We start from the raw sequence: 57,671 nt of genomic DNA, 5'->3' as shown, positions 1-57,671 counted from the left end.
CATTCGATGCGGCGATAGATGAACTATTGATATTTTTGAAAACTCTATTCGGTTATTTGAATTTTACCAATCACAGGCACCTCTGTACATTGATACCCAGCACTTAACCAAGCCTTTAATCGGGAATAAATAATGAGCGGCGTCAATAAGGTGGTTGTGGTGGGCGGCGGAACAATGGGGTGCGCGGTGGCGGCCATGTTCAACGTGGCGCAGTGGAGCGTCCACGTGGTTGAATCGGATGCGTCGGCGCGGCTCGCGCTCCCTGGAAAAGTGGACGCGGCTGCCCGGGCGCTCGGCGCTGACGGCAGCGCTGCCCCGCCGGCCATTTATGGAGCGCTGGCGGATGTCGATTGGGCTGATGTCGATATTGTCATCGAATGCGTATTCGAGAATCTCGAACTCAAACAGGCGGTGTTTGCCGAGCTGGAAGCCCTATGCGCGGCGCCAACGCCGTTGACCAGTAATTCATCGAGTTTTCCAATCAGCCAGATCGGAAAAAACCTGGCGACGCAAAACCGCATGCTCGGGCTGCATTTCTTTATGCCGGCCCATCTGGTGCCGGCCGTTGAAGTGGTTTGCAGCGCGGTATCGGATGCGTCGACGGCCGAGCAGGTCAGCGCAATCATGCGGGCAGTCGGAAAAAAACCGATCCGGGTCAAGCGCGATATTCCGGGATTTCTTGCCAACAGGATTCAGCATGCCTTGATGCGCGAGGCAATCGCGCTGGTCGAAGAGGACTTCGCGTCTCCGGAAGATGTGGATGCGGCCGTCCGGTATGGATTCGGGTTCCGGTACATCGCGGCCGGCCCCTTGCTGCAGAAGGATCTGGCCGGGATCGATATCCACTGCGCCGCGGCGGCGACGATGTATCCCTACCTGCGTACCGACCAGGAACCCAGCGCCTATATGCGCGAACTGGTGGCAAACGGAAATGTCGGCGTGAAATCCCCATCGTTGCGCGGGTTTTACCAATGGACTCCCGAACAAGTGGCAGCCGAGCAGAAGCGATACGAGACGGCGCTGCTCAAGGCCGCACGCATTCTTTCGGATGAAGAGGCCAATAACTGACATTGGCTATACAAAGGCAAACGCGGCAACCATAAAAAAACACCAATAAGACAAGTCTGCAACGCAGATTCCTATCAAGCAAAAAAGGGGTAGGTTGATGAAGCGAGACAAAAAACACGGGGAGGCCGTATGAGCGAAGGCGCTGCCTCCCACAGGAAGTTCCAGGCCCTGCAGCGAACCATGGATTCCGTCAACAACGCTGCGGAGAAATGCGCCGGGCTGCTGCTGCTCGGCATGATTGCAGCTATTTCGGTTTCGGTTTTCGCCCGGCTTCTTTATACCTACACCGGTATTCCATTTTCCGCGCCATGGGCGGAAGAAATCGCGCGCTACATGATGGTCGGGAGCGTCTTCATCGGCGGTGCGGTGGCTGCCTATCATCTGCGCTTGATCGGCGTCGACGTATTCATCAGCCTGGTCCCGGAGCGTCTTGCCCGCTGGCTGCGGCTGCTGTCCCATGTCCTGACCTTGGCGCTTGCACTGTTGCTGGTCTGGAAATCCATCCGATTGATCGAACTCGGGCTGAAGCAATGGTCGCCCGCGATGGAAATGCCGATGGCCTATGTCTATTCGTTGATGGCTGCCGGCTGCCTGCTCATGTGCGCGAACACGCTTACGAATGCAGTCAAGGAACTGCTGAACGTGGAATCGCCGCAGCGGGAATCGGCGGAAATGGAAGAGGCGATGGAAATAAAGAATAGTGTCGAGGGGGCATTATGATCCTGGTTCTTGGCTTGTCGTTTTTCCTGATCATGCTGATAGGCGCGCCGATCATGACGGCGCTGGGCCTGTCTGCGGCCATGGCGCTGCAGTCGGGCGACCGATCGCTGCTGATCGTGGTGCAGATGGCTTTCCAGTCGCTGGACTCATTCAGCCTGATGGCCGTGCCGTTTTTCATCCTGGCGGGCCATCTCATGCAGTCGGGAGGCGTCGCGCGCAGACTGGTCCAGTTGGCCAACGCGTTTGTCGGCTGGATCAGGGGAGGCCTGGGCGCCGTCGCGGTATTGACGTCCCTGCTGTTCGCCACGGTGTCGGGATCTTCCTCCGCGACCACCGCCGCCATCGGATCCGTGCTGATTCCCGAAATGGAGAAGAAGGGATATCCACGCTCGTTCGCGGCGTCGATCGCGGCGTCTTCCGGTGAGCTGGGAGCCATTATTCCGCCTTCGATTCCGATGATCGTCTATGCGCTGACGGCCAACGTATCGGTCGGGGCGCTGTTCATCGCGGGGATCCTCCCGGGGCTCCTGATCGCCGTATCGCTGATCCTGACGGTCTGCGTGATTGCCAGCATCAAGGGCTTTGATGAAGTTCGCGCGCTGAGCCTGAAGGATTGGACCAAAGGCGTGCTGGTGGCCTTGCGCGACGCGACGCTGGCCCTGATGATGCCCGTCATCATCCTGGGCGGTATATATGGCGGCCTGTTCACGCCCACCGAAGCTTCTTGTATTGCGGTCCTTTACGGCCTGGCGCTGGGGATGTTCGTATACAAGGAAATCACGCTCAAGAACCTGCTCGGCATTTTCGGACGTGCCGCCGTGATGTCCGCGATCATCTTGCTGATCGTTGCCTTTGCCGCCGTGTTTGCATATCTGTTGACGATCAACCAGGTGCCGCAACGCGTGGCCGCCACGCTCGGATCGGTGACGACCAGCCCCTTTGTCTTCCTGCTGCTGGTGAACGGCATGTTGTTCGTTGTCGGCATGTTCATCGAAGCGCTGGCCGCGATCCTGATTATCGTGCCGATTCTTGCTCCGATCAGCGTGAGTTTTGGAATCGATCCCATCCATTTCGGCATGATCGTCATTACCAATCTGGCTGTTGGCATGGTCACTCCGCCGGTAGGGGTCAACCTGTTTGTGGTGTGTGAGGTTGCCCAGTTGAAGATGCACCAATTGGCCCGCTACCTGGTCATCTTTCTGGCGGTGCTGATCGTGGACATCCTGATCATCTCTTATGTTCCCGCCCTCAGCACGGCGTTTCTGTAGATAGCGGCGCCGGGTGGAAGCTCGGCGCAAACCGAAAAAACATAAATCCAGAAATAATCCAGGAGACAAAAAATGAAGGCTTTCAAGAAAATGCTCGGCATCGGGGCCTTGAGCGCGCTGATGTTCTCTGCGCCGTCCCATGCGTTGAATATGGACGTGGGGCATACGCTTACCACGGACAGCCCGTTCCATGTCGGAACGCAAAAGTTCGCCGATATCCTGAAAGAGAAATCGAACGGAAAGATCACTGTCACGGTATTCCCGCATTCGCAATTGGGCGGGGAGCTCACCATGATCCAGGGCGCCGTGGCCGGCGCTACCGATCTGTTCGTTACCGGCCAGCCAGCGTTGAACAACGTGGTGAAAGAATTCCTGGTTTTCGATACGCCTTTCCTGTTCGACAGCGTTCAGCAGGCCAACGAAATTCTCGCCGGCCCTGTCGGCGACAAGTTCATGGATATTCTTCCCAAATATGGCCTGGTGGGCCTGGGCTGGTTCTCGGCCATCGAGCGCAATGTTTTCGGGAATCGGGCCATCAATTCTGCCGATGACCTGAAGGGCATGAAAATCCGCGTCATCCAGTCGCCGGGATATGTTGAAAGCTACAAGACCCTGGGCGCGCAGGCTACCCCGATGGCGTATTCCGAGCTGTACCTGGCGCTGCAGCAGAAGGTCATCGATGGCGGCGAGACCACGCCCGACCAATTCGTGTCCGACAAGTTCATCGAAGTGTCCAAGTACTTCAACATGACGCATGTCAATATTCACCCAGCGCTGTTGGTCATGTCCAAGACCCGCTGGGATTCCTTTTCCGACGATGAGCGGAAAATCGTCAAGGAAGCGGCCGATGAAGCGATGGCCTACGCCCGCGACTATTACAAGAAGGTCTATGACGAAGGGATGGTAACCATGAAGGAGAAGGGCGTTGCGATTGTCTACCCGAGCGATCTCGATTCCCTGGTGCAGGCGACAAGGCCGGTCGTAAAGAAGCTGATCGGCGAAGCGCCCAATGGCCAGGCGCTCTATGACGCCGTGATTGCCGCCAAGGCCAGCGCCAAGAAATAGCCCATTGCCCCGCCTCGGGAAAGACACAGGAAGACCAATGACTTGCTTCACAAAACCTGAAGATCTGCGGGTGCTGATCACGGGAGCGGCTGGGAACATAGGCAAATGCCTGCGCGATCAGTTGCGCGGCCGCTATGCCTTGCTGCGCCTGGCCGATATCGCCGAGCAGGAGCCCGCGCAAGCGGGCGAGGAAATCTGCGCGATCGACGTCCGGGACATGAGCTCCGTAGAGCGCTGCATGGAAGGCATCGATTGCGTTGTCCACCTTGCCGGGATTCCTGGCGTGGACACCTGGGAGAAAATCCTTCCAATGAATATCGATGGCTGCTACAACGTGTTCGAAGCCGCCCGTCGCCAAAACGTGCCCCGCGTCATTTTCGCCAGTTCGAACCATGCGGTGGGCTATCACAGAAGGGAAAAATTCCTGGACAACACCGTGCAGCCCAGGCCCGATTCGCTTTATGGGGTTTCGAAGGTGTTTGGCGAGGCCTTGGGGCGGATGTATGCCGACAAGTACGGCATGTCGGTCGCGTGCCTGCGGATCGGCACGTTCCGCACCCCAGACCATCCGAGCGAGGCCCGGCAACTGCTGACCTGGATCAGCCACAAGGACATGGCGGAGCTGGCGCGTTGCTGCATCGAGCACGAGTCGTACCATTTTGCCGTGGCCTATGGCGTGTCGAACAATCTTCGCAATCGCTGGGACAACTCCAATGTGAAGTTCCTGGGCTACCAGCCGCAAGACGACTCCGAGGTTTTCGCGGCGGAGATCCTGGCCAGGAACATACCCGAGGATCCGATAGCCGCCCAGTTCCACGGCGGCTTCTATTGCCCCCTGGAGTTTGTCGGCACAACCGACAGAATCTCCTGAGGCTTCCGTTTCGAGATCGTTGCCGTCCACGAATAACCAGTTGCCACGGGAAAACCATGTACGCCGTTCCGCCAGCCATCGAAGCCCAAGTCTTTGCTCGTCTGCCCGACGCATTCAGAAAGCCGGAAGGCACGTCCGAGTGGCATCGCTATCAGCCGGGCAATCAACCGCCGCATTCCCTGCTGGAGGGGCCGTCCTTCGATGCCCAGGGCCGCCTGTATTGCGTGGACGTGCCCTGGGGCCGGGTATTCCGGGTCGACGGTCAAGGCCGGTTTGAACTGATTGCCGATTACGATGGCGAGCCCAATGGTCTCAAAATCCATCAGGACGGCAGCATTTTCATTGCGGACTATGCCCGCGGCATCGTTCAGCTCGAACCGGAAACCGGCGAGGTAAGGCCTGTTCTTGAACGGGTCCACCTTGAGCGGCTAAAGGCCGTGAACGACCTGGTATTCGCGTCCAACGGCGATCTGTATTTCACCGACCAGGGCCTGACCGGCTGGCATGATCAGACGGGCCGCGTCTTCAGGCGCCGGGCGGATGGCAGTGTCGACTGCCTGCTGGACAACATACCCAGCCCAAACGGTCTGGTACTGGATCCGAGCGAGTCCGTTCTGTACGTGGCGGTAACGCGGGCAAACGCCATCTGGCGCGTTCCGCTGACGCGCGACGGCCATGTGACCAAGGTCGGCACCTTCATCCAGATGTCCGGCGGAGGCGGGCCGGATGGCCTTGCCATCGACGAGGAAGGCAACCTGGCGGTAGCGCATGTCGGCCTGGGCGCGGTCTGGCTATTCAGCAACCGCGGCGAACCTATGCTGCGCATCAATTCCCCGCTGGGAGCCTTGACCACCAATATTGCGTTCGGGGGGGTGGACCGCAAGACGCTTTACATTACCGAGTCCGAGTCGGGGTCGATCCTGACAGCGCCGATGCCTGTACCGGGGCGCGTCATGTATTCGGGCGTCTGACCCGGCAACTCGCCGGGCGCATGCAGCTGGAACATCCGCACCAGGTGGTCGATAAAAGTGCGGACCTTGGCGGGCACATGCCTAGTATTCGGATACAGGGCCGCCATAGTGTATGGGCGCTGCTGCATTTCCAGGGGGATGGCGATGAGGCGTCCGTCGCCAATCGCTTCCGCGACAAGAAACGCCGGCAGGGACGCGATGCCCAGCCCCGCGATGGCCATGTCGCGGATGGCTTCTCCGTTGTTGGCCAGGATCCGGGACCGCATCGCCACGGTGACCGGCTCCCCCTGAGGCCCTTCGAATTGCCAAAAGCGCCTGGCGTGCACCAAGGCGTAATCGATCGCATCGTGTTCCGCCAGGCCAGCCACGTTGCCCGGCATCCCGCGGCGTTGCGCGTAGTCGGGGCTGCAGCAGATCAGGCGCTTGCATTCTCCGAGCGTGCGCGTCTTCAGCGAGGAATCCTCCAAGTGCCCGATCCGAACGGCGACGTCGTACCCGCCGTGGGCGAGCGAGACCGGGCGGTCGTCGTAGTCGACCGCGATTTCGAGATCGGGGTGCAGGCGGCCGAAGTCGGCGATGACCGGGCCCAGGTAGCGGATGCCGAACGACATGGGCGTGGAGATGCGGAGGCGGCCGCGCAGCGAGCCGCCACTGCTCGGCACCATGTCTTCCACGGCCTCGTGCAGTTCGCCCAGCAGAGGCGCGATGCGATCGTAGAGGGCCTCGCCAGCCTCGGTAAGTTCCAGCCGGCCGGGGAGCCGTTGGAAAAGCTGGAGCTCCAGGGCCAGTTCGAAGTCGCGAACCCGCTTGCTGATCACGGATTTCGTCAGTTTGAGGTGCTTGGCCGCACCCGTCACGCCTGCGCACCGGACCACTTGTACGAAGGTTTCCATGTCGTCGTATCGCCACTGCATGGTGCTTCCTTCGGCTGATCGGCGTTCGTGCGAACAAGGCCGTTAGTTTACTGCCGAGGGCGCGGACGAGCGCGTTCGCGCAAGGCCTGGTTTCTCGTTCGGTGCTGGCGAATCTGGTGTTCGGCGCAAGGAAACCTGGATTGCTCCCCGCCGTGTCCGGACTGGACTACTCTTGTTCGCGTCCAACCCATTCCCGGAGAAATTCATGGCCAAGCCCTATGTGAAACTCGACAAGACCCAGGCCGCGGTGCTGCTGGTCGATCACCAGACCGGCCTGCTGTCGCTGGTGCGGGATTTCCAGCCCGACCAGTTCAAGAACAACGTCCTGGCCCTGGCCGACCTGGCCGACTATTTCAAGCTGCCGACCATCCTGACCACCAGCTTCGAAGACGGACCCAATGGTCCGCTGGTGCAGGAACTGAAGGACAAATTCCCGAAGGCGCCCTACATCGCCCGTCCCGGCAACATCAATGCCTGGGACAACGAAGACTTCGTCAAGGCGGTCAGAGCCACCGGCAAGAAGCAACTGATCATCGCGGGCGTCGTCACGGAAGTGTGCGTGGCATTTCCTGCGCTGTCGGCGCTGGAAGAAGGCTTTGACGTATTCGTCGTCACCGACGCTTCCGGCACCTTCAACGAAGCGACCCGCAATGCCGCCTGGAGCCGCATGGAGCAGGCCGGCGCGCAATTGATGAGCTGGTTTGGCGTGGCCTGCGAATTGCATCGCGACTGGCGCAATGACATCGAAGGCCTGGGCACGCTGTTCGCCAACCATATCCCCGACTACCGCAACCTGATGGCCTCGTACTCGACCGTCAAGGCCAGCAAGTAAGGTTGGGTTGTGTGGTGTTTTTCTTTGCCGGCGCTATTGTCGCTACGCGCGCACCTGCGCCGCTTGATAGAAGCAATAGCCGCTGCTGCGTAATGTCTTGACGGGCAGCGTCTGGCCGCTGGCGTCTTCCACGCGGCGGCGCAGCCTGCGCATCTGCGTGTCCAGGCGGCGCTGGTCGTAGTCCAGGAAGTCGAAGCCCAGTTCTTCGATTATCTGCCTGCGGCTGATGTTTTCGCCGGGATGGCTCATCAGGCAGCGCAGCACCATCAAATCCTGCTGCGATAGCGGCACGGCGGGCGCGTCGGGAACGAGCAGGCGGCGAGGGCCCACTTCCAGCGTCCAGGCAGGCGGCGCCTGGCCGGACGCCGGCTGTTGCTGCAAACCCAAGCGCCGCACCAGGGCAGCCAGCGTGGCGGCCAGTTCGTCGAGATCGCAGCCCTTGCCCAGGTAGTGGTCGGCGCCCAGCCCCAGGCCGGCAATCCTGTCCGCGCTGGTCTGACGCGCACTGAACACGACGATGCCCAGCTTCTGGCCGTCCTGGCGCAGGCGCTGGACCAGGTCCAGGCCGCAGCCGTCGGGCAGGCCTATGTCGATTACGGCCAGGTGATGGCGGCCCGCGTCGAAGTGCCGGTCGAATTCCTGCAGGCTGGACACGCATCTGGGCGCATAGCCGAGTTCTTCCAGGAATTCGCCCAGTTCCTGGCGCAGCACGGGTTCGTCTTCGAGCAGAATGACTTCAATCATGCCGGGCGCCTTCGGAGGATCGGCTGGGGCGGTGGTGTAATCTGCGTGGCTGCACGGGATTGCGACGGGATGAAACGGAAATCTTACCCTATGCGGCGGGCGTGGCTGGCGCTGCTGACGCTTTGGCTGGCTGCGGTTCTGGCGGCCGCCGGACAGGCGCGCGCCGAGCCTTTGCGCCTGGACACGCGGCTGGGCCACGCGGATGCTTCCGGCCATCTGGAGCGCCTGGACGATCCCGCTGGCGCCCTGACAGTCAGCCAGGCGGCCGAGGCCCAGGCCTGGAAGCCGCTGCCTGCGAGCCTGAGCGCGGGCTTTACCCGGGACACGGTCTGGCTGCGCCTGCCGATACAGGTGGACGAGGTGGCGCGAGGCGGCTGGATGCTGCGGCTGAGCAATTCCCTGCTCGACGACGTGCGCGTCTACGTGAGCGATGGCGACGGGGGCAGTTGGTCGCTGCTGGGCTGGAGCGGCGAGGACAGGCCGCGCAGGGAATGGCCCGTGGACTACCGCAGCCCGGTGATCCAGTTCGATCCACCCACAGCCGGCTCCTACGCGATCATGATCCGTCTGCAAAGCAAGAACGCCGTGGCGACCCGGGTGGAGGTCTGGCAGCGCCTGGCGTTCGACAATCAGTCGCGGCGCGAGGGCCTGCTGTTCGGACTGTATTTCGGCTTCTACCTATTGCTGATCTGCGTGCATGCCGTTTTCTGGTGGGCCACGCGCGCGCCGATGAGCGGCCTGTTCCTGGCCTATATCGGCAACTGCGTCTTCAACGAGGTGATGTCGCTGGGCCTGGTCCAGCAACTGACGGGGCTGCCGGTGGAGTGGAGCGACCGAATGCTGGGCGTGGGCATCGCGGTCAGCCTGCCGGTGGCTTTGCGGATCGCCTTTGCGCAGCTCGATCTCGCCGCCCTGTATCCGCGGGCGGTGCGCGGGCTGCAGCGGCTGTTCTGGGCCATTGCCGGCCTGTGTTCCCTCTTCGTGCTTACCGGACATTACGCCTGGGGCATGCAGCCGACCCAGTTGCTGGCCCTGACGCTGATCGTGGCGTTTTCCACCTTGGCGGTCTACCTGCTGAAGCAAGGATGGCGGCCCGCGCGCTTCTTCGCGGTGGCGTTCGGCGTGTTCTACGCGGGCGTGCTGATCGCCTTCCTGCGCAACCTGGGCGTGCTGCCGGTCAACGCCTTCACGGAATACATCTCCACGCTGGGCACGATGCTGCACATGCTGTTGCTGAGCCTGAGCATCGTCGGCCGCCATGAACGCCAGCGCCGCCGCAAGGAGCGCCAGCAGGCGAACGTCGCGGCCGATCTGGCGCGCCAGCACAGCCACCGCCTGGAACGGGAGGTGGCCTTGCGCACCGCCGAAATGCAGGAGGAGATCCAGCGCCGCGTGCTGCTGGAAGACGAGCTGCGCGCCTCGCTGGAGCTCGAACGGCGCGTGTTCACCGAGCAGCGCGATTTCGTGGCCATGGTGTCCCATGAGTTCCGGACGCCGCTGGCCATCATCACGACCTCGGCGCAGCAGCTCGCCCGCAACCTGGCGGCGCCCGTCGAGAAAAGCCTGGCGCGCTGCGGCAACATCCGCGACGCGGCCATGCGTCTCCTGGCCCTGGTGGACGAATACCTGACGCACGACCGCATGGGCGAACCGCGAGCCGAGCCGCGCCTGACGGAGTGCGATCTGCGGGCCTTGCTGGCGGACCTGGACCGCGAGTTTCCCGCAGGCCGCATCCAGTGCGCCTACGGCCCGGGCCGGCACGTCCTGCTCTGCGATGCCGGCATGCTGCGGATCGCGTTGCGCAATCTGCTGGCCAACGCGGACCGTCATTGCCCGGAAGGCGAGGCGGTGCACGTTGCGCTGCGCGAGGACGCGGACCTCCAGCATATCGACGTGGCAAATTCCGGCGATCCGATCCCCGCCGACGAGCAGGAGCGCCTGTTCCAGAAGTACTACCGCGGCCCCAATGCGCTGCGCCATCCGGGCGCGGGGCTGGGGCTGTACCTGGTCAGGACGATTGCCGAACGGCTGGGCGGGTCGGTGTGCCTGAAGACCGCCGGCGGCGCGGAGCCGGTGTGTTTCTGCCTGAGCCTCCCACGCCGGAACGCCGCGCGTGCTTCCTGACCACGGGCGCAGCGTCAAACTTGTCGGCAACCGACAATTTGTTGCGTAAAAGCGTCTGTTTGTATCAGCCCGGATTCTCTGGGTCGGAAAGAAATTCCGTCAAATCATGGGAACTTCGCGCTTTTCCGTCCTTGCCGCCGCGCAGAGATCCAGCATTTACGAATTGCTTAGATTTGCTCAGATTTGGGCTCGCAGTAATCGGTATATTTCAGCAGCGAAATTTACAAATTGTGACGCTGCCGCTTCCGGAATATGCCATGAAAAAGCCCTCCCTCAACCATATCTACCGCCTGGTCTGGAACGACGCCCTGGGGGTGTATGTCCCTGTTGCCGAGCATGCCAGCGCCCGCCGCAAGCGCAACGCAGGCGGCGCGGCCGCGTTGAGCGCGGCCCTGCTGCTGTCCGGTCCGGCCCTTGCGGCGGACTTGCCGACAGGCGGCAACGTGGTGGCGGGTTCGGGCTCCATCAGCCAGAACGGCAACGCCATGACGGTGAACCAGCACAGCGGCAAGATGGCCGTGGACTGGCAGAGTTTTTCCATCGGCAAGGGCAAGAGCGTCACGTTCAACCAGCCGGGCCGCGATTCCGTCGCGCTGAACCGCGTGCTGGGACCGGACGTATCCGTGATCCAGGGCGCGCTGAACGCCAACGGCCAGGTGTTCCTGGTCAATCCGAACGGCGTGGTGTTCACGCCCAGCGCCCAGGTGAACGTGGGCGGCATCGTGGCCAGCACGCTGAATATCTCGACGCAGGATTTCCTGGCGGGCAATTACCGCTTCGAAGGCGGCAGCAGCAACGCCATCGTCAACCAGGGCAATATCACCGCCGCGCCGGGCGGCAGCATCGCGCTGATCGCGGCCAGGATCACCAACACGGGCAATCTGACGGCGGACAAGGGCAGCGTGCTGCTTGGCGCAGGCAGCCGCGTCAAGCTGGACCTGGGCGGCCCGGTCAAGATCGAAGTGGAGCAGGGCGCGATCGACGCGCTGATCGAGCAGGGCGGAGCGATCCGCGCCGACGGCGGCGTGGTCTACCTGACAGCCAAGGCCGCGGGCGACCTTGCCAGCACCGTCATCAACCACACCGGCATCACGCAGGCCAGGACGCTGGCGACCGGCGAGAACGGCAAGATCGCGCTGCTGGGCGACATGGTCAACGACCGCGTCGCCGTGGCCGGCACGCTGGACGCCAGCGCGCCGAACGGCGGCAAGGGCGGCTTCGTGGAAACGTCGGCGGCGAAGATCACCGTCGCCAAGGGCGCGGTGGTGACGACCAAGGCGGCAAGCGGACAGCATGGCGCCTGGCTGGTCGATCCGACCGACTTCACCGTCAGCGCGGGCGCAGCCGGCCAGACTGACAGCGGCATCGGCGCCGATACCCTGTCGGCCAATCTGAACAACGGCAACATCGAACTGCAGACGATCGATGGCGGCGACCAGGCGGGCAATATCAATGTGAACGCCGGCGTGGCCTGGAGCGCGGATACCAAGCTGACGCTCAGCTCGCATGGCAGCGTGGCGATCAATGCTCCGATCACCGCGACAGGCAGGAATGCCGGCCTTGAGTTGAACCTTGGCGGATTCAAGCAGCGCGGGTATTCCTCGGGTGGCTCCTACGCGGCGAACGCGCCGATCACGCTGAGCGGCGCAGAGGCCACGTTCAAGGTCAATGGTCAGGGCTTCACGCTGCTTCATTCGCTGCAGGACCTGCAGGCCATCGGCCAGTCTGGCTACGGTTTTTACGCGCTTGCGCAAGACCTGGACCTGAAAGGCAATACGTTTTCGAGTTCGATCGTGACGGACTTGCGCGGTACGTTGGCGGGCCTGGGCCATACGATCGACAATCTGACCATCAACTCCACCGGTTCCTACCTGGGCCTCATCGGCAGGATTACCAGCGATGGCGAGGTTCGGGATCTTTCGGTGACCAACGCCTCGATCACCGGCCGCTCCAACCTGGGTCCCCTGGCTGGCAGCAACGAAGGCACCATCCGCAATGCGTCTGCCAGCGGCAGCGTTGTGGGAGATTCCTTCCTGGGCGGCCTGGTCGGGAACAATTCTTCCAACATCGTCGGCGCGAGCGCCCGCACGACGGTCACGAGTACGAACAAGGGCTACGCGCTTGGCGGCCTGGCCGGCAGCAATTCCGCGGCCGGCAGCATTGAAAATGCGTACGCGACGGGTAATGTGGCCGGCGGCAATTCCGACACGGGTGGCCTGGTCGGCATCAATTCCGGCGCGATCCGGAATGCCTATGCGATCGGCAACGTCGATGCCGCCGAGGATGGCTTGGGGCTGGCTATCGGTGGCTTGGTGGGTTCGGCCCGAGACAACAGCATCGTGTCCAACGTGCATGCGACCGGCCGCGTGACGGGCAAGAATCTCGTCGGCGGCGTGGTCGGAATGTTTTCAGGCAGCGGCATCGTCCTGGAGAACGCGCAGTGGGATGCCGCGACGACGGGCCAGGCGAACGCCGTTGGCGGCGGCTCGTCGGGCTCGGTCTCGGGAACGGGGGCTGTCGCGAACGCGTTATCGCATGGCTCCTACGCCAACCTTGGGACCTGGAGCCAAATTCCGGGCACGGACAACGTATGGGTCGCGAAAGACGCCGCCGGCAAGGCGCAGTGGATCATGGTCGAAGGGATGACGCGTCCCTTCCTGGCGAGCGAATACAGCCTGGCCGTGTCCAACGACCACCAGTTGCAATTGATGGCGGCCGACCTTTCGGCCCACTACAACATCGTGCGCGATATCGACGCCAAGGCGACCTCGACTGGCGGCAGCGGCATGTGGCAGACGGGCGGCTTCAGTCCCATAGGGGGCGGCAATCAGTTCATGGGCAGCCTGAATGGCAACGGACACACGATTTCCAATCTGACTGTCGGCAATTACCTGCCTTACGCGGGCTTGTTCGGAACCGTCGGCAGCTCGGCAACGATCCGCAATATCGGGCTAGACAACGTCACAGTCAACGGATTCATGCAGGCCGGCGGACTGGCCGCCATGAACCTCGGCACGATCGATAACGTCTACGCCAATGGCCATATCCGCACCAATGGCCTCGGCAATGGAACTGGTGGCCTGGTAGGCATGAATCATGGCTCCATTTCCAATGCCTATACATCGGGGACGGTGTCCACCGACGGTCCTTTGGTGGGCAATGCAGGCGGGCTGGTGGGCCTGAACTACGGAACCATCAGCAAGACGTACTCCACTTCCACGATCAGCAGCCTGTTCATGTTTGCCGGCAATGGCGCTTTGGTCGGCTACAACGCCGGCACGGTGAATGACAGCTTCGCCGCCAGCACGGACGCTTCGGGCAATCCCGCCTCGGGCAATCCGGCCATGATGTTGATCGGTGCGAATGGCGGCACGGTGAACGCCGCCAGCGGCATGAGGACATACCAGCAGTTGACCCAGCTCTCCACCTTCCTGGACGCTGGCTGGGACATCGACAACGCGGGAGGCACGGGCGCGACCTGGCGCATGTACGAAGGCAATGGCACGCCCCTGCTGCGCGGATTCCTCAAGCAGGTCACGGTCAGCCTGGCCGACAAGGTCTATAACGGCCAGGTCAGCGGGGGAGCGGACTACATCGCTTCGGAAGCGGGCGCGCAACTGGGCGGCGCCCTGGAATTCACCACCAGTTCGAAGAACGCGGGCACGTACCGCCTGGCGGACGGAACCTTGACCGGCAATGGCGGGCTGTACTCGGACCAGCGAGGCTACGACATCATTTATGCCGATGGCCTGAGCCTGAACGTTCTGCAGAAAGGCGTCTCGGCGAGCTTCACCGCCGGGGACAAGGTTTATGACGGCGCCACCGGCGCGACAGTGAACGGGACGCTGGGCGCGGGCGTCATCGCCGGCGACGATATCGGCGTCAGCGGCGCCGGCAGCTTCGGCGACAAGAACGTGGGTAGCGGCAAGACCGTCATCGTTGGTGGCGTCGCGCTGACCGGCGCCGACGCCGGCAACTACTTCATCGACAACGTTTCCACGGTCACCACGGCCAATATCACCGCCAAAGTCCTGGACGGCACGGTGATCGGCGCCAACAAGGTCTACGACGGCAACACCGTCGCATTCGTGTCCGGAGGGCTTTCGGGAGCGGTGGGCGGCGACAGCCTGGCGCTGGTCGGCAACTTCGCCGACAAGAACGTCGGGCTGGGCAAGCTGATCACCGTAGGACTGATTGGCGCGGACGCCGGAAACTACGTGCTGGGCAGCGGCATGGCCAATGTCTCCGCCAGCATCACGCCGAGGACGATTACCGGCGCCATCACGGCGTCCGGCAAAGTCTATGACGGCACGCTGGCTGCGAGCACGGGCGGCGCGCTGTCCGGCGTGCTGGCGGGAGATGCCGTTTCCCTGTCGACGTCGGGCTCGTTTGCGGACAAGAACGCGGGCGTGGGCAAGATGGTGAACGTCGGCGGTACGCTGTCGGGCGCGGACGCGGGCAACTATGTGCTGGCGGCCAATGCCACCGCCACGGCGGACATCACGCCCAAGGCGCTGACGGGCGCCATCACGGCATCCGGCAAGGTCTATGACGGCACGCTGGCCGCGAGCACGGGCGGCACGCTGTCCGGCGTGCTGCTGGGCGACATCGTCTGGCTGTCGACCACGGGCGCCTTCGCGGACAAGAACGTGGGCAGCGGCAAGACGGTGGCTGTCGGAGGCACGCTGTCCGGCCTGGATGCCGGCAACTACGCGCTGTCCGCCAACGCCACTGCGACGGCCGACATCACGCCCAAGGCGTTGACGGGCGCCATCACGGCCGCAGGCAAGACCTACGACGGCACGACCGCCGCCACGACCTCGGGCCAGCTGACCGGCGTGGTCGCGGGCGACCTGGTGGCGTTGTCCACGGCGGGCGTGTTTGCCGACAAGAACGCCGGCACGGGCAAGCGGGTCGACGTGAGCGGCGCGCTGGTTGGCGCGGACGCGGGCAACTACACGGTCAGCGCCAACGCTTCCACCACCGCCTCCATCGCGGCCCGCCAGTTGACCGGCGCGCTGGGCGCGCAGGACAAGGTCTACGATGGCAGCAGCGTGGCCAGCGTGCTGGGCGCCGATGCGATCCAGGGCATCATCGCCGGCGACGACCTGGGCTTTGCCGGCGCGTTCGCCGACAAGAACGCGGGCGAGCGCAAGGCGGTCGCCTTCTCGCTCACGGGCGAAGACGCCGGCAACTACGTGCTGAACGCCGCCCAGGCGCGGGCCACCATCGCCCGCCGCGTGCTCGGCATCGATGGCACCGTCGTCGACGGCAAGACCTATGACGGCGGCACGGACGCACGGGCGCGAACGGGCTCGTTGACCAATCTCGTCGCAGGCGAGACCCTGGGCGTCAGCGCCACCGCCCGCTACGACAGCGCCGATGCCGGCGAGCGCAACGCCACGGTGCAATACGCGCTGGCAGATAGCGGCACGGGCCTGGCCGGAAATTACGTGCTTGCCGACACGCAGCATCGGGCTGTCATCGACCGCCGCGCCATCACGGTGGCGGCGGACGACAAGACCAAGCGCGCGGGCGAAGCCGACCCGGCACTGACCTGGCGCGTCACGCAAGGCACGCTGGTCGGCGACGACACGCTTGCCGGCGCGCTCAGCCGCGCGCCGGGAGAGACCGCGGGCAGCTACCTGATCGGCGCGGGCGGCCTGGGCAACGCCAATTACCGCATCGCCGCGGTGGACGGCACGCTGCTTATCGAAAACGCCGTGCAATCCGATACGCGCCGGGAGGCGTCCTTGTCGGCAGTCCAGTCGCTGAGGGCCGCCGTGGGCGCCGCCAATTCGACCGAACCGGACCTGTCGGGCGGCCTGGACTTCGTGCCGGTCAGCTCCGGCGGCAACGGCCAGGGCGCCAATACGCCGCCGGCGCCGAACGCGGGGCAGGGCGCGCGCGCCATGCAAGGCCCGGCCCAGGTGCTGGTGATCGACGGCGGCATCCGCCTGCCCGAGGACGTCGTCCGGGGCGGCATCTGATCCCGGCATTCCACAAGGCGAATTCCACTTCTTATCCGCTTGCTGGCGTTCATGCCCTGGCCGGGGTACGGACGCCATGCGCGAACACCGATTTCCACAAGATCATGACGCTAGCTTCATTTTCCGCCCGTCCGCACTATCTGGTCCTGGCGCTTGCCGCGCTGCTGCCCGCCGCGGCGGGCGCCCAGCAGATCCCCAATGCAGGCCGCGTGCTGCAGGAACAGGCGACCGAGCCCCAGCCGCCCGCGCCCGCGCCCGACTTGAACCTGAGCAGTCCGGTGCCCGCCACGGCGGCTCCCGGCGGTCCGCAGGCCGGCGTGTCCCGCGTCGAGTTGACCGGCAACCAGGCATTTTCGTCGGAGCAGTTGCTGGCGCAACTGGGCGACTATCAGGGCAAGTCCTACGACCTGGCTGGCATGCAGGGGCTGGCGAACCAGTTGACGCGCTACTACCACGACGCGGGCTATCCGTTTGCGCGCGTCTACCTGCCGGCGCAAGGGCTGGAACGCGGCCTGCTGCGTCTGCAGGTCGTCGAAGGCCGCTATGGCCGGGTCCAGGCCGAAGGCGACGCCGCGCTGGCTGCCAAGGCGCAGTCCTACCTGAGCCCGCTGAGATCCGGCGACATCATCGAAAGCGCGCCGCTGGAACGCGCGGCGCTGCTGCTCTCGGACCTGCCCGGCATCGCCGTCAGCCCCATCATCCGTCCAGGCCAGCAAATGGGCACGGGCGACCTGATGGTGCAGGTGGAGCGCGCCGACCGCGTCAATGGCAGCGTCGGGCTGGACAACCAGGGCAACCGCTACACCGGCCAGTACCGGGCGAATGCGGCCCTGTCGATCAACAGCCCGTTCATGCTTGGCGACCAGATCACACTGCGAGCCCAGCACACCAGCGAAAACCTGAACTATGGCGACGTGGGCTATAGCGCGCCCCTGGGCAGCTCCGGCCTGCGCGGCCGCATCGGCTATGGCTACACGGGCTACGAGCTGGGCAAGGAATTCAGCGACCTGGACGCGCACGGCACCGCCAAGGTCGCCAGCATGGGTCTGAGCTACCCGCTGGTCCGCTCGCAAAGCCGCAACCTGACCGTCGGCATCGACTTCCTGCACAAGAAGCTGCGTGACGACTACCGCGCGGCGGAGATCGTGCAGAACAAGTTCAGCAACAGCGTACCGGTCTCCGCGCAGTTCGACCTGCGCGACAGCCTGGGAGGCGGCGGCCTGACCTACGGCGCCGTCACGTGGACGCCGGGCACCTTGAAGCTGGACGGCGATCTGGCGGCGGGCGACCGCGTGAGCGCGCGCTCGGCGGGCCACTACAGCAAGTTGAACCTGGACATTGCGCGGGTGCAATCGATCTCGTCGCGCTGGAGCCTGTTCGGGCGTTTCAGCGGCCAGTGGACGAACGACAATCTGGACTCATCCGAAGACTTCGGCCTGGGCGGCCCGGCTGGCGTGCGCGCTTATCCCGTGGGCGAAGGCTACGGCGACCGCGGCTGGCTGACGCAGCTGGAAGTGCGCTACGCGGCGGGCGCCATCTCGCCGTTCGCGTTCTACGACGCCGGCCGCGTACAGATTTCCACGCATCCGTGGCTGGCTGGCGATAATTTCCGCCAGGTGGCCGGGGCGGGCGTGGGCGCCCGCGTGGCGGTGGGCGGCTGGCGCGGCGAAGCCACGGTGGCGTGGCGCACCGACGGCGGCGGGCCCCAATCCGACAACCGCGATGTCAAACCGCTGTTCTGGCTGAGCGCGCAGTACCTGTTCTGAGTTGCGCCGGATTGCCCCCGCCAGTTCGAAGGCGGGGACCGGCTGTTTCAGGACGGCCTGCGCGCGGGCATGGCCGACAGCTCGTGCAGGCTCAGGCCGCAGCTGCGGGCGCGCACGGAGAGGGATTCGCTGTGCGCCAGGGCGCGCTGGCTTTCTTCCAGCAGCACGTCCAGCTGCTCTTGCAGGGTTGCCGCCATCACCCAGGCGCGTTCGGCGAACAGGGCCGAAAAGCTGTCGACGCAGGCCTTGCAGATGGCCGCGCCGTTTTTTTCCAGCAGCGGCGCGCCCTGGGAGAGCGTCGATCGGCAGAATATACAGGCGAGTGCGAGGTTCATGCGTCTGGCGGCTCATCATCGGGTGGGCGGGAGCGCGGACGTCGCGGATGCCGGCGTCCTGCTATCAACAACGGCGCGGCCCGCGAACTCTTAAGCCCCAGGCAAGGGGCTGCCAGACGCTGCGCAGGGGCAGCTACCTAATTCACGATGAAACCGCCCGGCCCCGCTTGGCCCAGCAATTCGCGGGCGCACTGCGTCGCCTGGCCCGCGGTCGCCACCGCCAGGAACGGCATGCCGAACGCGCGCGTCATCTTCTCGCCGCGCTTGCGTATCTTCTCGAGCGCGTCGGCATCGCTTTCCACCGCGATGAACGCCCGGCAGCGGGCCTTCAGGCGCGGCATGTTGGCGGTCTGCCATTCGATCATGGCCTTGCGGTCCGCCTGACCGGCCTCCTGGCGCATGTCGGGCACCACCATGACGAAGGTCTGGGGATTGTCCAGCAGCATCTCCATTTCGCGGATCCAGGTGGACGAGTAGCCGTCGGGCGCGCCGCCATGCCGGGCGGTGACGATGGGAAACTGGGATAGATCGTGGAAGAAAAACTGTTCGCGATTCATTCGAATTCTCCTTGAGGAGTGAGGGGCGCGCCCTGGCGGCAGCCGCAGCCGCCGTAGAGCACCAGACTGTAGGAATTCAGCTGGAAGCCGCTGCGCTTGGCGATCTTTCTTACCAATTGCGCCATGGCGGCGTCGCTGGATTCCAGGATCCGTCCGCATTGGGTGCAGACCAGGTGATCGTGGTGTCCTTTGTCGTTGAGCTCGTACACGGTGGTGTGGGTATCGAGCTGGGTCCGTTTGAGCAGGCCGGCGCCTTCGAGTTGCGTGACGACGCGGTAGACCGTGGCCAGGCCGATATTGCTGTGATCCGATACGAGGTTGCGGTAGACGTCCGCCGCGCTCATGTGCAGATCGGCATGCTGGTAGAAGATGTCCAGGATCTTCATCCGGGGAAAGGTGGCCTTGATGCCGGCGTGGCGCAGCCGTGAGTGGTCCATGAGGTTTCTCCTTCAGGGGGGCTGATGTCCTGATGAGAATGATGTACATTTTCAAAAAGCCCCGCTCCGCGGAAACCGACAATCAGTAGCTCAAACCTGCCAACCATGCTTCACGTGGCCATCGCGCCCGCCTTGCCGGACGTCCTGCTGACGCCTTTCAGCGTTCAGGGTCGCCGCGAATCCAAAGGCATCTCCGTGCCCTCGCATGTCCATGACGAGGGCATGCTGGTGCTGGTGCACGAAGGGTTGGTGATGGTGCAGGCGGGCAACGAGGTCTGGACCGTGATGCCGGGCAGTCTGGGCTGGATTCCGCCGGGCGTGCGGCATGGCGCGCGGTGGTTCGGCGAGGCGCGCGGATCGTTCCTGTACGTGCGCAAGGACGTCTGCGAGCGGCTGCCGGCCAGTTGCCGGTCCTGGCCTTCGTCCAAGTTGATCGAGGCCTTGATGGATCGTTTCACCGGCCCAGACGCGCAGGCCGTATCGCCGGCCTACCAGATGCAGTTGTTCGACGTGCTGCTGGAAGAGCTCAGGCACCGCGAACACGAACCCATGCTGCTGCCCATGCCGGCCGATCCGCGCCTGCAGGACCTGGCCCACACTCTGCTGGACACCCCCGAGGACACCGCCGGCATCGAGGAATGGGCGCAGCGGCTCAATATGTCGTCCCGCACGCTGATGCGCAGATTCCGCCAGGAAACCGGGGTGACACTCGGGAGGTGGCGCCAGCAGGCCCGCTTGCTGCGAGCCCTGGAGCTGCTGTGCCGCGGCGGTTCCGTCACCGAAGCCGGGCTTTCGGTCGGATATGAAAGCACCAGCGCATTCATCGGGAGTTTCCGCGCGGCGTTCGGGGCCACGCCCACCCGTTACCTGGCGGGCCGCGGCTAGCGGAAGCCCCCGTCCGTACGGCCTTGCCGCCGGCTCAGGCCGCGGCCGGCTGATTGGGATGCATGGGTCCTTGCGGATCGTTTTCGGCGTCCGGGCGGGGCGGTACCGCCGGCAGCCCCAGGCGCAGCCGGAGCCGCTGGCAATCGGGGTTGGGCGAGCCGTCGGGCATCCAGATGTCGAACTCCCGGCAGGGCGTGGGGCGGTTTTCGTAGATGGCGCAGTGGATGCCGGGCCGGCCCAGCTCTCCGCGCAGCGAAATACAGCGGCCGCCCCCGGTTTCGGTGCCTTTCATGCAGGCGCGCAGCGGGCTCATCTGGGTGACGAGCTCCACGGGCACGTGGCCCCCATTTTCTCCCGCCAGTTCGCCGCAGTAGAACGAAACGCGGAAGTGGGCGCAGCATGCCCCGCAGTCGAGGCAGGGGTTGGCGGCCGGGTCGTCGCCTGCCAGGACGGCGGGCGAGACGAAGGTGACAAGCGATGAGTCGAGCAGGGACATGGCGCGCGGTGCGTTAGCCTGTCCGGGCCCGGCAGGTTTGCAAAACCCGCGAGGGGCGCCGGAGCGCGCGGTCACGGCCGGCGCGGGATCAGGGCTGCAAATATTAGCTGGATATTCCTCGCGGCCGCTACGACTTTTTTCAGGGGTGTTGCTGCGGTAGCATCGGTGACCCGACTGCGGCCAGGAGCCAGAATTGAACGCCAAGACCGAATTCCCCGACGGCCTCGCCCGTTGCAGCTGGGTGGATACTTCCACCGAGTACATGGCCTATCACGATACCGAATGGGGCCACCCCGAAGCCGATGACCGCGCGCTTTTCGAGCAGCTCTGCCTGGAAGGCTTTCAGTCCGGGCTCAGCTGGCGCACCATCCTGTCCAAGCGCGAGGCCTTCCGCCGCGGCTTTGCCAATTTCGATCCCGCCCGGGTGGCGCGGTTCGGTGAAAAAGAGGTGGCGGGGCTGTTGGCCGATTCCGGCATCGTGCGCCACCGGGGGAAGATCGAAGCCGTGATCAACAATGCGGCCCGGGCGCTTGAAATGATCCAGCGCGAGGGATCGTTGGGCGCCTACCTGTGGCGGTTCGAAGCCCCGCCCGGCGCGCCGTCCACCTATGGCGCGTCCACGTCCGAGCAGTCCGAGGCCTTGTCCAAGGCGCTGAAGAAGCTGGGCTGGAAGTTCGTCGGGCCCACCACGGTCTATGCGTTCATGCAGTCGGTCGGCATGGTGAACGATCACAGCCCCGATTGCCACTGTTACGCGGCCAGCGAAAAGGCGCGCAAGGCGTTCAGGCGGCCGGCGTAGCCTGTTCCGGGGCGGCGGCGCCAGGCAGGCAATAGCGTCCTTCGCGATAGGCCCAGCTGGGCCACAGCGCATGCGCGAGCGCCTCGGTGGCCAGGGCCGGGTCCAGGGCCACGGGCGCGTAGTCCTCGGGCGCGGTGTAGCGGTATTGCACCGGCGTCTTGTTGGGCGCCAGCACCAGCAACTCGTCTTCCTTCAGATACCCGTAGGTATTGTCGTACTGCATGATGGCCCGGCCGGGCGTGCTGCGCGTCAGGTCATGCCCGATCATCGGGTGCTCGGTGTCCACGCCTATCAGCGACAGCAGGGTCGGCGGCAGGTCGATCTGGCTGATCAGGCGGTCGTCGCGGCGCGCCTGGATGCCGGCGCCCAGGATCACGGCCGGAATGTGGAAGTGCCGCACCGGCACCAGGCTGGCGCCGAAGACCCGCGAATCATGGTCGGCGGCAACTAGGAATACCGTGTTCTCCCAATAGGGCGAGGCCTTGGCGCGTTCGAAGAAGCGGCCCAGCGCCCAGTCCGCGTAGCGGACGGTGTTTTCCACGGTGGCGGGATTGCCTTCGGTCTGGATGCGTCCAGCCGGGTATTCCCACGGAGAATGGTTCGACACGCTGAAGGCGAGCGTGAAGGTCGGCTGGTCGCCGTCTTCGCGCAGCAGCCGGTCCAGCTGGTTGAACATGTCCTCGTCCGAGGCGCCCCAGGTGCCAACGAAAGCCGGGTCGACGAAATCGGCGCGATCCACGATCTGCCTGAATCCGTTGCCCAGGAAGAAGCCCTTCATATTGTCGAAGTGCGACTCGCCGCCGTAGATGAAGCGCGAGTGGTAGCCATGGCGCCCCAGCAGGTCGGCCAGGGAGAAAAAGCCCCGCTGCGACCGGGGCAGTTTCAGCACGGCCTGGGCGGGAGTGGGCAGGAAGCCGGTGACCACCGCCTCCAGCCCGCGCACCGAGCGGGTGCCCGTGGCGTAAGCGCGCGTGAACGTCCAGGCCTCTCGCGCGAGCGCGTCCAGCTCCGGCGTCAGGTCGGCGCCGCCCAGCCCGGCGCTGTACTGAGCGCCCAGGCTTTCTTCCAGGATGATCACCAGGTTGAGCGGCCGCGCCGTCTTGCGGGTGGCGGGCTGGCGGTGCAGGCTGGGATAGTCCGGGTTGGCGGGCGGCACGGGCAGGCCGGCCTGCGCCAGCACCAGCCCGTGCATCTTGTCGTCATCCATGCCGCCGTAGACGGCGGAGGCGGACTTCTCGTTCTTCATGCTGTAGACGGCATAGAAAACGTTGTAGAGCGAGTTCAACGCCAGGGTGTTGAGCATGCCGTCCGAGCAATAGGCCACCGACGACGGATTGATCGGGCGGTGGCCCAGGGTGCCCCGGATGGCCAGGATGACGACCGCCAGGATCGCTACGCTGGCGATCGGCATCTGCCACCAGACGAGTTGGGCGTCAGGCCGGGCGCCGCCAAACAGGCCATAGGCGCCCCAACCTATCAGCGCCAGGACGCACAGGCCGCCTACCAGGGCCGTCTTGTAGCCGCGCCAGAGCATGCCGGACACTTCGCGCGGATGCTTCAGGTATTCGACGAAGAGGCGGTTGGGGCGGCTGTCGTATTCCAGGATGAAGGGCGGCGTGGCCACTTCCAGGAAGGCCAGCAGTATGAATGCGGCCAGGTACCAGTAGCCCGCCAGCGTCGCGGCCAGAGGGAAGTGCCCCAGCAGGGGCGACAGCACGGCGGGCAGGGCCGCCAGCACGCCGATCTGATGGGCGTCGATGCGCAGCCCTCCCAGGAGCAGCGGCAGCAGGCCGCCGGCGTTGCGCACACGCTTGAACTGCCAGGCGGCCAGCGCCAGCCGGCTGAGCGTCAGCAGCGCAAATGCCGCCACTACGAAAATCAAGGTCGAATGCCGCATCGGGCCTCCAGGTTATTCAGCGTTCCGGCCTGACCGGGCCGCACGTCTTTCGCGTTCGGACATTTGAACGGCGCCGGCGTCGAAAATTCGCCTGGCGCTGGCGTGTTCTACCTATTTCGCCGTCCGGAGCCTTTTCGCTTTGTAACCGGCCGCCAGGAGGCCAGGCACGCGCCATGCTGCGCAAACGCCGGGCGAGCCGCGCCGCTCGGCGCCGCCAGGACGAATGGGCATGGAAAGATCCGCATACATTATGGGGCCAGCAGGCCCGGCCGGCACTGCGGGCCGCGATACCCTTTATAGGTAGCGATGGCCGGCGGCGGTATGCCGGCCGCAATGGCAAGGATAATAACCATGACGCGCTCAAGAAAAATAGCGATCGGGATTGTAGGGGGAGCGGCGCTCCTCGTGGCTGTGCTGGTGGTGGCGATCGCCACCTTTGACTGGAACCGGGCCAGGCCCATGATCAACGAGCGGGTCAGCGCCGCGATCGGACGCCCCTTCGCCATCAATGGCGACCTGAGCGTCGAGTGGCTGCGGCAGCCCGATGAGGGGGGCTGGCGCGCCTGGGTGCCCTGGCCGCGCGTCATCGCCAACGACATCTCGGTGGGCAATGCGCCCTGGGCGAAGGCGCCCCAGTTCGCCACGCTCAAGCGCGGCGAATTCAGCCTGGCGCCCTTGCCGCTGCTGCGCCAGCGGGTGGTGATCCGGCGCATCCAGCTGACCGAGCCCGCCGCGGACCTGGAGCGGTTGGCCGACGGCCGCGCGAACTGGGAGTTCACGCTGCCCGAGACCGGCGAGCCTTCGCCGTGGGTGCTGGACATCAACGAGATCGGTTTCGACAAGGGCCGAGTCGGGCTGGTCGACGAGGTTCTCAAGGCCGACCTGACCGTCCAGGTGGACCCTCTGGGCAAGCCCGTGCCGTTCGCGGACGTGGCGGGCGCGGCCTTTGCCGAGGAAGACGGCGCCAGGGCGGCCCCGCGCGATTACGTATTCGGCTGGAAGGTGGAGGGCAAGTACAAAGGCCTGGCCACCAAGGGCGAAGGCAAGGTCGGCGGCATGCTGGCCCTGCAGGACGACAAGCAGCCGTTCCCGGTGCAGGCCGACGTGGCAATCGGCGGGACGCGGGCCGCGGTTACCGGCACCTTGACCGACCCGGTCAACCTGGGCGCGCTGGACCTGCGGCTGAAATTGTCGGGCGCTTCGATGGCCCAGCTGTATCCGCTGACCGGCGTCACGCTGCCGGACACGCCTCCTTATTCCACCGATGGGCATCTGGTCGCCAGGCTGCGCAATCCGGGCGGGGCCGTCTTCGACTACAAGGACTTCAACGGCAAGGTCGGAAACAGCGATCTGCATGGCGATATCTCGTTCGCCCTGGGCGCGCCGCGCCCCAGGCTGACCGGCAAGCTGTCCTCCAAGCAACTGCGCATGGCGGACCTGGGGCCGCTGATCGGCGTGCCCTCGGGCAAGGCCGCGGGGGCGGCGGCCGACAAGGCCAAGGATGCGCCCGCCAAGCCCAAGGGCGGCAAGGTGCTGCCCACCCAGGCCTTCCGCACGGACCGCTGGCGAGACATGGACGCCGACGTGGCGCTTGAAGCCGGCCGCATCGTGCACGACAGCAAGCTGCCGCTCTCCGACCTCTCGGTACATCTGGTGCTGCAGGACGGCAAGCTGACGCTGGATCCCCTGCGCTTCGGCATGGCGGGAGGCAACATCAACTCGATCATCCGCCTGGACGGCGCCGGCGCGCCCCTGACCGGCCGGGTGGAGCTGCATGCTCGCCGCCTGAGGCTCAAACAGCTCTTTCCGGCGACCCCGGCGATGCAGAAGACGCTGGGCGAGCTGAACGGCGACCTGGCCATCAGCGGCGCGGGCAACTCGGTGGCGGCGCTCCTGGGCACGGCCACGGGCGACGTGAAGATGCTGGTCAACGACGGCGTGATCAGCCGCAGCCTGATGGAAATCGCGGGGCTCAATGTGGGCAACTACGTCGTGTCCAAGCTGTTCGGCGACGACGAGGTGAAGATCAACTGCGGCGCCGCGGACCTGGGCATGAAGAACGGCGTCATGACGCCGCGCATCTTCGTGTTCGACACCGAGAACGCCCTGATCAGCATTACCGGCACGGCCGACTTCAAGAACGAGAAGCTGGACATGGATATCACGCCGGACAGCAAGGGCTTCCGCATCTTTTCGCTGCGTTCGCCGCTGTACGTGCGAGGCTCCTTCGGTTCGCCCGACGTGGGCGTGCATGCGCTGCCGCTGGCGGCGCGCGGCGCGGGCATGGTGGCCCTGGGCGTGCTGCTTACGCCGGCAGCCGGCCTGCTGGCGCTGGTGGCGCCCAGCACCACCGACGAGAACGCATGCGGCCCGATGCTCGAGCAGATGCGCAAGCCGCCGAAGGCGCCGGCTCCGGCCAGGAAGTAGGCGGTTTCAGGCCGAAGGCGCGATCCGCGAGCCGGCCTGGGTGTTGTCGTCCGCCACGCAGACGGCGTTGCGGCCATGGTTCTTGGCGTAGTAGAGCGCCTGGTCCGCGCGCTGGTAGGCGGCGTCCAGCGTCGCGCCATGGTCCGGATAGGCCGCGACCCCCGCCGATATGGTGACCGGAGCCGCGGCCAGGCCTTGCCGCGAGGCCATGCGCAGGCGCAGGCGGTCCACGATGGCGGCCGCCGCCGCCACGGGCGCGCCGGGCAGCAGCATGACAAATTCCTCGCCGCCGGCGCGCGCCAGCGTGTCGCCGGCGCGGGAGCCTTCGCGCATCAACGCCGCCAGCTCCTGCAGCGCGCGGTCGCCGGCCGCATGGCCGTAGCGGTCATTGACGGTCTTGAAATGGTCGATGTCGATGGCCACGATCGCCACCGCTTCGTCCTCGGCCTGCAACAGCGCCAGCATTTCGTCCAGCCCGCGGCGGTTCAGCAGGCCGGTCAGGGTGTCCGTCGTGGTTTCGCGGCGCAGGTCCCGGATCTGGTGGTGCAGCGAGGCCAGCCCCATGAGCAGCGCGCGCTTGAGCTGCGCCGCCTCGAAATACCACGAGCGCACGCTGCGGATGCGGTCCGCGGAATCCGGGGCCTGCATGTGTTTGGCGATGCCGGCCAGTTCGCCCAGCGGCCGGGCGATCCAGCGCGACAGCAGCCAGATGGACGCCACGGCAAGCAACAGCAGGGGCAGCGTATTGCTGGCGGTGGCCATGAGCAGGGCGCTCAGGGGCTGCAGGGTATTGTCGACGGAACGTTGCGCAATGATGCTCCAGCCCGTGCTCGGCACGGGCGCGTAGCCGGCCAGCATGTCGCGCCCCTGGTCGTCGGTGTAGCGCATTTCGCCGGTTTCGCCGCGGCGGGCCGAGGCGAAGGCTTCATTGTCGGGGCTGGCCTGCCCCAGGCGGCCGTCGTCGGGATGATAGATGAGCGTGCCGTTGCGATCCACGACGTACAGCGCGGAGTCGTCGCGGTAGAAGTGCTCGCCGAGCAGCCGGTCCAGCACGTTGTCCCCGTGCAGGTAGAGCGTGCCCGCGATATAGCCGAGATAACGCTGGTCGCGGGAAAAGATGGGGTGGGTGTACAGGATCAGCCAGCGCCCGCTGCGGGTCTGGAAGGGTTCGCTGATGGTGGGCTGCCTGGCCGTCAACGCATTGCGGAAGGCCTCGCTGCGCAGGTTCTGGCCCAGCAGTTGCGGAGAGGATGTGGGTTCGGCCAGCACCTTGCCTTGCGGCGATACGACGAAACTGGAATTGAAATGGCCCAGTTGCCGTTCCTGGCGCCGAGTCTCCGCGCTCATGTGTTCCGGGCGGGTTTCCATGTCGGACAGCATGTCCGCGCTGTACGCCAGGTAGCGCTGCAGGTCGCTCAGGAACGAGTCGCTGGCGCTGGCCAGCTTGGAGGCATAGACCCGGTTGACTTCCAGCGCGTTGCGCAGCAACAGGTCGCGCTGCACGAGATAGCTGGCATGCAGGCCGCCTGCCAGCACCAGGATGATCGACAGCAGGCTGATCCACAGAATGAGGCGCCGCAGATCGATGCGGAACATGAAGCGGTCCGTCAGGAACGGGCGTGGCCCGGCTGGGGGCCGGCCAGCGCGTCCCAGGCGCACATCGCCTGCCTGGCCACGGCCTGCAAGGTCTTGCGGGTCGCGCCATCGCGCGCCTGGATCGACATGCCGTGCAGCACGGTGGTGTAGAACGCGGCAAGGCCTTTGAGATCCGCGCCGGCGGGCAGTTCGCCGTCAGCGGCGGCGGCGTGCAGGCGGGCCAGGATCCGGCTTTGCATTTCGCGGCGGTTGTCGCCCAGGAAGTCCCCCACGCCGGCGTGGTTCACGCAGCCCGAGGGCGCGCCCAGCACGATCATGCAGCCCGGCGGATGGCCGGGAGCGGTGAAGCGTTCGGCCGAGGCCAGCAGCATCGACTGGATTCCTTCGCGCGCGGTGGCGGCATCTTCCAGTGCGCGCCTGCCCGAGCCGCCTTCGGTGTCGCGGTAGAGTTCCACGGCTTCGCGGAACAGGCTTTCCTTCGAGCCAAAGGCGCCATAAAGGCTGGGCGAGTTGATGCCCATCGCTTCCGTCAGATCGGTCAGCGATGCTCCTTCATATCCCTTCGACCAGAACACGTCCATGGCCCTGCGCAAGGCCTGGGCTCGGTCGAAGTTCCGGGGGCGCCCACGTTCTGCCATGGCGATGATTTTACCCGTGGCGTAAATTCTGTGTTGATCGATAAAAAAATCATTGACGAACGCGATCCCTCTCGGCGAATATATTTGTACTGATCACTACAAATATGAGTTCAACCATGCAAAACCTGACTGGGAAAGTTGCTTTCGTCACCGGCGGGAGCCGGGGCATAGGCGCGGCCATCGTGCGCCGCCTGGCGGCCGATGGCGCCAACGTGGCGTTCACCTACGTGAGCGCGTCTTCCGCCGACGGCGCGCAGGCGCTGGCGCGGGAACTGTCCACCGATGGACGCCGCGCGCTGGCCATCCAGGCCGATTCTTTGGACGCCGCGGCGGTCCGCCAAGCGGTCGAACAGGCCGTTGCGGAACTCGGGCCCGTCGACGTGCTGGTCAACAATGCGGGCGTGTTCATCGCAGGCCCCATTGGCGACGCCAGCCTGGAAGACTACGAACGGACGATGGACGTCAACGTCCGCGCGCCCTTCGTCGCGATCCAGGCGGCCCAGGCATCCATGCCGGACGGCGGCCGCATCATCAATATCGGCAGCTGCCTGGCGGCCCGCGCCGGCCGTCCCGGCGTGGCGCTGTACGCCGCGAGCAAGGCCGCGCTGGTCGGCTTGACGCAGGGCCTGGCCCGCGACCTGGGCGCGCGCGGCATCACCGCCAACGTCGTGCATCCCGGCCCGATCGACACCGACATGAATCCCGCCGATGGCGAACGGGCAGGGGACCTGATCGCGGTGCTGTCCCTGCCGCACTATGGCGAAACCCGCGACATCGCCGGCATGGTGGCGTTCCTGGCCGGACCCGAGGGGCGCTATATCACGGGGACCAGCCTGTCGGTGGACGGAGGCTACGCAGCCTGAGGCGGGGCTCGCTGAAAGTTTTTTGGCGGGCGACTTGCGCAAACAAAAAAAGCTACATATAATCTTGCTTCTTCGCACTACGCACATAACGAAACGCGTTTCGGGACTGGGCGAATTGCAAGGGCTGTTAGCTCAGTTGGTAGAGCAGCGGACTCTTAATCCGTAGGTCGAGTGTTCGAGCCACTCACAGCCCACCAGAATTCCTGGTAGCACCAGAAAAAAAGCCCACCGGTTCCGGTGGGCTTTTTGTTTTCCGGCCGCCTTGTCGCGCCGTCGCCGTGCAACTGCGGTGCTGCAGTTGGTGCTATGGGCCGCGAAAGTATGGGCCGGGCAACGGCTTTCGCTTTCATTGCCGCGGCGGCCTGCGTACTCATGACGGTTCACGAGGCATTGCAGGCCCGGGCCGGTTGCTCCGTTGCCTATTGCTCCATCCTCTCCTCACGCCGCAGGCCGTGCCTGCCTTGCTGCCGGGGCCGCTTGCGCGGCGTCGGTATTCCCCGCGGCCTGCGCCGAACGCTTCTTCAGTTCCAGGATCACTTGCCCGCCGGAAAGGATATCCGTCTGGACGGCGACCCGTGCCGCCTGGCTGTCGCGGTTGCGCATGGCCGTCAGCAGGGAGTAGTGGCCGTCGATCATGTCGCGCCCGCCCGCGCTGTAGCACTGGGCGATCAAGGGGCCCATCTTCAGCCAGAGCCGTTCCAGGATGCTCAGCAGCACCGGCATGTTGGCGATGCGGCAGTATTCGAAATGGAAGTGCTGGTTCAGGCTGATGGCGGCCAATACGTCGCCGGCGGCGAGCGCCTGCTCGTTCTGTTCGATCAGCGCTTCCATGCGCGCGATGTCGTCGGCGGTGGCGACTTCGGCGGCCCGCGCCGCCGCCATGCCTTCCAGCTCCAGCCGGATGTCGCGGATTTCCAGGTATTCGGGCAGGGTGACTTCGGCGACCCGGATGTCGCGCGCGCTGCGCATGACGAGGGCGCCATCCTGGACCAGGCGCAGCACGCCATCGCGCACGGGGGTGATGCTGGTGCCCAATTCCGCCGCCAGCTCTCGGATGCGCAGCCGGTCTCCGGGCCGGAGCTGGCCTTCCATCAGGGCGCTGCAGATCCGGGTGTAGACCCGGTTGCCCATGCTTTCGTACTGCATGGCCGCGAAACGGGCCTCGGCCTGCGGCGCTGGCGACGACGGCGCGGCAGGTTCGGCGGTAGGGGCGGAATGTGGGCTTGCGCTCGGATGATGCATCAACGTACGTGCCTAGGGTGATGGGTTCGCCACGAAGGGATGGTCCGGGCGGGCGGATGGCGGGCTATGGGGCCCACTCCCTACTTTATCAGTCTTATAGACAAAACCAGCGTTCTGAAACGATCCGGCCGGGATTTCCCTGCCTTGGGGAATACACCGATATTACGATCCATGGTTGTTGATGCATGATGCATCAAATATCTAATTTGGAATATCTTGTGATGCTGTCCAACGCCGCCGCCGGCATGGAAGAACCGGTGGATGCCCTGCTGGTCAATTCGCCTCCGCCGATCAGGCTGGAGGATGCGGAGCGCGTGGCCAGGGTCTGCTATCCGGGCTACGTGCAATGCGTTGCGCTGTCGGGCGAACGCGACATGAACTTCCGGATCAGCCGGGAGGACGGCGCGTCCTTGACGCTGAAGTTCATCAATGGTGCGGAAAGCCTGGATGAAACGCGCATGCAGATCGCCGTGCTGAAGCACCTGGAAGCGTGTCGTAGCGGCCTGGGCGCGGTGCGGGCGCCGCACCATCAGCCCGCCGACGCCGCGGCTCCGGGAGACGACCCGGATATCGCGCCGGGTTGCGACGATGGCGCGGCCACGCGGGACTGGCTGAGCTTTCGGGTGCCGGAAATCGGCGGGCCGGTACGGCTGCGGGCCTATGGCTTCCTGGCTGGCCGGGCCGGAACGGCGATGTCTGCCGGGCCGGGGGCCTGGCATGCGGTAGGCAGGGCGGCCGGCCAATTGGACGCGCAGCTTGCCGGCTTCGAACATCCGGCGGCGCATCGCCTGTTCCTGTGGGACGTCTGCCAGGTGGCACGGGTGCGGCCGATGCTGGGGGCGGTGGAGTGCCCGGAGGAACGGGCCCGCATCGCCGCCTATCTGGATGTGTTCGAGCTGGACGTCATGCCGGCGCTGGCCTCGTTGCCCAGGCAGATCATCCATAACGACCTGTCGCCCAGCAACATCCTGGTGGACGAAGCGGGCACGGGCCTGGCCGGCATCCTGGATTTCGGCGACATGGTGCATGCGCCGCGCATCGCCGAGATCGCCATCGCCGCCTCCTACCAGATGACGGTTCCCGGCGATCCCCTGGCCGTGCTGGCGGCGGTGGTGGCGGGTTACGAGTCGGTGTTGCCGCTGACCCCACAGGAGCGGCGCCACGTGCTGGACCTGGTGCTGGCCCGGCTGGTGCAGCGCATCGCGATTCCGTCGTGGCGCGCCCTGCGCTTTCCTGGCAATGGCGCCTATATCCTGCGCAGCCGCGCGGCGGCGACGGCGCTGTTCAACGAGCTGTACGACGAATGGAGCCGGGGCGCGCGTTGAGCGCGCCCTGCACGGAGCTGCGCGAGGCAGCGCAAGAATCGAGTGAAGGACATGCAATGACGGTGAACCGGAGCAATACGCAGCAGGACCTGTTGGCGCGGCGCAAGGCGTTGGGGCCGGCGTACCGGCTGTTCTACGAGGAGCCGGTGGAGCTGGTGCGCGGCGAGGGCGTGTGGCTGTACGACGCGTCGGGCCGCCGCTACCTGGATGCCTACAACAATGTGCCGGTCGTTGGCCATGCCAATCCGGCCGTGGTGGAGGCGCTGTCGCGCCAGGCTTCGGTGCTCAATACGCATACGCGTTATCTCCACGACGGCGTGGTGCGTTACGCCGAGCGGTTGCTGGCGCTGTTTCCGGATGCGTTGGACACCGCCATGTTCACTTGCACGGGCAGCGAGGCCAATGACCTGGCGCTGCGCATCGCTTTCGAGGCGACTGGTCAGCGCGGCGTGATCGTTACCGGCAACGCCTATCACGGCGTGACCATGGCGCTGGCCGATGTGTCGCCGTCGCTGCGTCCCGTCGGCGCGCACGTCCGCACCATTCCCGCGCCTTGCCAGCTGGAAGGCGCGCCGGCGGAGGTGGCTGCCAAGTTCGCCGCCTGCGTGGACGCGGCGGCCGACGAGCTGGAAGCCGCCGGCACGCCGGTGGCCGCGCTCATGGTCGACACCGTGTTCGCCAGCGACGGCATGTATGCCGATGCCAGCCAGGCGCTGACGCTGGCGGCCGAGCGCGTGCGCGCCCGGGGCGGGCTGTTCATCGCCGATGAAGTGCAGGGCGGCTTTGCCCGCATGGGCGCCAACTGGTGGGCATTCCAGCGCGATGGCGTGATCCCGGACATGGTGTCCATGGGCAAGCCCATGGGCAACGGGCATCCGATAGGCGGCCTGGTCGCGCAGGCGCGCCTGGTCGAGGTCTTTGGCCGGCAATGCCGCTACTTCAATACTTTCGGCGGCAACACCGTGTCGTCGGCGGTCGGGCTGGCAGTGCTGGACGAGCTGGAACGCATCGATGCTCCGGCGCATGTCGAGCGCACCGGCCAGGCGATGGGGCAGGCCCTGGCGGACCTGGCGCAGCGCCATGACTGCCTGGGCGCGGTGCGCGGCAATGGACTGTACTGGGGCGTGGACATCGTGGCGCCCGATGGCGATGCGGCGCATGCCGCCCGCCTGACCCAGCGCGTCGTCAATGGATTGCGCCAGTCCGGCGTGCTGCTCGGCACCGCCGGCCGCAATGCATCCACGCTCAAGATCCGTCCGCCGCTGGTGTTCCAGCCCGAGCATGTCGGCCTCCTGGCCGCAGCCCTGGATGAGCAGTGCCGCGCGGCAATGCGCTGAGCGGCAGCAGACTAGATAACAAGACGCTACACAACAAGACCGATCCCAATACACCACCTCGAATACGCAAGGGAATCATCATGCGCAACACTACCTTCTTCAGGAAAACCGCACTGAATGTCCTGCTGGCCGGCGCGGCCATGGGGGCGTGCACGGCCGCCTGGGCGCAGACGCGCGGCGGCACGCTCAACGTGATCCTGAACCCCGAGCCGCCCGTGCTGATGCTGGGCCTGAACCAGCAGACGCCCACGCAGATCGTCGGCGGCAAGATCTACGAGAGCCTGCTGACTTACGATTTCAAGCTCAATCCCCAGCCCAGCCTTGCCAAGTCGTGGACCGTATCGCCCGACGGCCTGACCTATACCTTCGAGCTGCAGGAAGGCGTGACCTGGCACGACGGCAAGCCGTTCGGCGCGGATGACGTGCTGTTCTCGCTCAAGGAATACCTGCCCGAGGTGCATGCGCGCGCCCGTAACAACCTCAGCCATGTGGCGAGCATCGAGAAGACCGGTCCGCTGAGCGTCGTCATCACGCTCAAGGAGCCGTACTCGCCTTTCATCAACGCGTTTGAAGTGTCCTCCGCGCCCATCGTGCCGGCCCACATCTACAAGGGCACGGACTTCCGCAACAATCCGGCCAACCAGACGCCGATCGGCACCGGACCCTTCAAGTTCAAGGAATGGCAGCGCGGCCGGTTCGTGCTGCTGGAGCGCAACGATAAATACTGGCGCCCCAATCTGCCGTACCTGGACAAAATCTACTTCCAGGTGATTCCGGACGCCAATTCGCGCCTGGTGGCGCTGGAGAGCGGTTCGGTGCAGGTGGCCAGCTTCGGCGACATCGATTTCGCCTTCCTGCCGCAGATCAAGGCCAATCCGCAGCTGGAGGTCACGACCAAGGGCTACGAGTTCACCGGCTCGCACGCCGCGATCGAACTCAATCATCGCGTCAAGCCGATGGACGACGCGCGCTTCCGCCAGGCCATCCAGTACGCCATCGACCGCAAGTTCATCGCCGAGCGCATCTTCTTCGGCGCGGCGCGTCCCGCCACGGGCCCGGTGTCGTCGGTGACGCGCTTCTACGACGACAAGCTGCCGCGCTATGACTACGATCCGAAGAAAGCCATTGCCCTGCTCGACGAGATGGGATTGAAGCCGGACGCCGCGGGCAAGCGCGCCAGCATCAAGCTGCTGGGCCTGCCGTACGGCGACACCTGGAACAAGGTGTCGGAATACGTCAAGAATTCGCTGTCCAAGGTGGGCGTCGAAGTGGTGCTGGAAAGCACCGACGCCGGCAGCTGGGCGCGCCGCTATTCCAACTGGGAGTTCGATTCCGTCGTCGAGTACCTGTACCAGTACTCGGATCCGGCCCTGGGCGTGGACCGCACCTACCGTTCGGACAACAGCCACAAGGGCGGCTACGGCACCAATACGTCGGGCTATGTGAACAAGGACGTGGACGCCGCGCTGATCGCCGCCGCGAAGGAAGTCGATCCGGTCAAGCGCCAGCAGCTGTATTCGCAGGCCTACGGGCTGGTCGCCAAGGATGCGCCGACGGCCTGGCTGGTCGAACTGGCCTTCCCCACCATCACCAACAAAAAGGTCAAGAACGTGACGACGTCCGCCATCGGCGTGGCGGAAAGCTTCGCGACGACCTATATCGAGAAGTAAGCGGGAGAACGGATGATGAGATGGCTGCGGCCCTTACTTTCCGTGCTGGGTAAATCGGTCACGGTGCTGGTCGCAGTCGCCGTCATCAACTTTGCCCTGGTGCACATGGCGCCCGGCGACCCGGTCAGCGTGCTGGCCGGCGAAGCCGGGTCGTCCGACGCGAAGTTCCTGGAGCAGTTGCGCCAGGAATTCAAGCTCGACCAGCCCATCGTGGTGCAGCTGGGGAGCTATCTGCAATCCATCGCCACGCTGGATCTGGGCTATAGCTATCGGCAGCAGCGTCCCGTCTGGGACATGATCGCCGATCGCCTGCCCGCGACGCTGGTGCTGGCGGTGCCGGCGTTTCTCATCGCGCTGCTGGGAGGGATCCTGCTGGGGGCGCTGGCGAGCCGCTACCGGGGTTCATGGCTGGATTCCGCCATCACGGCGGCATCGCTGGCCTTCTACGCCACGCCCATTTTCTGGGTGGGGCTGCTGCTGGTGCTGGGGTTCTCGGTCAGCCTGGGCTGGCTGCCGGCCTTCGGCTACGAGACCATGGGTTCGTCGCTGACGGGCGTCGCGCGCATGCTGGATATCGCCAAGCATGCTTTGTTGCCCATCGTCACCCTGGCGGGCTTCAACCTGGCGGTCTACACCCGCCTGGCACGGGCGTCCATGAACGAGATCCAGGGCGCCGATTTCGTCAAGACGGCGTGGGCCAAGGGCCTGTCGTCAGGCCGAGTGGTATGGGTGCACCAGTTGCGCAATGCCGTGCTGCCGGTCATCACGCTGGCCGGCATGCAGGCCGGCCAACTGATCGGCGGTTCGGTGCTGGTCGAAACCGTGTTCGCCTGGCCGGGCATCGGCCGGCTCGCTTTCGACGCGCTGCAGCAGCGCGATTACCCCGTGCTGCTGGGAGTGTTTTTCTGCACATCGGTGGTGGTGGTGGCGTTCAACCTGCTCACAGACCTGATCTACCGCCTCGTCGATCCTCGCATGCAGAGTCAATCATGAAGTCATTGATCAAGCGATATTTCAGCAATGCCGGCGCGGTGGTCGGGCTGGTCTGCCTGGCCGCCATCGTGCTGATGGCCCTGGGCGCCCAGTGGCTCTATCCCATCAATCCCTGGGACGCGACCGAAGCGCCGTTCCTGCATCCGTTCGAAGAGGCCAGCGCATGGCTGGGGTCGGACTCCATGGGCCGCAATATCGCTGCGGGCATTGTGCATGGCGCGCAGGCCTCGCTGATGGTGGGCGTGGTGGCGACCGTGGTGGCGGTTTTCATCGGCATGCTGGTGGGCGTGCCCGCCGGTTATTTCGGCGGCCGCTGGGACGAGCTGCTGATGCGCCTGACCGAGATCTTCCAGACCATTCCCAGCTTCCTGTTCGCCATTGTGCTGGTGGCCATATTCCAGCCGTCCTTCGGCTCGGTGATCGCCGCCGTGGCGCTGGTGAGCTGGCCGCCGATCGCGCGGCTGGTGCGTGCCGAATTCATGCGGGTCAAGTCCAGTGAATTCGTGGAAGCCGCCTCGGTGCAGGGCTATTCGCGCACCCATATCGTGTTCGCCGAAATCCTGCCGAATTGTGTGTCGCCGCTGATTGTGATGGCGTCGCTGATGGTGGCCAACGCCATTCTGCTTGAAAGCGCCATCAGCTTCCTGGGGTTGGGCGATCCGAATCTGATGACCTGGGGCTACATGGTCGGCGCGTCGCGCACCTTCCTGCGCCTGGCCTGGTGGATGTGCCTGTTCCCGGGGATTGCGATCTTCGTCACCGTGCTGGCGGTCAACCTGATGGGAGAGGGCCTCAACGATGCGCTCAATCCCCGTCTTCATCGCAAGGGGTGAGCCGTGGCGCCGTTGCTTCAGATTGAAAACCTGTCGATCTCGCTGCCGGCCGGCGGAGACCGCGCCCTGGCGGTGGATGGCGTCAGCCTGGACTTGAACCCGCGTGAGATCGTGTGCGTGGTGGGCGAGTCCGGATCGGGCAAGTCCACGCTGGCGCACGCCGTGCTGGGCTTGCTGCCGCGCGGCCTGCGGATCGCCGGCGGCGATATCCGGCTGGGCGAACAGCAGCTGGCCGGCATGCCCCTGGGCGAGCTGCGCAAGGTGCGCGGAAAGCGCATCGCCATGGTCTTCCAGGAGCCGCTCAGCGCGCTCAATCCATTGATGCGCTGCGGCCGCCAGATCGGCGAGATGCTGCGCACGCATGGCATGCGCGATGCGCGCCAGGCGAGCGCGCGCGTGGCCGAGCTGCTGACCTCGGTCGGTTTGCCCGACCACGCCCGCATCGCGGATTCCTATCCCTACCAGTTGTCGGGCGGACAACGCCAGCGTGTCATGATCGCCATGGCGCTGGCGCTGGAGCCCGATGTGCTGATCGCCGACGAACCGACCACGGCGCTGGACGTCACGACGCAGGCGCAGATCCTGGCTCTGATCAAGGACATCCAGCAGCGCAAGGGCCTGGCCGTGCTCTTTATCACGCACGACTTCGGCGTGGTGTCGGAAATCGCCGACCGCATCGTCGTGATGCAGGGCGGGCGCGTGGTGGAGTCCGGGACCGCGCAGCAGGTGCTGCGAGATCCCCAGGCGGCCTATACGCAGTCGCTGCTGGCTGCGGTGCCGTCCTTCCGGCCGCCGGCCGCCAGCGAGGTCCAGTCCGACGCCTTGCTCAGGGTGACGAACCTGCGCAAGACCTACCTGCGCAAGGGCAAGTGGTTTGGCCCGGCCCAGCAGTTCCCGGCCGTGAAGGGCGTGTCGTTCGACATCCGGCGCGGCGAGACGGTGGGGCTGGTCGGCGAGTCGGGGTCGGGCAAGTCGACCATCGGCCGCATGCTGGCGGGGCTGGTATCCGCGGATGGCGGCGAGATGCGGCTGCGCGGGGCCGACCTGCTGGCCGAAGGCGCATTTGCGGACCCCGAGCGGCGCCGTTCGGTGCAGATGATTTTCCAGGACCCGTATGGTTCGCTCAACCCGCGCCATACGGTGGCGCGCATCCTGACCGGTGGCATGCGCCGCCATGGCATGTCCGCCGGCGCCGCGATGGCAAGGGCTCGCGAACTGATGCAGCTGGTCAAGCTGGACCCGTCAGCGCTGGACCGCTATCCCCACGAGTTCTCGGGCGGCCAGCGCCAGCGCCTGGGCTTTGCCCGGGCCATCGCCGTGACGCCGGAACTGATCGTGGCGGACGAGCCCGTTTCGGCGCTGGACGTGTCGGTTCAGGACCAGGTGCTGACCATGCTGCGGCAACTGAAGCAGGAATTGCAGCTGTCCATGCTTTTCATTACCCATGACCTGCGCGTGGCGTCCCAGTTGTGTGATCGCGTCATCGTGCTCAAGCACGGCGAGATCGTCGAGCAGGGGCTGACAGCCCAGGTACTGGAACAGCCCCGGCACGAGTACACGCGCGAGCTGATCGCCGCCGTGCCCGGACGAAGCTGGAAATAGACACTCCCACATGCCCTTATAGGATCGCGCAGTGAAAGCCTTCATCTCTCCGACCCATGACGTGCCCTGGCTCGGCAATGCCATGATCCGTGGGCTGCTCAAGCAGCACCATGATCGCGCCGAACGCAGTTTCGAAGTCCTTGCCGCGCTGAGGGACGACCTGCGCCTGGACTGCCGGTTCGTCCAGCGCGCGGCCGAACGCCCCGTGGAACTGTTCGAAGTGCACGCGCCGGACTACCTGCACTACCTGGAAACCGCTTGGGACGAGTGGTCCAAGGCGCCGGAAGCCTCGTTCGAAGTGCGGCCCTACATCACGACCAATCGCTATTTCCCGACCTTGCGCACGCATATTCCGGTGACGCTGGCGGGCCAATACCTGGGCGACGGCGGTTCGCCTCTGGTCGAGGGCGCCTGGGCCAACATGAACGGCAGCGTGGACGCCGCGGTGGCGGCCGCCGATGCGATCATCGCGGGAGAACGCAGCGCCTATGCGGTGCTGCGCCCGGCCGGCCATCACGCCATGCGCGACCTGGCGATGGGCGGTTGCCACATCGCCAACACGGCCATCGCCGCGCAACGCCTGGCCAAGCGCTTCGGCCGGGTGGCCGTCCTGGATATCGACGTGCACCATGGCAACGGCACGCAGCAGATCTTCTATGACCGCGACGACGTGCTGACGGTGTCGCTGCATGGCAAGCCGGAAACCCTGTTTCCATTCATCTGCGGCTATGCCGACGAGACTGGGACCGGCGCCGGTGAAGGCTATAACCTCAACCTGCCCATCGAAGGCGGCACGGGGATCGGCGGCTATCTCGGCTACTTCGACCAGGCGCTCGAACGGATCAAGGATTTCGCGCCCGGCGTGCTGGTGGTGGCCGCCGGCTACGACACGTTCCGGCACGATCCGTTCGGCAACCTGAATATCGACACGGCCGACTACGCGGTGCTGGGCGATCGCATCGGCCAGCTCGGCTTGCCTACCCTCTTCGTGCAGGAAGGAGGCTACAAGGTGGATACGCTGCGCGCCAACGTCAATTCGCTGGTCGACGGCTATCTCAAGCGCCAGGGGGAATAAGCATGACGACTGCCGCATGCGAGGCCGGCGCGGGCCGGGTTGCGCTGATCAGCGGCGCCAGCCGAGGCATCGGGCTGGCCATCGCGCGCGAACTCCTGGCGCATGGCTGGCGGGTGTCGACGGGTACGCGCCAGCCCGTGGCGGCGCTGGCGGAGTACGGGGCGGATCGTTGCCATGGGGCGGCTTTCGACGCGCGCGACCCGGCCAGTGAAGCCGCCTGGGTGGCTGCCGCGCACGGCCATTTCGGACGCATCGACGCCATCGTGCACAACGCCGGCATCCTGAGCGACAAGACCGTGATCCAGGCCAGCGACGAAGACTTCGATGATATCTTCGCCGTCAACGTCAAGTCTCCCATGCGCCTGACGCGGCTGGCGTGGCCATACTTGCGGGCCGCGCCGGAAGGCAAGGTGCTTGTCATCGCCTCGCTGGCCGGCAAGCGCGTGCGCGCGGCGGAGGGCGGGCTGTATTCCATGAGCAAGGCCGCCGCGCTGATGCTGGCGCATGGCATCCGTCATGCGGGCGAAGCGGATCGCATCCGATGCACGGCGATCTGCCCGGGCTTCGTCGCCACCGATATGGCCGACGGCGTGGAAGAGTCAATCAAATCGCAACTGACGCAGCCCCAGGAAGTCGCCAGGATCGCCCGAATGGCGCTGGAGCTGCCCGCCACGGCCAGCGTGGCGGAAATTCCGGTGAGCTGGCGCGTGGAAACGGCGTTCTGAGGCCATTTGCGGTGGTAGCGCCGGGCCGCGGGGGAGCAGTGGCGCCTTACTTGATTCCGACGATCTTGATCGTCATGATCGAGATCGCGCCAGGCGGGATGTCGGTGTTGCCCGAGTCGCCATAAATCAGCTTCGCCGGAACGTGGAATTTCGCGGAGCCCCCCAGCCCAAGCTGGGTGACGGCCGCCTGGAACGCCGGCGGCAGGTCCGTGACCTTGCTGGTGGCTCCTTCCCCGGAGGAAAGCACTTCGCCGGAGCCCAGCTTTTCTTCCAGTTCGAAGAGGATTTCGCTTTGGGCGGTCGCCATGGGAGGCTTGCCCTTATTCAGGATGCGATACACGGTGCCATCCGGCATTTTGACGGCGCCTTTTTCTTTTGCGGCCTCCGCCAGCAGGACCTTGCTCAGCTTTTCGTTCTTGGACAGCATGGCGGCATCCAGTTGCTGGTCCACGCTGGCAAGCTCGGCGGAGATCTGGTCCTGGGGCAGCTGCATGTTGTTGGCGACCCTGTCGTTGAACCCCTGGGCGAACGCGGCCAGGTCCAGCGTCTTGCCGATGGATAGCAGCTTTCGTGTTTCCTGCGGCGCGCTGTCTCCGTACCAGGCGCCCAGCGCGTAGCTGATGCGGACGTCCTTTGGGACCGAGCCGTTGATCGTGACGCGCTTGGCCGGGCCTGGGATTGCTCCCTTTGCCTCGCCGGCCTGCTGCCTGGCCGCGCGCAGGTCCGCCAGCGCACGCTCCTGTTCCTCCCGCTGCTGCGCCAGGACCTGGTTTTGCGCGAGCAGTTCGGCGACCTGACTGTTCAGGCCGGAGATTTCCATTCCGGCGGCATCGGAGCCGTCTTCGGATGCGTCATGGGCGGGGCGGCTGCTGGCCGTTGCCTGCAAGGCGGCAAGTTCATTTTCGAGCGCGTATTTTTGCGCCAGCGCGTCGTTCAGTTGCTGGGTCAGCTCGCCGATCTGCCCGGCCGATTGCGGCGCCACGGGCGCGGGCGCTGGCGGCGGGATCGCGCGCCGGGAGGATTCGCTTCCGATGATTCTTTCTTCCACCAACCTATCCAGCAGGCTGGTTTCGGAAGCGGATGCCTTTCCGCTGGAAAACGCGAGCGCGCAGCACAGCGCCGTGCCGATATGTTTTCTCATAGCTGGCTGTGCAGGCCCTGCGCACGCTGCATCATGTTGGAATAGATGGCGTTGTTGATGCGGAAGCACACCAGGGAAAGCACCCTGTCGATTTCGGTCTGCATGACTTCGGCCGCCTTGCCGTCGATTGCCGAGGCGTTGGATTTGTAGAGATCGTAGTTTTCGTTGATGGCGGCGAGCTGGGCCCTGTAGGTTTCGTAGGCGTCTGGATTCAATTGCCTCAGGGCGGAAAATTCCTGATAGCACTGCTGGTTCTTGTCGAGGGCATCGTCATTCTTGGAGACGAGGGCGGCGGGGCGGGCGCTGCAGCCTGCCAGGACTAACGCGGCAGACAGAATGGCTGCGCCGGCTGGGAGAAATTTCATGAATGCTGATCCAGGGAAGAATGCGAAACCGCCTGCCCAATCGGCGGTTGCTGATCGCGCCGCGGCGAGGCGGCGACGGCAATCGCATCGATTCGAGGGGTATCGAGGTTTTGATCAGCAATAGACCATAGATGCCCGCGCGCTGAATATCGGACTCGTCGGGTTTGTGTTGCGCATGTCGCATTAAGGCCCGGCTTAACCATGGGTAAACGGACGATGAATCACGGCGGGCGCGGGACTATTTATAGTGGGTCCATCGCCATTCCGAGAGAGAGCACCGCATGCCCAGCCCTGTCGTTACGTCCGCCTATCCGCGCGCCGTGCTGTTCGATCTGCTTACCGCCTTGCTCGATTCCTGGACGGTCTGGAACCGCGCGGCCGGGTCCGAGCCCGCCGGCCGGGCCTGGCGCGCGGAGTATCTGCGCCGCACGTATGGCTGCGGGGCCTACCAGCCCTATGAACAGCTGGTGGAAGCCGCCGCCGCCGCGGTAGGCCTGCCCGCCACGGCGCCGGCCGCGCTGGAGGCCCATTGGGACGAGTTGCCCGTCTGGGACGGCGCGCGCGAGCTGCTGCAGGCGTTGCGTCCGCATTGCCGGCTGGCGGTGGTCACAAATTGCTCGGACCGCCTGGGACGCCGCGCGGCCCGCCTGCTGGGCGTGGACTGGGACGTGGTGGTGACGTCCGAGGAGGCGGGCTATTACAAGCCCGATCCCCGCCCGTACGAACTGGCCCTGGCGCGTCTGGATGCGAAGCCGTCGCAGGCTGCGTTCATCGCGGGATCCGGCTACGACATGTTCGGCACCAGCAAGGTGGGGCTGCGCACGTATTGGCACAACCGGGTGGGGTTGTCTCTGCCGGACGGCGCGGCGCGGCCGGAACGGGAGTCTTCCCGGCTGGAAGAGGCGCTGCCGTGGCTGGCCGGATTCCATGCCGGCTGACCGGTACTCCCGCCGGCATTACGCCGCCGGTTGCATACTGTGGCTGCTTTCACATCTTCCTTTCGGAAGTACAAAATGTTGCCGATATCCCCCGTCGCGCTTGCTAGCATGAGCAGGCCGGGATGACCCGGCATACAGACAGGAAGTGGAGGTTGCCATGCGTTCAAGAACAATACTCAACCGTATCGCAATTGTCGCGGCATCGGGGGCCTTGCTGGCGGGATGCGCCACGCAACAGCAGACCAATACCGCCGTGGGCACGGGCGCGGGAGCGGCGATCGGCGCCGGGATCGGCGCCCTGATCGGCCACGGCAAGGGCGCGGCCATCGGCGCCGGCATTGGCGCGGTGGCGGGCGGGCTGGTCGGGTACAACTGGAAGGTCGTCAAGGAAGACGTGCAGAATTCGGGCGCGTCTTCGCTCGGGATCGACGTGGTTGAAATGCCCGACGGCAGCCTGAAGGTCAATATCCCCAGCGGCGTGTCGTTCGACACCGACAAGACGCAACTCAAGCCCGCCTTGCTGCCCGTGCTGGACAGCGTGGCGCGTTCGCTCAACCAGCATCCCGAACTGCGGGCCAAGGTGGTCGGCCATACCGACAGCACGGGCTCGCTGGCGCACAACCAGACTCTCTCGGTCAACCGGGCCAAGAGCGTGACGGACTACCTGGGCAAGCAGGGCGTGGCCGCCGGCCGCCTGTCCGTTGAAGGGCGCGGCCCGAACGATCCGATCGGCGACAATGCGACCGCCGAAGGCCGCGCGCTGAACCGGCGCGTGGAGATCTATCTTTACGCGGTGAAGCAGTAAGCCCGGGGCGTTTGCCCTTGCCCCCGTGTGCGAGGCGGCTTGCGCGTTGCGCGGCCGTCTTCCGTTTTTTGCGGGGGCGCATTTTTTCCGGAGTCCGCCATGAGCATGTTTCCTCCCGCCCGCATCGGCACCGATACCGCGGTGGCCGCCCTGTCCGGCTGGCAGGCGGTGGCGATGCGCGACGCCATCGAGAAGCGCTTCCGCTTCGCCAGCTTCAACACGGCGTTCGGCTTCATGACGCGTGTGGCGATGTTCGCGGAAAAGCTGAACCACCATCCCGAATGGACCAATGTCTACAACCGCGTGGACGTGACCTTGACCACCCATGACGCTGGCGGCGTGACCGAGCTGGATGTGCGCATGGCGCAGTTCATGGACGAGGCCGCCGCGCAGCTGGGCGCGACCGCGCCGAAGGCCGGGGCCTGAAGCCTCAGTCTTCCTCGTTGCCTTCGGCGGCCTGGAGGTGCCCGATCAGGCGGTCCAGCAGGCCGCCCAGCGCTTGCTGCTCGTCCGCGTTCAGGCAAGAGAAGATTTCGTCGTTGCGTCGGGCGATCAGGTCGATGATGCGCTGGTACTGCGCCATGCCGGCCTGGGTCGGGGCCAGTACCACGCCGCGCCCGTCCGACTCGGAATGGGTTTTCTCGACCAGGCCTCGGTCTACCAGCGCCTGCGCCGAGCGGCTTGCCTGGCCCTTGTTCAGATTGGCCGCGCGCGCCAGGTCGTTGACGGACAAGGGCGCGTAGCGGCCGATGGCCGCCAGGCAGCGCGCCTCGCCCAGGGGGATGCCGCATTCGGCCAGGTAGGCGCGATTCGTGTCCCGGTCCGTGATCTTGTTGAGCACGTGCAGGCGATAGGTCAGGAATCGTTCGAGGGCGGGTTGAGTCACGTCGGGCTGGCGGTGGGGGCGGCGGCACAGTTTGCCACAGGGCCGTTGGCCAGGCAGGCTGCCTCGGCTTGGGCCACCAGCGCGGCGGCTTGCTTCGCGTCCGGCAGCCGGGCCAGCAGCGACAGGCCCAGGATGGACAGGAAGAGCGGCGCCCGCGCTTCGCCGACGCGCGAAAGCGCCTGCGCCATGCCGGTGTAGGCCTGGTCCAGTTCGTCGTTGTTCATGCTTGGCCTTCCTTGTTGGCGTACAGTTCGATCGAGGGGTAATAGGGCTTCAGCGCCGCGAGCAGGGCCGCGGCCGCGGGAGCGGCCCAACGGCCCAGCACGTAGCCGTCCGGACGCATCAGGTAGACGGTGCCGGCGCCGCCGCCGAACCGCTGGGCCAATTGCCCATGCGTGTCGCGCAGGCCGTCGGCGCCGACGCGCAGCACGCGCAGCGGATGGGGCGTGTTCCGGGTGGACGCGGCCAATGCCTCCAGGCCGGCCGCCAGCGCGGCATCGGGCGAGAAGGCCAGCGCCACGAAACCGGCGCCGAAGTATTCGCTGAGGTGGCGCGGTGTTTCGTCGTCCTGCAGCAGCGCCTCCGGCGCGGGCTGGCCGGGCGCGGCGCCGCCCGCCCGCGGGGCCTGGTCTTCCTGGTTCAGCGGCGAGGTGTCATACGAGATGGGCGCCGACTGCCGCGGGTTGATGAGCGGCCGGACCGAGTCGTCCACCAGCGCCAGGCGCAGCGCGGCTTCGCGCATCAGGCGGAAACCGTAGTCGGGCGGGGCCATGAACTCCGTGCTCTTGGCGCCATAGGCCAGGTTCTGCCGGGTGGCATGGACGCGTTCCACGCTGTAGCTGTCCAGCAGGCTGTCGGGCGCCTGGCCCTTCAGCACCCAAGCCAGTTTCCAGGCCAGGTTGCCGGCGTCGTCCAGCCCAGAATTCAGCCCGCGCACGCCGAAGATCGGCACCAGGTGGCCGGCGTCTCCCGCGAACAGGACCCGGCCGTGGCGATAGCTTTCCAGCGTCAGGCACTTGGCGTTGTAGATGGATATCCACAGCGGCTTCCAGGGCGCGGTTTCTCCGATCATGTCCAGGTGGCTCTGCACGCGGGGCAGCACGTTCTCCGGCTTGACGGCTTCTTCGGGATCCTCATCGTCCCGGATCTGGTAGTCCACGCGCCAGACATTGCCCGGCTGCCGGTGCATCAACAGGGTGGAGCCGGGGTTGGACGGAGGGTCGAACCAGGCCAGGCGCTCCACGGGGCGCAGGGATTCCTGTTCGATGTCGACAATGACGTAGCGTCCTTCGTACTGCATGCCTTCCAGCTTCAGGCCCATCGTTTCGCGCACGGTGCTGCGGCCGCCGTCGCAGGCGATCAGCCAATCGGCGCGCACGGTTTGGCGCCGGCCTTCGCTGTCGACCTCGACCGTTACCCCGTCGGCATCCGCCCGCAGGCCGGCAACGCGGGCCGACCATTGCAGCGCGGCCAGTTCCGGATGGCGCTGCATGGCCTGGTGGGCGTATTCCTCCACCGCGTACTGCTGGATGTTGACCATCGGCGCATAGCGCTGCAGCGGGTCGTGCGGCATCTCGAAATGCAGGACCTCGCGGTCGCGGTAGTAGCTGCGTCCGCCCGTCCAGGCCAGGCCCGTGGCCGTGAGGGGACGGTCCGCGCCGACCCAGCCCATGATTTCCTGCGACCGGCGCGAAATGCAGATGGCGCGGCTGCCGCTGCAATAGTCGTCGTCCGCTTCCACGGTCAGCGAGGCGATGCCGTATTCGGCGAGGAGGGCGGCCAGCATCAGGCCGACTGGGCCGCCACCGGCGATGAGGACGGGGACGTGGGAAGGGAGCGTCATGATGTCTCGTCAATTTGGTTGTTTGCGCAACTATATTCCCAAGTGGTTGAGGGCGCAACCATTTCCGGCAGGCAAAAAAAACCCGCCGGATCAGGGCGGGTTTCAGGGAGCCTGGATTTATCAGTTGCGCACGTAGTAGATACGCATGGCGTGCTGCTTCTGCGCGCCGTCCATGACGCGCAGCACCACGACCTTGGGCGTGAAGCCGTCGGGCAGCTTCAACTGGCCGATCGCGTAGTCGTAGCGGTCCACGTTCAGTTCGGGGCCTTCGGGCGTGACCGTGGCGGCGCGGCCATTCGAGTACGTGCCTTCGATGGTGAACGTGAGCGTGCCCTTGAACGGCGCGCCCTGGCGGTCTTCGCGCATGACCAGGACCTGGTAGTCAAGCTGGCCCGGCGCCCGCTTGAAGGTGCCCGAACGGATGCCCAGGTTGCCGCCGCGCGGGTCGGCCGGCATGGCGTCCTGGAACAGCACCAGTTCCTTGTTCAGGGTTTCGATCTTGCTGCGGGCCTCGGCCAGGTCGCTGGTCAGCTTTTCGTGGCCGGTTTTGTTGGCATCGCGCTGCTGCGTGGTTTCTTCGAGTTGGGTCTGCAGGCGCTGGCGCTCGAGGTTGGCCGCGCTGAGCTCGCTGTGCAGTTGCTCGGATTGCTCGACGGTCAGCCGTTGCGGCCCGTAGTTGGTCTGGAGGAAGAGTACGCCGCCGGCGCCGAGGGCAATGCCCACCAGCAACAGGACAAGCCAGCGCGGCATGCGCCGTGTGCGTTGGCCCGGCTGGTATACGGAGGGCTTGAACACGGCCCGTTGTGATCTTCCGAACATCCCCATTCCTAGAAAACTTCCTGTATGTAGGCTCAACCGCGCCCAGGGGCGCGGGTCAAAACGTCAGAGAATACCCCGTTAGCCGGGGGCGTTGGGTGCGCGGACAATCCTGGTTGCGCACGTTGATATTGTGAAATATGTGGACATCAACGGGCCGGGCCGCCGAGCTCGGCGTCCAGGTCGGCCAGCCGCTGCGGCGTGCCGACATCCGTCCAGCGGCCTGCATGGCGCGCGCCGCGCGCGAGGTTCCGGGCCATGGCCTGCCTGAGCAACGGCGCCAGGGGCGCCGCCGTGCCTCGGACGACGTCCGCGAACAACGAAGGATGGTAGACGCCGATACCGGAAAAGGTCAAACGAGGTTCGCCCTGGGCGTGGACGCGGCCGTCCGCCGCCAGGTGAAAGTCGCCGTTCGGGTGCTGGACGGGATTGTCCACCATCAGCAGCCAGGCTCCGCCTTCCGGGAGGCTCCGGGCCAGGTCGAAGGCCGAGGCCGGATCCCAGTCGCACCAGACGTCGCCGTTGATCACCAGAAAAGGGGCGTCGCCCAGCAGCGGCAGCGCCTGGGCGATGCCGCCCGCCGTTTCCAGTGCGGCCGCCTCGGCCGAATAACGGATCCGCACGCCGAATTCGCTGCCGTCGCCCAGCGCGCGTTCGATCTCGTGCCCGAGCCAGGCATGGTTGATGACGATGTCGTGGATGCCCGCGGCCGCCAGCCGCCGCAGGTGCCAGACGATCAGAGGTTTGCCGCCCACCGGCAGCAGCGGCTTGGGCAGGCGGTCAGTCAGCGGGCGCATGCGCTCGCCGCGGCCCGCCGCTAGTATCATGGCCCGCATCAGAACGTATACCCGACGGAGACTTCGCGGTTGTCCAGCTTGTCCAGCAGGCGCAGAAGGGGGGTGAAGACGCCATAGCGCTGGGCCACCTGGCGGACGTAGCCGTTCATGCGCGGCATATGGGCCAGGTAGTGCGCCTTGCCGTCGCGATGGTTGAGCCGCGCGAACACGCCCATGATGCGCAGGTTGCGCTGCAGTCCCATCCATTCATAGGCGCGGTGGAATTCCGCGAAATCGGCGTCCACCGGCAGGCCGGCCGCGCGCGCCATTTCCCAGTACCGGATCGCCCAGTCCAGCTGCTGGGGTTCTTCCCAGGTGGTGCGCGCGTCGGTGACCAGCGAAGCCAGGTCGTAGGTGATCGGGCCGGCCAGCGCGTCCTGGAAGTCGATGACTCCGGGGTTGGGGCCGTACCGCGGATCGTCGCAGACCATCAGGTTGGGGGAGTGGAAATCGCGGTGCACCAGCACCTGGGCCTGGCCGCCGTTGCTGGCCGAGAGCAGGGCGAAGATCTTGTCCAGCGCGTTCGCCGTCTTGTCGTCCAGGGTGACGCCGTGGTGCTTGCCCACGTACCACTCGGGGAACAGCTTCAGTTCGTCGGCCAGCCGGGCCGTGTCGTAGGTGGCCAGGCCCGCGGTGGATGCCTGCTGCAGCCGGACCAGCGCGGCGATGGCGTCGCGGTACAGGGCCTGGAGCTCGCTGTCCGTCAGACCGGCCTGGATGCGTTGGTAATAGGTCTGCTCACCCAGGTCTGTGAGCAGCAGCAGGCCCTGGTCCTGGTCCTTTTCGACCACGGCGGGCACGTTCAGCCCGGCATCCGCCAGCAACTGGCCCACCTGCAGGAACGGGCGGGTGTCTTCGTGGGCCGGGGGGGCGTCCATGACGATCAGGGTGCGTTCGCCGGCGTCGAGCCTGAAATAGCGCCGGAAACTGGCGTCGGCCGACGCCGGACGCAGCGTGTCCACGGCGAGGTTCAGGGCGGCGGGCAGGCTGGCCAGCCAGTTGCGGATCTGCTCCAGGCGGGGGTCGTGGTCGTTTTTCAAGGAAGATCCGTGTCAGTAAGGCAATATTGCAGAAAATTGTGTCGTGAGCACTTAGGGCTGGGCCTATGGCGCGGCTTCTCTATAATACCGGCTCGTTTCCGTTAGCATTGGCCCTTCGTGGGTGCCGGTGTCGGGTTTCCCCATCGTCAAAAAGGGCTGTTTTCACTCGTGCGCAAGGTTCGGTGGTTGATCCTCTCTGCTGTCAGCATGGCCGCCGGAGCCGTCCAGGCTCAAGGCAGCCAGGGCACCGTTCCCGCCGCCTCGTCGGCCACGGAAGCGCCGGTGCTGCGCACATCGCCGGGCTTGCGGATGCACCGCCTGCCCGACGACAACATTCCCGCCTTCATGGAAGCCGACACGATCGAGGGCGACCCCGATTCCGACCTGATCCTGTCCGGCAATGCGCAGGTGCGCCGCATCGACGGCGTGATCAAGGGCGACCGCATCAATTACCGCAAGGACACGGGCGAAGTCGACGTCCAGGGCAATGCCCGCATGATGCGCGACGGCACCCTGGTGACGGGGCCGAACGCCACGTTCAATGTGGACAAGTATTCGGGCGAGGTCGAAAAGCCCAATTTCTGGATGGGCGCCACGGGCGGCTTTGCGGTTGCCGAACACGCGGACATCTTCAGCAAGTCGCAGATGCGGCTGCATACGGTGACTTATAGCGGCTGCTCCTGCGAGACGCCGTCGTGGTACATCAAGGCCAATACCGTCGACGTCGACTTCGACGAGAACGAAGGCGTGGCGCGCAATGGCGTGCTGTACTTCAAGGACGTCCCGATCCTGGCGTCGCCCTACATGACCTTTCCGGTCAAGAAGGAACGCAAATCGGGTTTCCTGGTGCCGACCTACGGCACCACCAGCCAGGGCGGCTTCGATCTTTCGCTGCCGTACTACCTGAACCTGGCGCCCAATTACGACATGACCATACAGCCGCGCTATTTCTCCAAGCGCGGCCTGCAGCTGGGTGGCGAGTTCCGCTATATGGGGTGGAGCTACGCCGGCACCATGAACGGCACCTACCTGCCCAATGACAACGTCACGGGCGAGGACCGCTGGATGTACTGGTGGCGCCACCAGCAGACGTTCTCCCATGGGTTCTACGCCGACTGGGACGTCGCCAAGGTTTCGGACGACGACTACTTCCGCGATATCTCCCAGCTGGGCCTGAACCAGGCGTCCACTACCTATCTGCCGCAGCGCGCCCGCGTGGGCTGGGGCTCCAAGTACTGGAGCGCGTACGCTCAGGTCTTCAAGTACCAGACCCTGCAGGATCCGGACGCGCCGCTGGTGCCGCCGTACGACAAGGTCCCCGAGCTCTTCCTGCGCGGGGCGCGCTACGACTGGGGTGGCTTCGACGTCGATTGGACCTCCACCGCCGTGCGCTTCAGCATCCCCACGGTGGGCGGCGCGCGCCAGGGGCCGCAGGGCGATCGTCTCCAAAGCTATCCGACCGTCTCCTATCCGATCGTAAGGCCGGGTTGGTTCATTGTCCCGAAGGCCGGCGTGAACTACACGCAATACCAGACCAACTGGTACGGCCGCGATTGGCTCGGCCTCAATGCGAACACGCCGAACGCCAACACTTCTTTCGGCTATCCGCAGTCGCAGTCGCGCACGGTGCCGATCATGTCGCTGGACACGGGCCTGATCTTCGAGCGCGACACCTCTCTGTTCGGCAAGGCCTCGACGCAGACGCTGGAGCCGCGCCTGTACTACCTGTACGTGCCGTACCGCGACCAGTCCAAGCTGCCCGTCTACGACACGTCGCTGGCGGACTTCAGCTTTTCCCAGGCCTTCGAGGAAAACATCTACACCGGCGGCTGGGACCGCATCTCGAACGCGAACCAGCTCACGGCCGCGCTGACCACGCGCTGGCTTGACGCCAACACCGGTTTCGAGCGCATGTCGCTGTCCGTGGCGCAGCGGCTGTATTTCGCGGACCAGAAGGTCACGCTGCCCGGCGAGACGCCTCGCGAGAACGTGCGTTCCGATTTCCTGGTGGGCGCCAGCGCGGCCCTCACCGACACGCTTACCACCGAGATCGCGGCGCAATACAACCCCTACGACAACAACTGGTCGCGCGGGCTGGTGAGCGCGCGCTGGATGCCCCAGCGCCTGACCACGGTGGCGCTGTCCTACCGCTACCAGCGCGATCCGCAGCCCGGCGTTTTCTACCAGCCGCAGGGCCAGAACCAGGTCAGCCTGGCGCTCCAGTGGCCGTTCAGCAAGCGCTGGTACGGCGTGGGCCGGATCGACTATTCCTTGCGCTCCGGTCCCTCCAGCACGGTCGCCAACACGACGGAGTCCCCGCGCGTGACGCAGGCCATCGCCGGCCTGGAGTACAAAGGGGATTGCTGCTGGGTGGGCCGCGTGGTCTACCAGCGCTATGCCGTTTCGGCGACGGACGCCAACTCCGCAGTGTTCCTGCAGCTTGAGCTGACCGGCTTGGGTTCCCTGGGAACCGACCCGATGAACCTGCTGAACAGAAGTATCCCCGGCTACTCGCGCATTACTCCGCCCGTGCCGGCCGGGACCACATTTGAAAGGTATGAATGATGCGTAGGTTGCACTCTTTGCGCCGCCTCTCCCGCAATGCGTTGTTGCTGGCCATGTGCGCCGGCTTGCCCGCCGCGCATGCGGCGGAGCAGAACGGCAAGGGCTCGAACAACGGCGCCAGGGCCGCTTCCGCGCAGAAGGGCGCGACGGCCTCGCCCGCGCAGAAAGATGCCGCTCCTGCCCCGCAGGGCGAGCAATTCGTCGACGGTATCGCCGCCGTCGTCGACAAGGACGTCATCACGCTGCGCGAGCTGCGCGACGCCTCCCAGCGCATTGCGGGCGAATTGAAGTCCCGCGGCATCCAGGTGCCCGACGACCAGACCCTGCAGCACCAGGTGCTGCAGCGCCTGATCATGGAACGCGTGCAGCGCCACGAGGCGGACCGCCTGGGCATCCGCGTGGACGACGGGCAGATCGACATGGCCATCCAGACCATTGCCGGTCGCAACAAGATCACCGTGGCCCAGCTGCGCCAGGAAATCGAGAAGTCCGGCACATCCTGGGATGCCTACCGCAAGTCGCTGCGCGACGAGATCCGCACGGATCGCCTGCGCCAGCGCGCGGTGGACTCCACCATCGTCATTTCCGACGCGGAGGTCGATGCTTTCCTGAAGGACCAGCGGCGCAATCCGGCGTTCGGCGCCGCGCCCGTCGCGGCGCCGCAGCCGCAGGCCCAGCCGGAGCCCGCGCCGGAGCAGGCTGCCGCGCCGGCGGGGCCGATGCTTTATGCCCTGGCCCAGATCCTGGTGCGCGTGCCCGAAGGCTCGTCGCCCGATCAGCTGGCCGTGTTGCGCAAGAAGGCCGAAGGCCTGCTGGCGCAGGCCAAGCGCGGCGACGATTTCGCCAGCCTGGCCGCGGCCGCTTCGGACGGCCCTGAGGCCCTGCAGGGCGGCGTCATGGGCGTGCGTCCGCTGGACGGTTGGCCCGATCTGTTCGTGAAGGCCATCAGCGGCCTGCAGAAAGGGCAGGTCAGCGGCCTGATCCAGAGCGGCAACGGCTTCCACATCATCAAGGTGATGGACCGCGGAACGGCGCAGCCCGCGCCCAATCGCACGGCCCGCGCGCCGGCTCCCGCCCCGGCGCCCGCGCCGCAGCCCGCCGCGCGCCCGCAGCAGGCGCAGCAAGGGCCGGTGGAAGTCGTGCAGACCCGCGCGCGCCACATCCTGATCAAGACCTCCACCGTCATGAGCGATGAGCTGGCGCGGCAGCGCCTGGAACAGGTCCGCCAGCGGCTGGTGAGCGGCGGGGCCAAGTTCGAGGACATGGCCCGCCAATACTCGCAGGACGCGACGGCTCCGCAGGGCGGCGAGCTGGGGTGGCTGAACCCGGGCGAAACCGTGCCTCCGTTCGAGGCCGCCATGAACGCCTTGCAGCCGGGCGAGATCAGCCAGCCGGTCCAGTCGCCTTTCGGCTGGCACCTGATCCAGGTGGAAGAGCGCCGCCAGCATGACGCGTCCGACGACATGGCGCGCATGAAGGCCCGCCAGACCCTCTTCGAACGCCGCGCCCAGCCCGCATTCGAAGACTGGCTGGAGCAGCTGCGCGCGCAGGCGTACGTGGACAACCGCCTGGAAAAGCAGCAGAAGATCCAGCAGAACAACCGCTAAACGCATTACGGGCTTTACATGTCTCAACACCAGGCGCGCAAGCGCTTCGGCCAGAACTTCCTGACCGACGAGAGCGTCGTCGAGTCCATCGTCCGGGCGGTTGCCCCCGCTCGCGACGATGCCGTGGTCGAGATCGGCCCGGGCTTGTCCGCGCTGACCCGGCCGCTGCTCGAACGCCTGGATCACCTGACTGCGGTCGAGATCGACCGCGACCTGGCCGCCCGCCTGCGCAAGCAGTTCGACGCAAGCCGCCTGACCGTGGTCGAGGCGGATGCGCTGACCGTGGATTTTTCCCAGTTCGGCGGCGGGCTGCGAGTCGTGGGCAACCTGCCCTACAACATTTCCAGCCCCTTGCTGTTCCACCTGATGGCATGGGCCGACCATATCCGCGACCAGCATTTCATGCTGCAGCGGGAAGTGATCGACCGCATGGTGGCGCAGCCGGGCTCGGGCGACTTCAGCCGGCTTTCGGTGATGCTGCAGTCGCGCTACCGCATGCACAAGCTCTTCGACGTGCCGCCCGAGGCCTTCGATCCGCCGCCCAAGGTGGTGTCCGCGATCGTGCGCATGGTGCCCTTGCCGGCAGAGCGCCTGCGCCCGGCCAGCGAGCGCGCATTCGAGACGGTGGTGGCGCGCGCGTTCTCGCAGCGGCGCAAGATGCTGCGCCGGGTTCTGGCCGACTGGGCTGCGCAGGTGCCCTGGGAGGCCCTGGACATCCCGCCCACCGCGCGCGCCGAGGATATTTCGGTGGACCGGTATATCCGCCTGTCCGACGCGCTGGTCGAGGCTGGGGTGTTGCAGGCCGGTTGAGTCCTTCCCAGCAAGGAAAAAGCCCGCGTCAGCGGGCTTTTCGATTTCTACAGCATGCGCTTTTGCGCGGCCAGCCAGAGCTGCGTGACGTCGCGTGCGCGATCGCTCAGCAGTTTTTCGGCGTCCGCCAGGGCCTGTTGCAGCGTGATGGGGCCGGGCGCCAGGCTGAAGGCGGCACTGATGCCGCCCGCATGCAGCGCTTCATAGCCTTCGCCGAGCGAGCCGGCCAGCGCCACGACCGGCACGCCCGCGCGCTGCGCGATTTTCGCGACGCCGGCGGGCGTCTTGCCGCGCAGGGTTTGCGCGTCCATGCGGCCTTCGCCGGTGAACACCAGCGCGGCGCCTTCGACGGCCTCGGCCAGGCCGCCCAGCTCGGCCACGATTTCCACGCCGGGGCGGAAGCGGGCATTCAGGAAGGCCTTTGCCGCGAAACCCAGCCCGCCAGCCGCGCCCGCGCCGGGCTCATGGCGGTGGTCCGCGCCCAGGTGCTTCGCGCACACGTCGGCGAAATTCGCCAGCATCTGATCCAGGGCCAGCACCTGTTCCGGCGTGGCGCCCTTTTGCGGGCCGAAGACATGCGACGCGCCTTGCGGGCCGCATAGCGGGTTGTCCACGTCCGAAGCGATATCGATGGGGATGCCTGCCAAACGCGGATCCAGGCCGCGGGCGTCGATGCTGGCGAGTTTGCCGAGCGCGCCGCCGCCAGGCGGCAGGCTGCGCCCGTCCGCGTCGAGCAGGCGCGCGCCCAGGGCCGTCAGCATGCCGGCGCCGGCGTCGTTGGTGGCCGACCCGCCCAGGCCCAGGATGATGCGCTTGGCGCCCGCATTCAAGGCGGCCAGCATCAGTTCGCCCACGCCGTGGCTGCTGGCGCGCATCGGGTCGCGCCGGGCGGCAGGAATCAGTTCCAGGCCCGCCGCCGCGGCCATTTCGATCACCGCCGTGCCGTCTTCCAGCAGGCCCCAGATGGCGTCGACCTTGTAGCCCAGCGCATCGTTCACCGCCAGCTGCCGCGCCTTGCCGCCGGTTGCGGCCAGCACGGCCTCGACCGTGCCTTCGCCGCCGTCGGCCATCGGAATGCATACCGTATGGGCGCCGGGGAAGGCGGCCTTGACGCCGCGCGCGATGGCCGCGGCCGCATCGGGCGCGGAAACGCTTTCTTTGAAAGAGTCGGGAGCGATGACGATTTTCACGGATTCGAACGGTTGGTTGAGGGATGGCTGGATGCCCATGATACCCGGCTGTGCGCGGGCGGCGTACCATAACGCTTCCGTCGTTTTAGCGAGAGTGGATCGTCATGCCCGTATTGCGCCGCACCAAAATTGTCGCCACCCTGGGACCCTCGACTTCGACGCCCGAGCGCATCGAAGCGATGATCCGCGCGGGCCTGGACGTCGCCCGCCTGAACTTCTCGCACGGCAGCGCGGACGACCATCGCGCGCGCGCCCGGCTGGTGCGCGAGATCGCCGCCAAGCAAGGGCGTTTCGTGGCCATCATGGGCGACCTGCAAGGCCCCAAGATCCGCATTGCGCGCTTCACTGACAAGCAGGTCCAGCTGCAGGCGGGCCAGCCCTTCACGCTGTCGCGCGTGCATCCCAAGGAAGCCGGCACGAGCAGCATCGTGGGCATCGACTACCCCGAGCTGGTGCAGGACTGCCGCGTGGGCGACGAGCTGCTGCTCGACGACGGCCGCGTGGTGCTGGTGGTGGACAGCGTCGAGGGCGATGAGGTCCATACCACCGTGACCGTGGGAGGCCCTCTGTCGAACAACAAGGGCATCAACCGGCGCGGCGGCGGCCTGTCGGCGCCCAGCCTGACCGACAAGGACAGGGTCGACATCAAGCTGGCGGCCGAAATGGAGCTGGACTACGTGGCGGTGTCGTTCCCGCGTTATGGCAGCGATATCGACGAGGCGCGCACGCTGCTGGCGGCGGCGGGCAGCCAGGCGTGGATCATCGCCAAGATCGAACGCGCGGAAGCGGTGGCGGACGACGAAGCGCTGGACGCCCTGATCCGCGCGAGCGATGGCGTGATGGTCGCGCGCGGCGACCTGGGCGTGGAAGTGGGGGACGCCGAACTGGTGGGCATCCAGAAACGCATCATCCAGCATGCGCGTACCCTGAACAAGGTCGTCATCACCGCCACGCAGATGATGGAGTCCATGATTTCCAGCCCCATGCCGACGCGGGCCGAAGTATCGGACGTGGCCAACGCGGTGCTGGACTACACCGATGCCGTCATGCTGTCGGCGGAGAGCGCGTCGGGGCAGTATCCCGTGGAAACGGTGCAGGCCATGGCGCGCGTGTGCCTGGGGGCCGAAAAGCATCCCACCTCGACGAAATCGCATCACCGCCTGGGCGAGACCTTCTCCCGCTGCGACGAGACCATCGCGCTCGCGGCGATGTACGCGGCTAACCATTTTCCCGGCGTGAAGGCCATTATTTCGCTGACGGAAAGCGGGCATACGCCGCTGATCATGTCGCGCATCCGCTCGGGCGTGCCGATCTATTGCTACAGCCCGCACAGCGTCACGCAGAACCGCGTGGCGATGTTCCGCGGCGTCTACACCATCCCGTTCGCGCCGTCGGACTACGAGCCCGCCGACCTGAGCAATGCCGCCATCGACGAACTGCGCCGCCGCAACCTGGTGCAGACCGGCGACTGGGTGATCCTGACGAAGGGCGATTTCTACCGTGACAGCGGCGGCACCAACGGCATGAAGATCCTGTTGGTCGATTGATGCGGCGGCGGCCGGGGCGCGATCCCGGCCGCCGCCGCGCCGGGCTTCAGCCGAAGAACCAGTAGCACACGCCGATGGCCGCCAGCACCCCGGCCAGGTCGGCGACCAGGGCGCAGCCCACGGCGTGGCGCGCGCGCAGGATACCCACCGATCCGAAATACACCGCCAGCACGTAGAAGGTGGTTTCGGTGCTGCCCTGGACGACGGCCGAGAGCAGGGCCGGGAAGCTGTCCACGCCGAAGTGCGTCATTGTTTCCAGCATCATGGCGCGCGCGGCGCTGCCCGAGAACGGCTTGACCAGCGCGGTGGGCAGGGCGTCCACGAAGCGCGTGTCCCAGCCCGCGTGATGGGCCATCCAGCGGATGCCGTCGAGCAGGAAGTCGAGCGCGCCGGACGCGCGCAGCACGCCGACGGCGCACAGCATCGCCACCAGGTAGGGCAGCAGGCTCTTGGCGATGTCGAAGCCTTCCTTGGCGCCTTCGATGAAGGCCTCGTAGACGGGCACCTTTTTCCAGGCTCCGGCGATCAGGAATGCGATCAGGATGCCGAACAAGCTCAGGTTGCCCATCAGCGACGACAGAGAGGCGATGGCGGCGGCCGACATGCCCGCCAGCAGCGCCATGAATCCTCCCATCAGCAGGGCCGCGCCGCCCAGCCAGAGCACGACGACGGGGTCCGCCAGGCGCAGTCGCTGGCAGGCCGCCACCGCCAGGAAGCCGGCCAGGGTCGACGCGCTGGTGGCCAGCAGGATGGGCAGGAACACCAGCGTCGGATCCGCCGCGCCCTGCTGCGCCCGGAACATGAACAGCGTGACCGGCAGCAGGGTCAGCGACGAGGCGTTCAGCACCAGGAAGAGGATCTGCGCGTTGGTGGCGGTCTCGGGCGTGGGATTCAGGGATTGCAGTTCGCGCATGGCGCGCAGCCCGATCGGCGTGGCGGCATTGTCCAGCCCAAGGCCGTTGGCGGCGAAGTTCAGCGTGATCAGGCCGATGGCGGGATGGTTGCGCGGCACCTCGGGCATCAGGCGGGCGAACAGCGGGCCCAGTATCTGCGCCAGCTTTTCCACCAGGCCGGCGCCTTCGGCGATGCGCAGGAAGCCCAGCCACAGGGTCAGCGTGCCGAACAGCAGCACCATCACTTCCACGGACACGCGGGCCATGTCGAACAGGCTGGCCACCATCAGGCGGAAGACCTCGGGGTCGCCGACGGCAAGCCAG

At 65.8% G+C, this 57,671-nt stretch carries 49 protein-coding genes and 1 tRNA gene (1 of these 50 running past the window's edge); 30 read left to right on the top strand and 20 right to left on the bottom strand.

Features of this window, described 5'->3' with window-relative positions; genetic code table 11:
• Positions 1–132: 132 nt before the first annotated feature.
• The 6 genes from JL37_RS05465 to JL37_RS05440 all read left to right on the top strand — a co-directional run bounded on the left by JL37_RS05465 (position 133) and on the right by JL37_RS05440 (position 5,963).
• Positions 133–1,068 (top strand): 3-hydroxyacyl-CoA dehydrogenase family protein, encoded by a 936-nt coding sequence (locus tag JL37_RS05465; RefSeq protein ID WP_043542534.1) that lies wholly within the window; start codon positions 133–135, stop codon positions 1,066–1,068.
• A 180-nt stretch (positions 1,069–1,248) separates the two neighbouring features.
• Entirely contained in the window at positions 1,249–1,788 is a 540-nt protein-coding gene (locus JL37_RS05460; protein ID WP_231570300.1) for a TRAP transporter small permease, read from the top strand.
• Positions 1,785–3,056, top strand: a complete 1,272-nt coding sequence (locus JL37_RS05455) for a TRAP transporter large permease (protein ID WP_043542532.1) — start codon at positions 1,785–1,787, stop codon at positions 3,054–3,056. The genes JL37_RS05460 and JL37_RS05455 overlap by 4 nt, the downstream gene beginning before the upstream one ends.
• A 72-nt stretch (positions 3,057–3,128) precedes the next feature.
• On the top strand, positions 3,129–4,121 hold the full coding sequence (locus tag JL37_RS05450; protein ID WP_043542531.1) for a TRAP transporter substrate-binding protein: 993 nt from the start codon (positions 3,129–3,131) through the stop codon (positions 4,119–4,121).
• Positions 4,122–4,158: 37 nt separating this feature from the next.
• Complete coding sequence (locus tag JL37_RS05445) at positions 4,159–4,992, top strand: NAD(P)-dependent oxidoreductase (protein ID WP_043542530.1); 834 nt, start codon at positions 4,159–4,161, stop codon at positions 4,990–4,992.
• Positions 4,993–5,048: 56 nt separating this feature from the next.
• Complete coding sequence (locus tag JL37_RS05440; RefSeq protein WP_043542529.1) at positions 5,049–5,963, top strand: SMP-30/gluconolactonase/LRE family protein; 915 nt, start codon at positions 5,049–5,051, stop codon at positions 5,961–5,963.
• Here JL37_RS05440 and JL37_RS05435 read toward each other — a convergent pair.
• Positions 5,882–6,877 carry a LysR family transcriptional regulator gene (locus tag JL37_RS05435; protein WP_052096876.1) on the bottom strand — a complete coding sequence of 332 codons (996 nt, stop codon included), beginning with the start codon at positions 6,875–6,877 and terminating at the stop codon, positions 5,882–5,884. The two genes, JL37_RS05440 and JL37_RS05435, sit on opposite strands and share 82 nt — an antisense overlap.
• A 205-nt stretch (positions 6,878–7,082) precedes the next feature.
• On the opposite strand from JL37_RS05435, the gene ycaC reads away from it, so the two are divergent.
• Positions 7,083–7,709, top strand: coding sequence for an isochorismate family cysteine hydrolase YcaC (gene ycaC / locus JL37_RS05430; protein ID WP_043542528.1), 627 nt, complete (start codon positions 7,083–7,085; stop codon positions 7,707–7,709).
• 42 nt (positions 7,710–7,751) lie between these two features.
• Here the strand turns inward: ycaC and JL37_RS05425 are convergent, their stop codons facing one another.
• Entirely contained in the window at positions 7,752–8,453 is a 702-nt protein-coding gene (locus JL37_RS05425; protein ID WP_043542527.1) for a response regulator transcription factor, read from the bottom strand.
• A gap of 69 nt (positions 8,454–8,522) precedes the next feature.
• On the opposite strand from JL37_RS05425, the gene JL37_RS05420 reads away from it, so the two are divergent.
• The 3 genes from JL37_RS05420 to JL37_RS05410 all read left to right on the top strand — a co-directional run bounded on the left by JL37_RS05420 (position 8,523) and on the right by JL37_RS05410 (position 18,333).
• The gene (locus JL37_RS05420; protein WP_231570298.1) at positions 8,523–10,577 is read left to right on the top strand and encodes a sensor histidine kinase; all 2,055 of its coding nucleotides are present in this window, start codon (positions 8,523–8,525) and stop codon (positions 10,575–10,577) included.
• A 257-nt stretch (positions 10,578–10,834) separates the two neighbouring features.
• The gene (locus JL37_RS05415) at positions 10,835–16,567 is read left to right on the top strand and encodes a YDG domain-containing protein (RefSeq protein ID WP_043542525.1); all 5,733 of its coding nucleotides are present in this window, start codon (positions 10,835–10,837) and stop codon (positions 16,565–16,567) included.
• Between the two features lie 104 nt (positions 16,568–16,671).
• Positions 16,672–18,333, top strand: coding sequence for a ShlB/FhaC/HecB family hemolysin secretion/activation protein (locus JL37_RS05410; RefSeq protein ID WP_043542524.1), 1,662 nt, complete (start codon positions 16,672–16,674; stop codon positions 18,331–18,333).
• Between the two features lie 47 nt (positions 18,334–18,380).
• Here the strand turns inward: JL37_RS05410 and JL37_RS05405 are convergent, their stop codons facing one another.
• The 3 genes from JL37_RS05405 to JL37_RS05395 all read right to left on the bottom strand — a co-directional run bounded on the left by JL37_RS05405 (position 18,381) and on the right by JL37_RS05395 (position 19,662).
• Positions 18,381–18,668 (bottom strand): ClpX C4-type zinc finger protein, encoded by a 288-nt coding sequence (locus tag JL37_RS05405; RefSeq protein ID WP_043542523.1) that lies wholly within the window; start codon positions 18,666–18,668, stop codon positions 18,381–18,383.
• 137 nt (positions 18,669–18,805) lie between these two features.
• Entirely contained in the window at positions 18,806–19,225 is a 420-nt protein-coding gene (locus tag JL37_RS05400; protein ID WP_043542522.1) for a hypothetical protein, read from the bottom strand.
• Positions 19,222–19,662, bottom strand: a complete 441-nt coding sequence (locus JL37_RS05395) for a transcriptional repressor (protein WP_043542521.1) — start codon at positions 19,660–19,662, stop codon at positions 19,222–19,224. The genes JL37_RS05400 and JL37_RS05395 overlap by 4 nt, the downstream gene beginning before the upstream one ends.
• Before the next feature lie 105 nt (positions 19,663–19,767).
• Here JL37_RS05395 and JL37_RS05390 point away from each other — a divergent pair, with 105 nt between their 5' ends.
• Entirely contained in the window at positions 19,768–20,547 is a 780-nt protein-coding gene (locus tag JL37_RS05390) for an AraC family transcriptional regulator (protein WP_081954981.1), read from the top strand.
• Between the two features lie 34 nt (positions 20,548–20,581).
• Here the strand turns inward: JL37_RS05390 and JL37_RS05385 are convergent, their stop codons facing one another.
• Positions 20,582–21,043 carry a YkgJ family cysteine cluster protein gene (locus JL37_RS05385; RefSeq protein ID WP_043542520.1) on the bottom strand — a complete coding sequence of 154 codons (462 nt, stop codon included), beginning with the start codon at positions 21,041–21,043 and terminating at the stop codon, positions 20,582–20,584.
• Positions 21,044–21,236: 193 nt separating this feature from the next.
• On the opposite strand from JL37_RS05385, the gene JL37_RS05380 reads away from it, so the two are divergent.
• Positions 21,237–21,842 (top strand): DNA-3-methyladenine glycosylase I, encoded by a 606-nt coding sequence (locus JL37_RS05380; RefSeq protein ID WP_043542519.1) that lies wholly within the window; start codon positions 21,237–21,239, stop codon positions 21,840–21,842.
• On the opposite strand, the gene JL37_RS05375 is transcribed toward JL37_RS05380, so the two are convergent.
• Positions 21,826–23,739, bottom strand: a complete 1,914-nt coding sequence (locus JL37_RS05375) for an LTA synthase family protein (RefSeq protein ID WP_043542518.1) — start codon at positions 23,737–23,739, stop codon at positions 21,826–21,828. The two genes, JL37_RS05380 and JL37_RS05375, sit on opposite strands and share 17 nt — an antisense overlap.
• Before the next feature lie 351 nt (positions 23,740–24,090).
• On the opposite strand from JL37_RS05375, the gene JL37_RS05370 reads away from it, so the two are divergent.
• Entirely contained in the window at positions 24,091–26,166 is a 2,076-nt protein-coding gene (locus JL37_RS05370; RefSeq protein WP_043542517.1) for an AsmA family protein, read from the top strand.
• A 6-nt stretch (positions 26,167–26,172) separates the two neighbouring features.
• Here JL37_RS05370 and JL37_RS05365 read toward each other — a convergent pair whose 3' ends face one another.
• The gene (locus tag JL37_RS05365) at positions 26,173–27,762 is read right to left on the bottom strand and encodes a diguanylate cyclase (RefSeq protein WP_043542516.1); all 1,590 of its coding nucleotides are present in this window, start codon (positions 27,760–27,762) and stop codon (positions 26,173–26,175) included.
• 11 nt (positions 27,763–27,773) lie between these two features.
• Entirely contained in the window at positions 27,774–28,400 is a 627-nt protein-coding gene (locus JL37_RS05360) for a TetR/AcrR family transcriptional regulator (protein ID WP_043542515.1), read from the bottom strand.
• 116 nt (positions 28,401–28,516) lie between these two features.
• Between JL37_RS05360 and JL37_RS05355 the strand changes: the two genes are divergently transcribed.
• Both JL37_RS05355 and JL37_RS05350 read left to right on the top strand, forming a co-directional pair.
• Positions 28,517–29,263 (top strand): 3-oxoacyl-ACP reductase family protein, encoded by a 747-nt coding sequence (locus JL37_RS05355; protein WP_043542514.1) that lies wholly within the window; start codon positions 28,517–28,519, stop codon positions 29,261–29,263.
• Between the two features lie 121 nt (positions 29,264–29,384).
• Positions 29,385–29,460: transfer RNA gene (locus JL37_RS05350), tRNA-Lys, on the top strand.
• A 241-nt stretch (positions 29,461–29,701) separates the two neighbouring features.
• Here JL37_RS05350 and JL37_RS05345 read toward each other — a convergent pair.
• Complete coding sequence (locus tag JL37_RS05345) at positions 29,702–30,505, bottom strand: GntR family transcriptional regulator (protein WP_231570297.1); 804 nt, start codon at positions 30,503–30,505, stop codon at positions 29,702–29,704.
• A gap of 221 nt (positions 30,506–30,726) precedes the next feature.
• Between JL37_RS05345 and JL37_RS05340 the strand changes: the two genes are divergently transcribed.
• The 8 genes from JL37_RS05340 to JL37_RS05305 all read left to right on the top strand — a co-directional run bounded on the left by JL37_RS05340 (position 30,727) and on the right by JL37_RS05305 (position 40,065).
• Positions 30,727–31,830, top strand: coding sequence for a phosphotransferase (locus JL37_RS05340; protein ID WP_043542512.1), 1,104 nt, complete (start codon positions 30,727–30,729; stop codon positions 31,828–31,830).
• 56 nt (positions 31,831–31,886) lie between these two features.
• A complete protein-coding gene (locus tag JL37_RS05335) occupies positions 31,887–33,167 on the top strand; it encodes an aspartate aminotransferase family protein (RefSeq protein ID WP_043542511.1) in 1,281 nt (426 codons plus the stop codon).
• Between the two features lie 80 nt (positions 33,168–33,247).
• Complete coding sequence (locus JL37_RS05330) at positions 33,248–34,837, top strand: ABC transporter substrate-binding protein (RefSeq protein WP_052096875.1); 1,590 nt, start codon at positions 33,248–33,250, stop codon at positions 34,835–34,837.
• Between the two features lie 15 nt (positions 34,838–34,852).
• On the top strand, positions 34,853–35,830 hold the full coding sequence (locus JL37_RS05325) for an ABC transporter permease (protein ID WP_369798517.1): 978 nt from the start codon (positions 34,853–34,855) through the stop codon (positions 35,828–35,830).
• The gene (locus JL37_RS05320; protein WP_043542509.1) at positions 35,827–36,663 is read left to right on the top strand and encodes an ABC transporter permease; all 837 of its coding nucleotides are present in this window, start codon (positions 35,827–35,829) and stop codon (positions 36,661–36,663) included. Before JL37_RS05325 ends, JL37_RS05320 begins: the two co-directional genes overlap by 4 nt.
• 3 nt (positions 36,664–36,666) lie before the next feature.
• Entirely contained in the window at positions 36,667–38,265 is a 1,599-nt protein-coding gene (locus JL37_RS05315; RefSeq protein WP_043542508.1) for an ABC transporter ATP-binding protein, read from the top strand.
• Positions 38,266–38,296: 31 nt separating this feature from the next.
• Positions 38,297–39,340 carry a histone deacetylase family protein gene (locus JL37_RS05310; protein WP_043542507.1) on the top strand — a complete coding sequence of 348 codons (1,044 nt, stop codon included), beginning with the start codon at positions 38,297–38,299 and terminating at the stop codon, positions 39,338–39,340.
• A 2-nt stretch (positions 39,341–39,342) separates the two neighbouring features.
• The gene (locus tag JL37_RS05305) at positions 39,343–40,065 is read left to right on the top strand and encodes an SDR family NAD(P)-dependent oxidoreductase (RefSeq protein WP_043542506.1); all 723 of its coding nucleotides are present in this window, start codon (positions 39,343–39,345) and stop codon (positions 40,063–40,065) included.
• Between the two features lie 46 nt (positions 40,066–40,111).
• Here the strand turns inward: JL37_RS05305 and JL37_RS05300 are convergent, their stop codons facing one another.
• The gene (locus JL37_RS05300) at positions 40,112–41,113 is read right to left on the bottom strand and encodes an FKBP-type peptidyl-prolyl cis-trans isomerase N-terminal domain-containing protein (protein ID WP_197064574.1); all 1,002 of its coding nucleotides are present in this window, start codon (positions 41,111–41,113) and stop codon (positions 40,112–40,114) included.
• 89 nt (positions 41,114–41,202) lie between these two features.
• Positions 41,203–41,571, bottom strand: a complete 369-nt coding sequence (locus JL37_RS05295) for a hypothetical protein (protein ID WP_052096873.1) — start codon at positions 41,569–41,571, stop codon at positions 41,203–41,205.
• A gap of 281 nt (positions 41,572–41,852) precedes the next feature.
• Here JL37_RS05295 and JL37_RS05290 point away from each other — a divergent pair, with 281 nt between their 5' ends.
• From JL37_RS05290 to JL37_RS05280, 3 genes are all read left to right on the top strand, one after another.
• Entirely contained in the window at positions 41,853–42,509 is a 657-nt protein-coding gene (locus JL37_RS05290; RefSeq protein ID WP_043542504.1) for an HAD family hydrolase, read from the top strand.
• Between the two features lie 157 nt (positions 42,510–42,666).
• On the top strand, positions 42,667–43,314 hold the full coding sequence (locus JL37_RS05285) for an OmpA family protein (RefSeq protein ID WP_043542503.1): 648 nt from the start codon (positions 42,667–42,669) through the stop codon (positions 43,312–43,314).
• A 99-nt stretch (positions 43,315–43,413) separates the two neighbouring features.
• Positions 43,414–43,740, top strand: a complete 327-nt coding sequence (locus JL37_RS05280; RefSeq protein ID WP_043542502.1) for a 4a-hydroxytetrahydrobiopterin dehydratase — start codon at positions 43,414–43,416, stop codon at positions 43,738–43,740.
• A gap of 4 nt (positions 43,741–43,744) precedes the next feature.
• Here the strand turns inward: JL37_RS05280 and JL37_RS05275 are convergent, their stop codons facing one another.
• The 6 genes from JL37_RS05275 to JL37_RS05250 form a co-directional block, all read right to left on the bottom strand.
• Positions 43,745–44,200: a MarR family winged helix-turn-helix transcriptional regulator gene (locus tag JL37_RS05275; RefSeq protein ID WP_043542501.1), complete on the bottom strand. Its 456-nt coding sequence runs from the start codon at positions 44,198–44,200 to the stop codon at positions 43,745–43,747.
• Positions 44,197–44,424, bottom strand: coding sequence for a hypothetical protein (locus JL37_RS05270; RefSeq protein WP_043542500.1), 228 nt, complete (start codon positions 44,422–44,424; stop codon positions 44,197–44,199). The genes JL37_RS05275 and JL37_RS05270 overlap by 4 nt, the downstream gene beginning before the upstream one ends.
• A complete protein-coding gene (locus JL37_RS05265) occupies positions 44,421–46,043 on the bottom strand; it encodes an FAD-dependent oxidoreductase (RefSeq protein ID WP_043542499.1) in 1,623 nt (540 codons plus the stop codon). Before JL37_RS05265 ends, JL37_RS05270 begins: the two co-directional genes overlap by 4 nt.
• A 120-nt stretch (positions 46,044–46,163) precedes the next feature.
• Positions 46,164–46,862 carry a DUF6776 family protein gene (locus tag JL37_RS05260; RefSeq protein ID WP_043542498.1) on the bottom strand — a complete coding sequence of 233 codons (699 nt, stop codon included), beginning with the start codon at positions 46,860–46,862 and terminating at the stop codon, positions 46,164–46,166.
• A 146-nt stretch (positions 46,863–47,008) separates the two neighbouring features.
• Entirely contained in the window at positions 47,009–47,695 is a 687-nt protein-coding gene (gene murU, locus JL37_RS05255; protein WP_043542497.1) for an N-acetylmuramate alpha-1-phosphate uridylyltransferase MurU, read from the bottom strand.
• On the bottom strand, positions 47,695–48,735 hold the full coding sequence (locus tag JL37_RS05250) for an aminoglycoside phosphotransferase family protein (protein ID WP_043542496.1): 1,041 nt from the start codon (positions 48,733–48,735) through the stop codon (positions 47,695–47,697). The genes murU and JL37_RS05250 overlap by 1 nt, the downstream gene beginning before the upstream one ends.
• 168 nt (positions 48,736–48,903) lie before the next feature.
• Here JL37_RS05250 and JL37_RS05245 point away from each other — a divergent pair, with 168 nt between their 5' ends.
• Genes JL37_RS05245 through rsmA form a run of 3 tightly spaced genes read left to right on the top strand, consistent with a single transcriptional unit; the run spans position 48,904 to position 53,717 of the window.
• Entirely contained in the window at positions 48,904–51,300 is a 2,397-nt protein-coding gene (locus JL37_RS05245; protein ID WP_043542495.1) for an LPS-assembly protein LptD, read from the top strand.
• A complete protein-coding gene (locus tag JL37_RS05240; RefSeq protein WP_043542494.1) occupies positions 51,297–52,907 on the top strand; it encodes a peptidylprolyl isomerase in 1,611 nt (536 codons plus the stop codon). The genes JL37_RS05245 and JL37_RS05240 overlap by 4 nt, the downstream gene beginning before the upstream one ends.
• 18 nt (positions 52,908–52,925) lie before the next feature.
• Complete coding sequence (gene rsmA / locus JL37_RS05235) at positions 52,926–53,717, top strand: 16S rRNA (adenine(1518)-N(6)/adenine(1519)-N(6))-dimethyltransferase RsmA (RefSeq protein WP_043542493.1); 792 nt, start codon at positions 52,926–52,928, stop codon at positions 53,715–53,717.
• Positions 53,718–53,764: 47 nt separating this feature from the next.
• Here the strand turns inward: rsmA and JL37_RS05230 are convergent, their stop codons facing one another.
• Positions 53,765–54,907 (bottom strand): glycerate kinase, encoded by a 1,143-nt coding sequence (locus JL37_RS05230; protein WP_043542643.1) that lies wholly within the window; start codon positions 54,905–54,907, stop codon positions 53,765–53,767.
• Positions 54,908–55,011: 104 nt separating this feature from the next.
• On the opposite strand from JL37_RS05230, the gene pyk reads away from it, so the two are divergent.
• Positions 55,012–56,454 carry a pyruvate kinase gene (pyk, locus tag JL37_RS05225; protein ID WP_043542492.1) on the top strand — a complete coding sequence of 481 codons (1,443 nt, stop codon included), beginning with the start codon at positions 55,012–55,014 and terminating at the stop codon, positions 56,452–56,454.
• Between the two features lie 46 nt (positions 56,455–56,500).
• Here the strand turns inward: pyk and JL37_RS05220 are convergent, their stop codons facing one another.
• Positions 56,501–57,671: the 3' portion of a nucleoside recognition domain-containing protein gene (locus tag JL37_RS05220; protein WP_043542642.1), read on the bottom strand. Its footprint extends 59 nt past the window's final position; the window shows 1,171 of its 1,230 coding nt (coding positions 60–1,230); its start codon lies off the right edge, out of view; the stop codon is at positions 56,501–56,503.

Origin of the sequence: Achromobacter sp. RTa (assembly GCF_000757485.1) — a bacterium.
Lineage (GTDB): Bacteria > Pseudomonadota > Gammaproteobacteria > Burkholderiales > Burkholderiaceae_B > Achromobacter.
The sequence above is the reverse complement of the archived record's forward strand: the minus strand, read 5'-3'. Positions and strand labels throughout refer to the sequence as shown.

Coding starts and splice junctions, on each gene's coding strand:
- JL37_RS05305 (WP_043542506.1), top strand. CDS start 39,343: ATGACGACTGCCGCATGCGAGGCCGGCGCGGGCCGGGTTGCGCTGATC.
- JL37_RS05400 (WP_043542522.1), bottom strand. CDS start 19,225: ATGAATCGCGAACAGTTTTTCTTCCACGATCTATCCCAGTTTCCCATC.
- JL37_RS05270 (WP_043542500.1), bottom strand. CDS start 44,424: ATGAACAACGACGAACTGGACCAGGCCTACACCGGCATGGCGCAGGCG.
- JL37_RS05390 (WP_081954981.1), top strand. CDS start 19,768: ATGCTTCACGTGGCCATCGCGCCCGCCTTGCCGGACGTCCTGCTGACG.
- JL37_RS05420 (WP_231570298.1), top strand. CDS start 8,523: ATGAAACGGAAATCTTACCCTATGCGGCGGGCGTGGCTGGCGCTGCTG.
- JL37_RS05395 (WP_043542521.1), bottom strand. CDS start 19,662: ATGGACCACTCACGGCTGCGCCACGCCGGCATCAAGGCCACCTTTCCC.
- JL37_RS05435 (WP_052096876.1), bottom strand. CDS start 6,877: ATGCAGTGGCGATACGACGACATGGAAACCTTCGTACAAGTGGTCCGG.
- JL37_RS05440 (WP_043542529.1), top strand. CDS start 5,049: ATGTACGCCGTTCCGCCAGCCATCGAAGCCCAAGTCTTTGCTCGTCTG.
- pyk (WP_043542492.1), top strand. CDS start 55,012: ATGCCCGTATTGCGCCGCACCAAAATTGTCGCCACCCTGGGACCCTCG.
- JL37_RS05345 (WP_231570297.1), bottom strand. CDS start 30,505: ATGCATCATCCGAGCGCAAGCCCACATTCCGCCCCTACCGCCGAACCT.
- JL37_RS05410 (WP_043542524.1), top strand. CDS start 16,672: ATGACGCTAGCTTCATTTTCCGCCCGTCCGCACTATCTGGTCCTGGCG.
- JL37_RS05415 (WP_043542525.1), top strand. CDS start 10,835: ATGAAAAAGCCCTCCCTCAACCATATCTACCGCCTGGTCTGGAACGAC.
- JL37_RS05360 (WP_043542515.1), bottom strand. CDS start 28,400: ATGGCAGAACGTGGGCGCCCCCGGAACTTCGACCGAGCCCAGGCCTTG.
- JL37_RS05240 (WP_043542494.1), top strand. CDS start 51,297: ATGATGCGTAGGTTGCACTCTTTGCGCCGCCTCTCCCGCAATGCGTTG.
- murU (WP_043542497.1), bottom strand. CDS start 47,695: ATGCGGGCCATGATACTAGCGGCGGGCCGCGGCGAGCGCATGCGCCCG.
- JL37_RS05445 (WP_043542530.1), top strand. CDS start 4,159: ATGACTTGCTTCACAAAACCTGAAGATCTGCGGGTGCTGATCACGGGA.
- JL37_RS05385 (WP_043542520.1), bottom strand. CDS start 21,043: ATGTCCCTGCTCGACTCATCGCTTGTCACCTTCGTCTCGCCCGCCGTC.
- JL37_RS05335 (WP_043542511.1), top strand. CDS start 31,887: ATGACGGTGAACCGGAGCAATACGCAGCAGGACCTGTTGGCGCGGCGC.
- JL37_RS05280 (WP_043542502.1), top strand. CDS start 43,414: ATGAGCATGTTTCCTCCCGCCCGCATCGGCACCGATACCGCGGTGGCC.
- JL37_RS05265 (WP_043542499.1), bottom strand. CDS start 46,043: ATGACGCTCCCTTCCCACGTCCCCGTCCTCATCGCCGGTGGCGGCCCA.
- JL37_RS05365 (WP_043542516.1), bottom strand. CDS start 27,762: ATGTTCCGCATCGATCTGCGGCGCCTCATTCTGTGGATCAGCCTGCTG.
- JL37_RS05325 (WP_369798517.1), top strand. CDS start 34,853: ATGAGATGGCTGCGGCCCTTACTTTCCGTGCTGGGTAAATCGGTCACG.
- JL37_RS05450 (WP_043542531.1), top strand. CDS start 3,129: ATGAAGGCTTTCAAGAAAATGCTCGGCATCGGGGCCTTGAGCGCGCTG.
- JL37_RS05405 (WP_043542523.1), bottom strand. CDS start 18,668: ATGAACCTCGCACTCGCCTGTATATTCTGCCGATCGACGCTCTCCCAG.
- JL37_RS05455 (WP_043542532.1), top strand. CDS start 1,785: ATGATCCTGGTTCTTGGCTTGTCGTTTTTCCTGATCATGCTGATAGGC.
- JL37_RS05425 (WP_043542527.1), bottom strand. CDS start 8,453: ATGATTGAAGTCATTCTGCTCGAAGACGAACCCGTGCTGCGCCAGGAA.
- JL37_RS05460 (WP_231570300.1), top strand. CDS start 1,249: ATGGATTCCGTCAACAACGCTGCGGAGAAATGCGCCGGGCTGCTGCTG.
- ycaC (WP_043542528.1), top strand. CDS start 7,083: ATGGCCAAGCCCTATGTGAAACTCGACAAGACCCAGGCCGCGGTGCTG.
- JL37_RS05370 (WP_043542517.1), top strand. CDS start 24,091: ATGACGCGCTCAAGAAAAATAGCGATCGGGATTGTAGGGGGAGCGGCG.
- JL37_RS05355 (WP_043542514.1), top strand. CDS start 28,517: ATGCAAAACCTGACTGGGAAAGTTGCTTTCGTCACCGGCGGGAGCCGG.
- JL37_RS05320 (WP_043542509.1), top strand. CDS start 35,827: ATGAAGTCATTGATCAAGCGATATTTCAGCAATGCCGGCGCGGTGGTC.
- JL37_RS05260 (WP_043542498.1), bottom strand. CDS start 46,862: ATGTTCGGAAGATCACAACGGGCCGTGTTCAAGCCCTCCGTATACCAG.
- JL37_RS05465 (WP_043542534.1), top strand. CDS start 133: ATGAGCGGCGTCAATAAGGTGGTTGTGGTGGGCGGCGGAACAATGGGG.
- JL37_RS05290 (WP_043542504.1), top strand. CDS start 41,853: ATGCCCAGCCCTGTCGTTACGTCCGCCTATCCGCGCGCCGTGCTGTTC.
- JL37_RS05285 (WP_043542503.1), top strand. CDS start 42,667: ATGCGTTCAAGAACAATACTCAACCGTATCGCAATTGTCGCGGCATCG.
- JL37_RS05330 (WP_052096875.1), top strand. CDS start 33,248: ATGCGCAACACTACCTTCTTCAGGAAAACCGCACTGAATGTCCTGCTG.
- rsmA (WP_043542493.1), top strand. CDS start 52,926: ATGTCTCAACACCAGGCGCGCAAGCGCTTCGGCCAGAACTTCCTGACC.
- JL37_RS05375 (WP_043542518.1), bottom strand. CDS start 23,739: ATGCGGCATTCGACCTTGATTTTCGTAGTGGCGGCATTTGCGCTGCTG.
- JL37_RS05340 (WP_043542512.1), top strand. CDS start 30,727: ATGCTGTCCAACGCCGCCGCCGGCATGGAAGAACCGGTGGATGCCCTG.
- JL37_RS05295 (WP_052096873.1), bottom strand. CDS start 41,571: ATGAAATTTCTCCCAGCCGGCGCAGCCATTCTGTCTGCCGCGTTAGTC.